At 61.6% G+C, this 57671-nt stretch carries 52 protein-coding genes and 1 pseudogene (1 of these 53 running past the window's edge); 30 read left to right on the forward strand and 23 right to left on the reverse strand.

Annotation, left to right across the window (positions count from 1 at the left end):
- A partial coding sequence (locus RG836_RS08955) for a hypothetical protein (RefSeq protein WP_310844843.1) occupies positions 1-215 on the forward strand: 215 nt, incomplete at its 5' end.
- A gap of 538 nt (positions 216-753) precedes the next feature.
- Here RG836_RS08955 and RG836_RS27285 read toward each other — a convergent pair.
- The 11 genes and pseudogenes from RG836_RS27285 to ubiE all read right to left on the reverse strand — a co-directional run bounded on the left by RG836_RS27285 (position 754) and on the right by ubiE (position 8848).
- Positions 754-1626, reverse strand: a complete 873-nt coding sequence (locus RG836_RS27285) for a methyl-accepting chemotaxis protein (protein ID WP_409078061.1) — start codon at positions 1624-1626, stop codon at positions 754-756.
- Positions 1609-2880: pseudogene (locus tag RG836_RS27290) on the reverse strand (methyl-accepting chemotaxis protein); the annotation flags it as partial. The pseudogene RG836_RS27290 and the gene RG836_RS27285, both read right to left, overlap by 18 nt.
- The gene (locus RG836_RS08965; protein ID WP_310844845.1) at positions 2774-3481 is read right to left on the reverse strand and encodes a 16S rRNA (uracil(1498)-N(3))-methyltransferase; all 708 of its coding nucleotides are present in this window, start codon (positions 3479-3481) and stop codon (positions 2774-2776) included. The pseudogene RG836_RS27290 and the gene RG836_RS08965, both read right to left, overlap by 107 nt.
- Positions 3478-4272 (reverse strand): twin-arginine translocase subunit TatC, encoded by a 795-nt coding sequence (tatC, locus tag RG836_RS08970; RefSeq protein WP_310844846.1) that lies wholly within the window; start codon positions 4270-4272, stop codon positions 3478-3480. The genes RG836_RS08965 and tatC overlap by 4 nt, the downstream gene beginning before the upstream one ends.
- A complete protein-coding gene (gene tatB, locus RG836_RS08975) occupies positions 4269-4721 on the reverse strand; it encodes a Sec-independent protein translocase protein TatB (RefSeq protein ID WP_310844847.1) in 453 nt (150 codons plus the stop codon). Before tatB ends, tatC begins: the two co-directional genes overlap by 4 nt.
- A 10-nt stretch (positions 4722-4731) precedes the next feature.
- The gene (locus RG836_RS08980) at positions 4732-5010 is read right to left on the reverse strand and encodes a twin-arginine translocase TatA/TatE family subunit (protein WP_310844848.1); all 279 of its coding nucleotides are present in this window, start codon (positions 5008-5010) and stop codon (positions 4732-4734) included.
- Positions 5011-5035: 25 nt separating this feature from the next.
- Positions 5036-5368, reverse strand: a complete 333-nt coding sequence (locus RG836_RS08985) for a phosphoribosyl-ATP diphosphatase (RefSeq protein ID WP_192307579.1) — start codon at positions 5366-5368, stop codon at positions 5036-5038.
- Complete coding sequence (hisI, locus tag RG836_RS08990) at positions 5361-5762, reverse strand: phosphoribosyl-AMP cyclohydrolase (protein WP_310844849.1); 402 nt, start codon at positions 5760-5762, stop codon at positions 5361-5363. The genes RG836_RS08985 and hisI overlap by 8 nt, the downstream gene beginning before the upstream one ends.
- Before the next feature lie 91 nt (positions 5763-5853).
- Entirely contained in the window at positions 5854-7458 is a 1605-nt protein-coding gene (gene ubiB, locus RG836_RS08995; RefSeq protein ID WP_310844850.1) for a ubiquinone biosynthesis regulatory protein kinase UbiB, read from the reverse strand.
- Positions 7455-8078 (reverse strand): ubiquinone biosynthesis accessory factor UbiJ, encoded by a 624-nt coding sequence (locus tag RG836_RS09000; RefSeq protein WP_310844851.1) that lies wholly within the window; start codon positions 8076-8078, stop codon positions 7455-7457. The genes ubiB and RG836_RS09000 overlap by 4 nt, the downstream gene beginning before the upstream one ends.
- On the reverse strand, positions 8078-8848 hold the full coding sequence (ubiE, locus tag RG836_RS09005; protein ID WP_310844852.1) for a bifunctional demethylmenaquinone methyltransferase/2-methoxy-6-polyprenyl-1,4-benzoquinol methylase UbiE: 771 nt from the start codon (positions 8846-8848) through the stop codon (positions 8078-8080). Before ubiE ends, RG836_RS09000 begins: the two co-directional genes overlap by 1 nt.
- 155 nt (positions 8849-9003) lie before the next feature.
- Here ubiE and RG836_RS09010 point away from each other — a divergent pair, with 155 nt between their 5' ends.
- The 3 genes from RG836_RS09010 (at position 9004) to RG836_RS09020 (ending at position 10922) form a co-directional block, all read left to right on the forward strand.
- Positions 9004-9279, forward strand: coding sequence for a polyhydroxyalkanoic acid system family protein (locus RG836_RS09010; RefSeq protein ID WP_310844853.1), 276 nt, complete (start codon positions 9004-9006; stop codon positions 9277-9279).
- A gap of 250 nt (positions 9280-9529) precedes the next feature.
- The gene (locus RG836_RS09015; RefSeq protein ID WP_310844854.1) at positions 9530-9952 is read left to right on the forward strand and encodes a phasin family protein; all 423 of its coding nucleotides are present in this window, start codon (positions 9530-9532) and stop codon (positions 9950-9952) included.
- Positions 9953-9962: 10 nt separating this feature from the next.
- A complete protein-coding gene (locus RG836_RS09020; RefSeq protein ID WP_310844855.1) occupies positions 9963-10922 on the forward strand; it encodes a phasin family protein in 960 nt (319 codons plus the stop codon).
- Between the two features lie 175 nt (positions 10923-11097).
- Here the strand turns inward: RG836_RS09020 and RG836_RS09025 are convergent, their stop codons facing one another.
- The 10 genes from RG836_RS09025 to RG836_RS09070 form a co-directional block, all read right to left on the reverse strand.
- Positions 11098-11718: a TetR/AcrR family transcriptional regulator gene (locus RG836_RS09025; RefSeq protein WP_310844856.1), complete on the reverse strand. Its 621-nt coding sequence runs from the start codon at positions 11716-11718 to the stop codon at positions 11098-11100.
- Between the two features lie 62 nt (positions 11719-11780).
- On the reverse strand, positions 11781-13463 hold the full coding sequence (phaC, locus tag RG836_RS09030) for a class II poly(R)-hydroxyalkanoic acid synthase (RefSeq protein WP_310844857.1): 1683 nt from the start codon (positions 13461-13463) through the stop codon (positions 11781-11783).
- A gap of 112 nt (positions 13464-13575) precedes the next feature.
- Entirely contained in the window at positions 13576-14430 is an 855-nt protein-coding gene (gene phaZ, locus RG836_RS09035) for a poly(3-hydroxyalkanoate) depolymerase (RefSeq protein ID WP_310844858.1), read from the reverse strand.
- Positions 14431-14583: 153 nt separating this feature from the next.
- The gene (gene phaC / locus RG836_RS09040) at positions 14584-16263 is read right to left on the reverse strand and encodes a class II poly(R)-hydroxyalkanoic acid synthase (protein ID WP_310844859.1); all 1680 of its coding nucleotides are present in this window, start codon (positions 16261-16263) and stop codon (positions 14584-14586) included.
- A 258-nt stretch (positions 16264-16521) separates the two neighbouring features.
- A complete protein-coding gene (locus RG836_RS09045) occupies positions 16522-16893 on the reverse strand; it encodes a gamma-butyrobetaine hydroxylase family protein (RefSeq protein WP_310844860.1) in 372 nt (123 codons plus the stop codon).
- 98 nt (positions 16894-16991) lie between these two features.
- Positions 16992-18332: an ATP-dependent protease ATPase subunit HslU gene (gene hslU / locus RG836_RS09050; protein WP_310844861.1), complete on the reverse strand. Its 1341-nt coding sequence runs from the start codon at positions 18330-18332 to the stop codon at positions 16992-16994.
- 55 nt (positions 18333-18387) lie between these two features.
- Entirely contained in the window at positions 18388-18918 is a 531-nt protein-coding gene (gene hslV, locus RG836_RS09055) for an ATP-dependent protease subunit HslV (RefSeq protein ID WP_310844862.1), read from the reverse strand.
- Between the two features lie 298 nt (positions 18919-19216).
- A complete protein-coding gene (locus RG836_RS09060) occupies positions 19217-19915 on the reverse strand; it encodes an SPOR domain-containing protein (RefSeq protein WP_310844863.1) in 699 nt (232 codons plus the stop codon).
- 1 nt (position 19916) lies between these two features.
- A complete protein-coding gene (gene argS, locus RG836_RS09065) occupies positions 19917-21653 on the reverse strand; it encodes an arginine--tRNA ligase (protein WP_310844864.1) in 1737 nt (578 codons plus the stop codon).
- Between the two features lie 235 nt (positions 21654-21888).
- Positions 21889-24108 (reverse strand): primosomal protein N', encoded by a 2220-nt coding sequence (locus RG836_RS09070; RefSeq protein WP_310844865.1) that lies wholly within the window; start codon positions 24106-24108, stop codon positions 21889-21891.
- Between the two features lie 168 nt (positions 24109-24276).
- Between RG836_RS09070 and rpmE the strand changes: the two genes are divergently transcribed.
- Both rpmE and RG836_RS09080 read left to right on the forward strand, forming a co-directional pair.
- Entirely contained in the window at positions 24277-24507 is a 231-nt protein-coding gene (rpmE, locus tag RG836_RS09075) for a 50S ribosomal protein L31 (RefSeq protein ID WP_007899231.1), read from the forward strand.
- Between the two features lie 266 nt (positions 24508-24773).
- Positions 24774-26042 carry a malic enzyme-like NAD(P)-binding protein gene (locus RG836_RS09080; protein WP_310844866.1) on the forward strand — a complete coding sequence of 423 codons (1269 nt, stop codon included), beginning with the start codon at positions 24774-24776 and terminating at the stop codon, positions 26040-26042.
- 274 nt (positions 26043-26316) lie between these two features.
- Here the strand turns inward: RG836_RS09080 and RG836_RS09085 are convergent, their stop codons facing one another.
- Complete coding sequence (locus RG836_RS09085; RefSeq protein ID WP_409078062.1) at positions 26317-28758, reverse strand: penicillin-binding protein 1A; 2442 nt, start codon at positions 28756-28758, stop codon at positions 26317-26319.
- A 218-nt stretch (positions 28759-28976) separates the two neighbouring features.
- Here RG836_RS09085 and RG836_RS09090 point away from each other — a divergent pair, with 218 nt between their 5' ends.
- The 24 genes from RG836_RS09090 to gspM all read left to right on the forward strand — a co-directional run bounded on the left by RG836_RS09090 (position 28977) and on the right by gspM (position 56613).
- The gene (locus RG836_RS09090; protein WP_310844868.1) at positions 28977-30041 is read left to right on the forward strand and encodes a pilus assembly protein PilM; all 1065 of its coding nucleotides are present in this window, start codon (positions 28977-28979) and stop codon (positions 30039-30041) included.
- Complete coding sequence (locus tag RG836_RS09095; protein ID WP_310844869.1) at positions 30041-30607, forward strand: PilN domain-containing protein; 567 nt, start codon at positions 30041-30043, stop codon at positions 30605-30607. The genes RG836_RS09090 and RG836_RS09095 overlap by 1 nt, the downstream gene beginning before the upstream one ends.
- The gene (pilO, locus tag RG836_RS09100) at positions 30604-31227 is read left to right on the forward strand and encodes a type 4a pilus biogenesis protein PilO (RefSeq protein ID WP_310844870.1); all 624 of its coding nucleotides are present in this window, start codon (positions 30604-30606) and stop codon (positions 31225-31227) included. Before RG836_RS09095 ends, pilO begins: the two co-directional genes overlap by 4 nt.
- Positions 31224-31751, forward strand: a complete 528-nt coding sequence (locus tag RG836_RS09105) for a pilus assembly protein PilP (protein WP_310844871.1) — start codon at positions 31224-31226, stop codon at positions 31749-31751. Before pilO ends, RG836_RS09105 begins: the two co-directional genes overlap by 4 nt.
- Positions 31752-31764: 13 nt before the next feature.
- Entirely contained in the window at positions 31765-33849 is a 2085-nt protein-coding gene (pilQ, locus tag RG836_RS09110; RefSeq protein WP_310844872.1) for a type IV pilus secretin PilQ family protein, read from the forward strand.
- A 4-nt stretch (positions 33850-33853) separates the two neighbouring features.
- A complete protein-coding gene (gene aroK, locus RG836_RS09115) occupies positions 33854-34372 on the forward strand; it encodes a shikimate kinase AroK (RefSeq protein WP_310844873.1) in 519 nt (172 codons plus the stop codon).
- A gap of 149 nt (positions 34373-34521) precedes the next feature.
- Positions 34522-35622 carry a 3-dehydroquinate synthase gene (aroB, locus tag RG836_RS09120; RefSeq protein WP_310844875.1) on the forward strand — a complete coding sequence of 367 codons (1101 nt, stop codon included), beginning with the start codon at positions 34522-34524 and terminating at the stop codon, positions 35620-35622.
- A 10-nt stretch (positions 35623-35632) separates the two neighbouring features.
- Positions 35633-37210: an SPOR domain-containing protein gene (locus RG836_RS09125; protein ID WP_310844877.1), complete on the forward strand. Its 1578-nt coding sequence runs from the start codon at positions 35633-35635 to the stop codon at positions 37208-37210.
- Positions 37211-37718: 508 nt separating this feature from the next.
- Positions 37719-42167 (forward strand): glutamate synthase large subunit, encoded by a 4449-nt coding sequence (gltB, locus tag RG836_RS09130; protein ID WP_310844878.1) that lies wholly within the window; start codon positions 37719-37721, stop codon positions 42165-42167.
- Between the two features lie 33 nt (positions 42168-42200).
- A complete protein-coding gene (locus RG836_RS09135) occupies positions 42201-43619 on the forward strand; it encodes an FAD-dependent oxidoreductase (RefSeq protein WP_310844879.1) in 1419 nt (472 codons plus the stop codon).
- A gap of 248 nt (positions 43620-43867) precedes the next feature.
- Positions 43868-44935 (forward strand): uroporphyrinogen decarboxylase, encoded by a 1068-nt coding sequence (hemE, locus tag RG836_RS09140; protein ID WP_310844880.1) that lies wholly within the window; start codon positions 43868-43870, stop codon positions 44933-44935.
- 280 nt (positions 44936-45215) lie between these two features.
- The gene (gene gbpA, locus RG836_RS09145) at positions 45216-46682 is read left to right on the forward strand and encodes an N-acetylglucosamine-binding protein GbpA (RefSeq protein WP_310844882.1); all 1467 of its coding nucleotides are present in this window, start codon (positions 45216-45218) and stop codon (positions 46680-46682) included.
- A 73-nt stretch (positions 46683-46755) separates the two neighbouring features.
- Positions 46756-47304, forward strand: a complete 549-nt coding sequence (locus RG836_RS09150; RefSeq protein ID WP_310844883.1) for a cytochrome b — start codon at positions 46756-46758, stop codon at positions 47302-47304.
- Entirely contained in the window at positions 47295-47807 is a 513-nt protein-coding gene (locus RG836_RS09155) for a type II secretion system protein N (RefSeq protein WP_310844884.1), read from the forward strand. The genes RG836_RS09150 and RG836_RS09155 overlap by 10 nt, the downstream gene beginning before the upstream one ends.
- A gap of 8 nt (positions 47808-47815) precedes the next feature.
- Positions 47816-49708 carry a type II secretion system secretin GspD gene (gene gspD, locus RG836_RS09160; protein ID WP_310844950.1) on the forward strand — a complete coding sequence of 631 codons (1893 nt, stop codon included), beginning with the start codon at positions 47816-47818 and terminating at the stop codon, positions 49706-49708.
- Positions 49708-51177, forward strand: coding sequence for a type II secretion system ATPase GspE (gene gspE, locus RG836_RS09165; RefSeq protein WP_310844951.1), 1470 nt, complete (start codon positions 49708-49710; stop codon positions 51175-51177). The genes gspD and gspE overlap by 1 nt, the downstream gene beginning before the upstream one ends.
- A 3-nt stretch (positions 51178-51180) precedes the next feature.
- Positions 51181-52389, forward strand: coding sequence for a type II secretion system inner membrane protein GspF (gspF, locus tag RG836_RS09170; RefSeq protein WP_310844886.1), 1209 nt, complete (start codon positions 51181-51183; stop codon positions 52387-52389).
- Positions 52390-52392: 3 nt separating this feature from the next.
- Positions 52393-52857: a type II secretion system major pseudopilin GspG gene (gene gspG, locus RG836_RS09175; RefSeq protein ID WP_310844888.1), complete on the forward strand. Its 465-nt coding sequence runs from the start codon at positions 52393-52395 to the stop codon at positions 52855-52857.
- A 3-nt stretch (positions 52858-52860) separates the two neighbouring features.
- On the forward strand, positions 52861-53328 hold the full coding sequence (gene gspH / locus RG836_RS09180; protein WP_310844889.1) for a type II secretion system minor pseudopilin GspH: 468 nt from the start codon (positions 52861-52863) through the stop codon (positions 53326-53328).
- Positions 53321-53698: a type II secretion system minor pseudopilin GspI gene (gene gspI / locus RG836_RS09185; protein ID WP_310844890.1), complete on the forward strand. Its 378-nt coding sequence runs from the start codon at positions 53321-53323 to the stop codon at positions 53696-53698. Before gspH ends, gspI begins: the two co-directional genes overlap by 8 nt.
- Positions 53695-54234, forward strand: a complete 540-nt coding sequence (locus tag RG836_RS09190) for a type II secretion system protein GspJ (protein ID WP_310844892.1) — start codon at positions 53695-53697, stop codon at positions 54232-54234. The genes gspI and RG836_RS09190 overlap by 4 nt, the downstream gene beginning before the upstream one ends.
- Complete coding sequence (locus RG836_RS09195; protein WP_310844893.1) at positions 54231-55073, forward strand: type II secretion system protein GspK; 843 nt, start codon at positions 54231-54233, stop codon at positions 55071-55073. Before RG836_RS09190 ends, RG836_RS09195 begins: the two co-directional genes overlap by 4 nt.
- On the forward strand, positions 55070-56173 hold the full coding sequence (gspL, locus tag RG836_RS09200) for a type II secretion system protein GspL (RefSeq protein ID WP_310844895.1): 1104 nt from the start codon (positions 55070-55072) through the stop codon (positions 56171-56173). The genes RG836_RS09195 and gspL overlap by 4 nt, the downstream gene beginning before the upstream one ends.
- The gene (gene gspM / locus RG836_RS09205) at positions 56170-56613 is read left to right on the forward strand and encodes a type II secretion system protein GspM (RefSeq protein WP_310844896.1); all 444 of its coding nucleotides are present in this window, start codon (positions 56170-56172) and stop codon (positions 56611-56613) included. Before gspL ends, gspM begins: the two co-directional genes overlap by 4 nt.
- Before the next feature lie 14 nt (positions 56614-56627).
- Here the strand turns inward: gspM and RG836_RS09210 are convergent, their stop codons facing one another.
- Positions 56628-57671: the 3' portion of an AAA family ATPase gene (locus RG836_RS09210; RefSeq protein WP_310844898.1), read on the reverse strand. It continues 300 nt past the right edge of the window; the window shows 1044 of its 1344 coding nt (coding positions 301-1344); its start codon lies off the right edge, out of view — the gene reads right to left on this strand; its stop codon occupies positions 56628-56630.

Genomic DNA, 57671 nt, shown 5'->3' on the forward strand with positions numbered 1-57671 from the left:
CCAGATCAAGATCAACAGCAGATCAAGATCAAAAGCACGGCGAGCTGACACTCGACCTGATGGGTGTCCCCATGTTGTGGGCAACCCCATTCACTGTGGGAGCTGGCTTGCCAGCGATGGCGGTCTCACAGCCGACTAATAACTGGCGGATATACGCGAATAAAACCTGTGAGAGCGGGCTTGCTCCGGGCGGCGTTCCGACGAAGGCTTTGTGACTGGCGCTAGAGATTTTGCAGGTGTACATATCCATTGCTGCGGTAACGGCTGCTTATGGTTTCGCTCTTACAGCGAGTCACCTTTTACAAACGCCGGTGTGCCGGCCCAGCAAAAAGGTAACCCAAAAGGCTCGCCCCTGACGTACGGCCCCTCGCCTAGGCTCGGGGTTCCTTCGCTCCGGCATTCATCCGGGGGCATCGCCCTCCGGTTGGCTTCGCTGGCACCTACATGCGATGAGTTCGACTGCGTCGAACGGCGCTGCGCGCCAATCCCCGGATAAACGCCTCCACTCAGCCTCCCGACGGGGCGGGTGGATCAAAAGCCAGATCAAGATCAAAAGCGCGGCGAGCTGACACTCGGCCTGATGGATATACGCTTCAACCGTGGACGTACGCGGACACTGTGGGAGCTGGCTTGCCAGCGATGGCGGCCTCACAGCCGACCCATCACTGGCGGCTATACCAAAATCCCTGTGGGAGCGAGCCTGCTCGCGAAGGCATCAACCCGGTTTCCAGTGAACCGGGATTCAGCATCCATTCAAACCTTAAACCGCCCCACCAACATCTGCAGATGGGTACCCAGCCGTGCCAGTTCGATGCTGGAGGCGGCGGTTTCTTCGCTGGCGGCGGAGGTTTGGTCGGAGACGTCGCGGACGTTGATGACGCTGCGGTTGATTTCCTCGGCGACGGCGCTTTGTTGTTCGGCGGCGGCGGCGATTTGTTGGTTCATCGCCTGGATCGCCGAGACGGTGCGGGTGATGTTTTCCAGGGAGCTGCCGGCGCGGCGTGTCAGTTCGACGCTGCTGTCGGTGAGGCTGCGGCTGTTGTCCATGATGGTCGCGACTTGCTGGGTGCCGGTTTGCAGGCCGACGATCAGTTCTTCGATTTCTTCGGTGGATTTCTGCGTGCGCTGGGCCAGGCTGCGGACTTCGTCGGCGACCACGGCGAAGCCACGGCCGGCCTCACCAGCGCGGGCAGCTTCGATGGCGGCGTTGAGGGCCAACAGGTTGGTTTGCTGGGCCACGGATTTGATCACGTCGAGGACGCTGCCGATTTTGTCGCTTTCGCGCTTGAGGTCACCCATGGCTTCGGTGGAATTGCCCACTTCAAGGGCCAGGCGTTCGATCTGAGCGATGGCTTCGCCGACAACCCTGTCACCCTCTCGTGCTTGTTGATCGGCCGCCACAGCGGCTTCTGAGGCCTCCTCGGCGTTACGCGCGACTTCCTGCACGGTAGCGGCCATTTCGTTCATGGCGGTAGCGACCTGGTCGGTTTCGACTTTTTGATTGTTGACCCCGGCGCTGGTCTGCTCGGTCACGGCGGACAGCTCTTCGGCAGCGCTGGCGATTTGCGTCACGCCGTCGCTGATGCCGCCGATCAACTCCCGCAGGCCTTGGGTCATGCGCTGCATGGCCCGTTGCAGTTGACCGAGCTCGTCGCGGCGTTGCGAGAGCAGGTTGTGCGTCAGGTCGCCAGCGGCCACGCGCTCGGCGACTTTCAGGGTCTGGTTCAGGGGAATGATGATCTGCCGGGTGATCGCCCATGCCGCGATCAAGCCAAAAGCCAGCGCCGCCAGGGTGGCGATCAGCAACAGATTCTTGGCGCGGGCGGCGTCGTTGTCGCGCACCACGGTTTGCGAAATCGTCAGTTTCTCGCTCGCATCCAGCAGGATGTCGCCCTGCGCGGCCATGCGCCCGAGGGCTTTGCCACTGGCCACTTGCGAGTCGCGGAACTGACTGACAGCGGCGCGATAAGCCTTGAGCGAATCGGTGGCCTGTTGCAGGTTGGCGATGTGCTGCTCCGGCAGTTTGGCCGGCAGGCTTTCCAGATTTTTCAGCGCGTTGTCGATGGCGTCGAGTGCCGGCTGTTCGGCTTCGGTTTTGCCACTGTAGGTGTAGCCGCGCACCTGGAAGCGTGCTTGCTGGATCAGCTTGCTCAGCTCGATCACGCTGTTGAAGTCGGCCACGCTCTCGCCTTGCAGCATCGATTTCTCGACCTCGGCGACGCGGGCCACGGCGTTGTCGGCGGTAGCGCCCAGCTTGCTGCGGGCATCCTCGCGCTGGACGCCGGCCTGGATCAGGTCGCCAAACGCGCGCCGGTACTCGCCCACCGCGACCAATTGCTGCTCGACCTTGGCGGCGTCCGCTGGTTGCTCGATCAGGCCGCGGGCAGTCTGCAAATGGCTGTCCAGTTTGCCCAGCAGGTCGTTGACCGCACCAGGGCCTTGCTCACCGCGCCGCACATCGAATTCCTGGCGAGCAATGCGCAGGTCTTTGGTCAAGCCGTTGATCTCGGCGATAAAGCCCAGTTTGTCGCCCCGACTGATCACGCCGCTCAGGCCGGTCCAGCCGGTGAAGGTGATTAACAGCGTCAGGAGCAAGACCAGGCCGAAGCCAATGGCCAGTTTGCGTTTAACGCTGACGTTTCCCAGATTCTCGGCTAACCAGTGGTACATGCTTGTTGCTCCCTGAAAGACAGACGTGATGCGTGGCAATTTTATAGTTTTAGTGCCATTGCATCGGCCCGGGGCCAGGGAACTGTAGGGTGTGGCGGTTAAATCAGAAGATCCGGGCGAGCAGCGCGGTAACCGCGGTTTCGACCCGCAGGATTCGCTCGCCCAGTTGCACCGGTTGCAGGCCGGCCTTGGCCAGCAGCTCGACTTCATAGGGGATCCAGCCACCCTCGGGGCCGATGGCCAGGGTTACCGGTTCGTCCAGGCCGCGAGGGCAGGGCGGGTGATTGCCGGGGTGGGCGATCAGCCCGAGGGTGCCTGCGGTGATGGCCGGGAGGCGGTCTTCGACGAAGGGCTTGAAGCGTTTTTCGATGATGATCTCGGGAAGCACGGTGTCCCGCGCCTGTTCCAGGCCGAGGATCAGTTGTTCGCGAATCGCCTCCGGCTCCAGGAACGGGGTTTGCCAGAAGCTCTTTTCGACCCGGTAGCTGTTGACCAGAATCACCCGCGGCACGCCCATGGTGGCGACGGTCTGGAACACCCGGCGCAGCATCTTCGGCCGGGGTAGCGCCAACACCAGGGTCAGCGGCAGTTTGCTCGGCGGCGTTTGCTCGAGGACCACTTGGAGTTCCGCTTCGCCAGCCTCCAGGCGCAAGACTTCAGCCGAACCCATCAAACCGTCGATGCGCCCGACCCGAAGACTGTCACCGACCGCGACGCGGTGGACGTCCTGCATGTGGGTCAGGCGCCGGTCACGCAGCACGACGCGATCAGCCGCAATGAAATCGGCGTCTTCGAGCAGCAGCAGGTTCACGCTTGGGTCGCTGGCGGCTGGTCGTTGTGATCGTCAACCGGTTGATCGTCGGGGTGGTCGCCCCGCTTGCTGATCAAGCCGCCGAAGAGGATGCCGATTTCGAACAGCAGCCACATCGGCACCGCGAGCAGGGTCTGCGAGAAAATGTCCGGCGGGGTCAGGATCATGCCGACCACGAAGCAGCCGATGATCACGTAAGGGCGGATTTTCTTCAGGTACTTCACGTCGACTACGCCGATCCATACCAGCAGCACCACGGCCACCGGGATTTCGAAGGCGACGCCGAAGGCGAAGAACAGGGTCATGACGAAATCGAGGTAACTGGTGATGTCGGTCATCATCTCCACGCCGGCCGGGGTGGCGGCGGCGAAGAACTTGAAGATCAGCGGGAACACCAGGAAATAGGCGAACGCCATGCCTGTGTAGAACAGCATGATGCTCGACACCAGCAGCGGCACGGCGATGCGTTTTTCATGCTTGTACAGGCCCGGTGCGATGAAGCCCCAGATCTGGTGCAGGATCACCGGGATCGCCAGGAAGAGCGAGACCATCATGGTCAGCTTCAGCGGCGTCAGGAACGGCGACGACACGTCGGTGGCAATCATCGTCGCGCCCACTGGCAGGTACTCACGCAGCGGCGTCGAGACGAAGGTGTAGATCTGCTGGGTAAAGGCGAACAGCCCGGCGAAGATGATGAAAATCGCCGCTACGCAACGCAGCAGACGGGTACGCAACTCGGTGAGGTGCGAAACCAGCGGCATGTGCTGGTCGTTTTCAGGAAGATCGCTCATGGGGCTCGCGGCGGCAGTGTTGGGTCATGAGGGGCGGGAGCAACAGGTGCGACCGCAGGAGCAACAGGTTCTACGACGGTCGTGGTTTCAGCGGTTTTGGCAGGCTCCACGGGTGCGACTTTCGGTTCGACAACAGCGGCAGGCCCATGAATCGTCTGCTCCGCCACTGGCTCGACGGTCGCCACCGGCGTGGGCTCTTGCTGGACCGGGGTGAAAATCTTCCGCGCTTCCTGTTCCAGCGAAAGGATGTGCTCGTTGTGCAGTTGCCGACGGATTTCGTCGGCACCGATTTCACGTTCAACTTCCTGTTTGATCGCGTTAAAGCTGCGTTTCAGCCGCCCGACCCACAGGCCGGCGGTGCGCGCAGCGCCCGGCAGACGCTCGGGACCCAGCACCAGCAGGGCAACGAGGCCGACGAGCAGCAGTTCAGAGAAGCTGATACCAAACATTAGTCAGTGCTCACACGTCTTTGCGGATCGGCTCGTCGACCTTTTGCGCCTGCACATCGATGGTGTGCGGCGGGTTTACGGTCTGGGTGGTCTGCGGCTGGACCGGCGGCACCGGTTGCGCCGGGGTCACGGTCGGGTCAGCGGGTTTGTCATCATCGTTCATGGCTTTGCGAAAGCCCTTGATCGATTCGCCAACGTCAGTACCGAGGTTTTTCAGCTTCTTGGTACCGAACACCAGTACCACGACTACCAGGATGACGACCCAGTGTTTCCAGTCAAAAATGCCCATGTTGCTGCTCCTCTCAGAAGGTTGTTCAGGCGGACGGACGCGAGGCTTTCTCGGCGTGTCCGGACAGACCGAAACGACGGTCCAGCTCATCGAGTACAGCCTGTGGATGCTGCCCCAGTTGAGCGAGCATGACCAGGCTATGGAACCACAGGTCGGCGGTTTCGTAGATCACATCGCTGCAGTCGCCGCTGATGGCAGCGTCCTTGGCGGCAATAATGGTTTCCACGGATTCTTCGCCGACTTTTTCCAGAATCTTGTTCAAGCCTTTGTGGTACAGGCTGGCGACGTAGGAGCTATCGGCAGCGGCGCCTTTGCGCTCTTCGAGCACCTGAGCGAGGCGGGTGAGGGTGTCACTCATGGCGGTGTCCTGCGGAATAAATGGCGTGCGGGTCTTTGAGCACCGGATCGACCGTGGTCCAGTCGCCGTTGTCGAAAACCCGATAGAAGCAACTCTGGCGGCCGGTGTGGCAGGCAATGTCGCCGATCTGCTCGACCATCAGGATGATCACGTCGGCGTCGCAGTCCAGGCGCATCTCGTGCAGGGTTTGCACGTGGCCGGACTCTTCACCCTTGCGCCACAGCTTGCCCCGGGAGCGCGACCAGTAAATGGCGCGGTTCTCGGCGGCAGTCAGCTCCAGGGCTTCGCGGTTCATCCAGGCCATCATCAGCACGCGCCCGGTTTTGTGATCCTGGGCGATCGCGGGTACCAGGCCATCGGCATCCCATTTGATCTCGTCCAGCCAGTTCTTCATCTTTGACTCCGACAGCGGCCCGATACGTCAGACATCGGGCACAACGTTCAACTCAGCGTTTGGCCAGTGTGCCAGCGTGTAACGCGACTGGCTATCGGCGAACGACCAGATACAGACCCACCGCCAGCAGAATCCCGCCCGGCCAATGGCCTAAATCGCTCAATGGTCCGCCGGCCAGGAGCACGGCGCCGGCACCCAGATGAGCAGTGCCAAGCAAGCGCAGGAACCAGTCGTCCTTGCGTCTGTGCCACGGTGGTGGCGGGTCATTGGCGTGAGGTTGCGACATGCGTTCGAGCAAATCGCGGGTCATGTTCGCCAGGTGCGGAAGCTGTTCGAACTGGCTCTGCACGTTGCTCAGCAAGGTCTTGGGGCTGACGCGCTCGCGCATCCAGCGTTCGAGGAACGGCTGCGCGGTGTTCCACAAATCCAGGTCCGGATACAACTGGCGGCCCAGGCCTTCGATGTTCAACAGGGTTTTTTGCAGCAGCACCAACTGCGGCTGCACTTCCATATTGAAGCGTCGCGCGGTCTGGAACAGGCGCATCAGCACCTGGCCGAATGAAATATCTTTTAACGGTTTTTCGAAGATCGGTTCGCACACCGTCCGGATTGCCGCTTCGAATTCGTTGAGCTTGGTCTCGGCCGGCACCCAGCCCGAATCGATGTGCAACTGCGCCACGCGACGGTAATCGCGCTTAAAGAAGGCGAACAGATTGCGCGCCAGGTAATCCTGATCTTCCGGAGTCAGGCTGCCGACGATGCCGCAGTCGATTGCAATGTACTGCGGGCTCCACGGCTGCACGGTACTGACGAAAATGTTGCCGGGGTGCATGTCGGCGTGGAAGAAACTGTCGCGGAACACCTGGGTGAAGAAAATCTCCACGCCCCGTTCGGCGAGCATTTTCATGTCGGTGCGCTGGTCGGCCAGGGTGGCAAGGTCCGTGACCTGAATACCGTAGATGCGCTCCATCACCAGCACTTTCGGCCGGCACCAGTCCCAATAGACTTGCGGCACATACAGCAACGGCGAACCTTCGAAGTTGCGGCGCAACTGGCTGGCGTTGGCCGCCTCGCGCAGCAGATCGAGTTCGTCGTAGATGGTTTTTTCGTAGTCCTGGACCACGTCCACCGGGTGCAGCAAGCGCGCGTCGGCGGACAGCCGCTCGGCGGCCCGGGCGAGGATGAACAGCCACGCCAGGTCTTGGGCGATGATCGGCTTGAGGCCTGGGCGGATCACCTTGACCACCACTTCCTCACCGGTTTTCAACTGCGCCGCGTGTACTTGAGCCACCGAGGCCGAGGCCAGTGGCTCGACGTCGAAGCGGGTGAACACTTCGCTGATTTTCTTGCCGAGCTGCTCTTCGATCAGTTTGACCGACAGCTGCGAGTCAAACGGGGGCACGCGATCCTGCAGCAGCATCAACTCATCGGCGATGTCTTCCGGCAGCAGGTCGCGGCGGGTCGAGAGAATCTGCCCGAACTTGATGAAGATCGGCCCCAAGTCCTGCAGCGCCAGGCGCAGTCGCGCGCCGCGGCTCAGCTCCAGGGTCTTGCGCGGCAACCAGCGCCACGGCAACGCAAAGCGCAGCGCCAGCAAAAACCAGGGCAGCGGCAAGGCGAACAGCAGGTCATCGAGGCGGTAGCGGATCACGACGCGCTGGATGCGCAACAAACGGCGGACGGTAAGCAGCTTCATGCGTTATCGCTTGGGTCAAGGGATCGGGAAAGACGCTCGAAACGCGCCTCGAGTCGTTCCAGATCGAGTTTGATCTGGTCCAGTTCACTGAATCGGGCTTCGGCTTCGCGCTGACCGACCAGGGTGCGCGATTCTTCGGCCAGGTATTCGCTGAGGTTCTGGTTGAGGCTGGCGAATCCGTTTTGATACCAGCGCGCGCGGCTGCGCAGATGACCGCCCACCAGTTGCGTGGCGACCGGGCCGAGCCAGCGCGAGAGTTCGTACTCCCAGTCCAGCTCCAGGTCTTGGAGGATCGCCGCCAGTTCCAGCAGCACGCCGCTGTCGCCATCGAGCTCGACCTCGGGGCCATGCAGGATCGCGGTCTTGTCCTTGCTCATCGCCAATTTCAACAGGCTCGACGCGGGCGCGCGCAAGGTGCAGTCGGCGCCGGTTTCCCAGTGCGCGGCAAGCATCAGGCCTTCATCGCTGGGCAGGATGAACACTTGCAGCGACGGAGTGCGGCAGTCGACCGCGATCACTTTGCCGCTCAGGTGCGCCAGGCGTGGCAGCGCCGTGCTGTCGAGACGCAGCACCCGGTTCAGGCCGAGTTCAACGCTGGCGAGCAGCCCGGCGAGCAACATCAGGGCTTGATGCCGCGGTGCAGGGCGACGATGCCTGCGGTCATGTTGTGATAGGTCACGCGGTCGAAACCGGCCTCGACCATCATCGACTTCAGGGTTTCCTGGTTCGGGTGCATGCGGATCGATTCGGCCAGGTAGCGATAGCTTTCCGAGTCGTTGGTGATCAGTTTGCCCATCAGCGGCATGAAGGCGAACGAGTAAGCATCGTAGGCTTTGGACATCAGCGCGTTGGTGGGCTTGGAGAACTCCAGCACCAGCAGGCGGCCGCCGGGCTTGAGCACGCGCAGCATCGAACGCAGGGCATCCTCTTTGTGCGTCACGTTGCGCAGGCCGAAGGCGATGGTTACGCAGTCGAAGTGGTTGTCGGGGAACGGCAGTTTTTCAGCGTCGGCCTGGACGAACTCGACATTGCCGGCGACCCCGACGTCGAGCAGGCGATCGCGGCCGACCTTGAGCATCGATTCGTTGATGTCGGCCAGCACCACTTGGCCGGTGGGGCCGACGAGGTGCGAGAACTTCTTGGTCAGGTCGCCGGTGCCCCCGGCGATGTCGAGCACGCGGTTGCCGCTGCGCACGCCCGACAGCTCGATCGCGAAACGCTTCCACAACCGGTGCATGCCGCCCGACAGGAGGTCGTTCATCAAGTCGTACTTGGCGGCTACCGAATGGAACACCTCGGCGACTTTCTCCGCTTTCTGGCTTTCGGGAACATTCTTGAAGCCGAAGTGAGTGGTGGGTTCGGCATCGCTGCCTTTGCGCTGGTCAGTCATTTCGCGGTCACCAAAATAGAATGCGGGCCATTCTAATCCCCAAGCCATGCTTTGTCTTGGCAAGGCTGAAGGTAAGATGAGTCACCGCCGGGACGTTTTGACGCGGCACGGGTCAGAGCGTTTAAGGCAAGTCCCGATAAAACAGGAGTCATTCGATGGCCCGTATAAGTGTTGAGCGTGCCCACGGCCTGGGTAAGGAAGCGGCCCGCGCCAAGGCAGACAAGCTGGCGCAGAAACTGTCGGAGCAATACGGCCTGGAGCCGCAATGGTCCGGCGACACCCTGAACCTCAAGCGCTCCGGCGTAAAAGGCGCAGTGCATGTGAGCGAGGATCTGATCAAGGTCGACGTCGAGCTGGGCCTGTTGATGTCCGCCATGAGCGGCACCATCAAGACGGAAATCGAGAAAGCGTTGGATAAGGCGTTGGCCTAACGCATTTCTTGCTGCATTTGGTTTCCTTGTGGGAGCGGGCTTGCCCGCGATGGCGGTGGGTCAGGCTACTAAAATGCTGTATGTGCCGCCCTCATCGCGGGCAAGCCCGCTCCCACAGGTTTTAGTGTTGCCCTTATTGCTGTTTTCGAGCAGATGTTAGGGTGCCGTTTCTAATTATTCTGCCTACTTTGTGCCCGAGCCCGACACTTTCGCGGGCAGTTCCTCAAACCTTCTGCGCGTGAGGTGCACCATGGCCAAAGTTATTTTGAAGAAAAAAATCGAGCCGTCGACCACTGCTCCGGGTGACGTCAAATCCTATGCCCGCAAGATCTGGCTGGCAGGCCTGGGTGCCTACGCCAAGGTGGGGCAAGAGGGCAGCGAGTACTTTCAAGAGTTGATCAAGACCGGTCAAACAGTTGAAAAGAAAGGCAAAAAAGTTGTAGCCGAGAAACTTGAAGCGGCCAATGCCGAGATCGAAGATGCGAAGACTGAAGTCAGTTCTTTCAAAGGCAAAGTTGAAGTGCAACTCGATAAAGTCGAGAAGGCCTTTGATGGCCGTGTTGCAAGTGCCTTGAATCGCATCGGCATTCCGTCTAAACATGACGTTGAGGCACTCTCTGCTAAGCTCGATGAGCTAACGGCATTGCTCGAACGTGTCGCGCGTAAATCTTAAGGAGAACGGGATGGCTGGTAAAAAGAATACTGACAAAGAAGGCAGCTCGTGGATTGGGAAAGTCGAAGACTACTCCCGCAAAATCTGGCTGGCTGGTTTAGGCGTGTACTCGAAGATCGACACTGACGGTAGCAAGCTCTTCGATACATTGGTTAAAGACGGCGAGAAAGCCGAGAAGCTGACCAAAAGTGCCGTTGGCAAAAAAGTCGACGCCGCCAAGGACTCCGCTTCTTCGGCCAAGTCACGCATCACGGGTGTGAAAGACCGGGCGATGGGCAAGTGGGATGAGCTGGAAGGGGCTTTCGACAAGCGCCTGAACAGCGCCATTTCGCGCCTGGGCGTACCGAGCCGCAATGAAGTCAAGGCGCTGCACAGCAAGGTCGATACCCTGACCAAGCAGATCGAGCGCCTGACCGGGGCCAAGGTTGCACCGGTGGCGACGAAAACCGCAGCGGCCAAACCGGCGGCCAAGCCTGCTGCCAAATCCACGGCCAAGCCGTTGGTTAAAGCAGCTGCGAAAGCAGTGGCCAAGCCTGCCGCCAAGGTAGCCGCGAAAACCGCAGCCGCTAAACCGGCCGTGGCGAAATCCGCTGCCAAAACAGCGACCAAACCACTGACCGCTGCATCGAAGGCAGCCAAAGCTGTCGCGAAACCGGCGGCGAAAGTGGCTGCCAAACCCGCAGCCAAGCCTGCTGCCAAAACCGCCGCCGCCAAACCGGCTGCGGCCAAGCCTGCAGCTAAAACGGCAGCCGCCAAACCGGCCGCTGCCAAGCCTGCCGCTAAACCGGCGGCAGCGAAAAAGCCTGCAGTGAAAAAACCGGCCGCGCCGAAAGCCGCCGCGCCGAAACCAGCAGCCGCTGCCGCCAAACCGGCAGCCCCGGCCACCAGCGCGAACTCCGCGTCGGCGCCATCCCCTGCTGCCACCCCGACTGCCGCGCCAGCCCCAACGACGCCAACCAGTCAGTCCTGATTTTTTCAGGGCTCAAGAAAACGCCCGGCCTGCCAAGGTCGGGCGTTTTTTTATGGGCAATCCAGCGATCAACAACGGCCCAATGTGGGAGCGAGCCTGCTCGCGAAGAGGTCGTGTCAGTCGACATCACACTGGCTGACCCTGCGCTTTCGCGAGCAGGCTCGCTCCCACCGGGTTACTCATGTTCTTCAAGGTACTGCAACGCCAGCCGCTCGGTCGCAACTTTGGTGTGCGGCAACAGGTGCGGCGCCACCAGCATCATGATCTGGTACACCACCAGTCGCACTTCACCCTCACGGTCGAGAATCCGCTGATAGTCCAGGGAGAACAGCAACGTCATGGTGATCTGTTCCACCAGTTGCCCCAACGCCTGGGTATCGCTGACCAGTTGCCCCTGAGCCTTGAGCCGTGCGAGTAACGAAGCCAGTGTGCGCTTCAGGGCATTGAGCAACTGGCGGATGCCCTTGGCCAGTTTCGGCAGGCGTCCGGCCAGGTTCGAGAGGTCTTGGAACAGAAAGCGGTACTGCGCCAGGCGCTCGACGATCAAATGCAGAAACAGCCAGTAATCCTCCGGTGCCAATTGTACGTTCGAGGGTGGATCGAGCAGTGGCGCGAGTTCGCTCTGGAAACGCTCGAACAGTCCGAGAATCAGCGGTTCCTTGCCGTGAAAGTGGTAGTAGAGGTTCCCGGGGCTGATCCCCATTTCAGTGGCAACTTCCAGGGTCGAGACGTTGGGTTCGCCCTTCTGGTTGAACAACTGCAGGGCGCATTCGAGGATCCGGTCGCGGGTTTTCATCCAGTCTTCTTAATGGTCGAGTCGTGCCGTGGCCGGCGTCCGGCCGCGGTGTCCAGGGTTGATTAACGCACCCGCACGTAGGTGCCGGGCGCTGCTTCCATCGGTGGGTAATTGGCGTTTCCAACGGCCATCGATGTGTCGTGCCGGGTGCCGGAGCGCTGCTGAATCCAGTCCAGCCACTGCGTCCACCAACTGCCGTCGACGTGTTTGGCGTCGTAGTACCAGGCGCGCGGGTCGCTGCTGAGCTTCGGGTTCTCCACGTAGTTGGCCTTGGGGTTGCCCGGCGGATTGAGGATGCTTTGCACATGGCCGCTGTTGGACAGCACAAAGCGCCGCTCGCCACCCAGCAGCAAGGTCGAGCGATACACCGCATCCCACGGCGTGATGTGGTCGTTGATGCCGGCGACGCTGAAGCTGTCGACCGTGACTTTCTGCAAGTCGATCGGCGTGCCGCACACTTCCAGGCCGCCGGCATGGGTCAGCGGGTTGTGCTTGAAGAAGTCCAGCAGATCGCCGTGCAGTGCGGCGGGCAGGCGCGTGTTGTCGTTGTTCCAGTAGAGGATGTCGAAGGGCGGCGGCGTCTTGCCCAGCAAGTAGTTATTGACGAAGTAGCTCCAGATCAAATCGTTGGGGCGCATCCAGGCGAACACCTTGGCCATGTCGCGGCCGTCGAGCACCCCTTGCTGGTAGGACCGGCGCTTGGCCGCTTCGAGGGTCTGCTCGTCGGCGAACAGCGTCGCCGGGCTGTCCATCTGACTGTCCAGCAGGCTCACCAGGTAAGTTGCGCTGGCCACCCGGCGCATCTGCCGCTTGGCCTGCAAGTGGCCTTGCAGGGCGGCGATGGTCAAGCCACCGGCGCAGGCGCCCATCAGGTTGACCTCTTTGGCCCCGGTGATTGCCCGGCACACGTTGATCGCTTCTTCGGCAGCCTGGACGTAACTCGACAGGCCCCACTCGCGGTGGCGCACATCCGGGTTGCGCCAACTGATCATGAACACTTGCAGGCCGTTCTTCAGCGCGTACTGGACGAAGCTGTTGGCCGGGCTCAAATCAAAAATGTAGAACTTGTTGATCTGCGGCGGCACGATCAGCAACGGCGTGGCGTATTGCTTTTCGGCCATCGGCTTGTACTGGATCAGCTCCAGCATCTCGTTGCGAAACACCACCGAGCCGGCCGTGGTGGCGACGGTCTTGCCGACTTCGAAAGCTTGTTTCGTCACCTGGCTGGGCAAGCCGTTGTTGTGCAGCAAGTCGTCCACTAAATGGCTGAGACCGCGCACCAGGCTGTTGCCACCGGAGTTGAAGATTTCCTTGATCGCCAGCGGATTGAGCAGGGTATTGGAGGGCGATACCGCATCGTTGAGCAGGGCAAAGGCGAAGTGCGCCCGCGCCCGGTCGTCGGGTGCCATGTCACTGTCGTCGATCCAGCTTTTGACCTGTTTCTGCCACGCCAGGTAAGCCTGCAGGCTACGCCGGTAAAACGGGTTGAGACTCCACGCCGGGTCGGCGAAGCGGCTGTCGTGCGGGTTGGTCGGGTGCAGGGTTTCCCCCAGCAACACGCGGCCGATCTGCCCGCCCAGGCGCAAGGCGTGGCGAGCGCTGTGCACCGGGTTGCGCAAACCATGGGCGGCAACGCTGCGCAAGGTCGACAGCAGGTCGCGACCGCGCAGGCCGGTGATCGCACTTTGCGCATTGATGAAGGCGGCGGGGGTGGGCATCGAGCCCGTCGCGGGTTTGTCGCGCATGAGTCAACACTCCTTCGTCATCAGGCCAAAAACACACACACCAGCAAATCACCATAGTCGCTGTCGCGGGTTGTTGCGCGGCTCACGTTCCTGCAAGCCGATATGAGGGCCGTTAACTGCCCAATGGCGACGGATGCGGGTGCATCACGGCGCGTTGACGCTCCTCCTCGAGGAATTTCATGATGATCGGCGCCACGGCTTCGGCGCGGGTGATGAGGAACAAGTGGCCGTCATCGATGATGTGCAACTGCGCGTTGGGAATCCGCCAGGCCAGCACGCGCATGTTGATCAGCGGGATCAACGGATCGTCATCGCCCGCCAGCACCAGGGTCGGCTGGTGGATCTTGTGCAGCCAGTGAATGCTGGTCCAGCCGAGGCCGGCGAACAGCTGCCAGTAGTAACCGAGCTTGCCCGCCGAGCGCACCTTGGCCGCGTGGCTGGCGGCCAGGGTCGGGTCGCGGCGGAACGAGCCACCGTAGATCATCGGGGCGATGCGGATCACGTGCGACGGCTGGATGTAGCGCCGTGGGCTGGCCATCATCCACAGCACTTTCGGCTTGCCCGGTACCATCACCGCGCCGGCCGCCGTCGCCGCTAACACAAGCTTTTTGCAGCGCTCGGGGTAATCGTAGGCAAACTGCTGAGCGAGCGCGCCACCCCAGGACACGCCGATCACATTGACCTGGCCGTAATCGAGGTAATCGAGCATGCGCGCGGTGAGTTTGGCCAGGCCCGGAAAGCGGTACGGCCGATTTGGCGTCGACGAACCGCCGACACCGGGCACGTCGAATGCGATCACTTCGAGGTCCGGGTCCAGCGCCGCGACGAACGGAAACACCAGCTCCAGGTTGGCGCCGATCCCGTTGAAAATCAGCAGGGGCGTCAAGTGAGGCTTGCCGGGGCGCACCGCCGTGCGGAGGGTCTGGCCATCCAGGTCGACGGTACGAAATATGAACGGTTGCGGCATGCTTCAGGCCCTGTGGGTCGCTCTCTCGAATTCTTCCCCGATCCCTGGTGGGAGCGAGCCTGCTCGCGAAGGCGGTGTGTCAGGAAACATCGAGGTCACTGACATACCCTCTTCGCGAGCAGGCTCGCTCCAACGGGGACGGGTCTGTGTCACTTACCGCTCATGTACGTAAGTGCCCGGTGCCGCTTCACCGGCGGTAAAGGTCTTGTTGCCCAGCACAGCGGGGGCCTTCTTCAATTTGCCCGAGCGCTCGGCCTGCCACGCTTGCCAGTGCAGCCACCAGGAATCGGTGTGCTTGGTGGAGTTCTCTTGCCAGTCCTCGGCGTTAGCGGCCATTTCGGTACTGGTCATATACCGTGATTTCGGATTGCCAGGAGGGTTCAAAATGCTTTGGATGTGGCCGCTGCTCGACAGTACGAATTCAACCTTGCCGCCGAACAGTTGCGCCGACTTGTAGCAGGACTTCCATGGCGTGATGTGGTCGTTGGTGCCGGCCAGGGAAAAGATATCGGCGGTGACCTGCTTGAGGTCGATCGGCGTACCGCAGACTTCCAAGGCGTTCGGGCGCGTCAGCGGGTTGTTCTTGAACATCTCGATCAGGTCGCCGTGGAACGCTGCCGGCAAGCGCGTGGTGTCGTTGTTCCAGAACAGAATGTCAAACACCGGCGGCTCGTTGCCCAGCAGGTAGTTATTGACCCAGTAGTTCCAAATCAGGTCGTTGGGGCGCATCCAGGCGAACACCTTGGCCATGTCGCGGCCTTCCAGCACACCGGCCTGATACGAATGGCGCTTGGCGGCTTCCAGGGTTTGCTCATCGACGAACAACGCGACGTCGCTGTCCAGGGTGGTGTCGAGCACGCTGACCAACAGGGTCAGGGCGTTGACCTTCTTCTCACCGATCGCCGCATAGTGCCCGAGCAGCGCGGTGCAAGTGATGCCGCCGGAGCAAGCACCGAGCATGTTGACGTCTTTGCTACCGGTGATGGCGGTGACCACGTCGACCGCTTCTTTCAGGGCGTCGATGTAAGTCGACAAGCCCCACTCACGTTGTACCTTGGTCGGGTTGCGCCAGCTGACGATAAAGGTCTGCACGTTATTGCGCAGGCAGAAGCGCGCCAGGCTCTTGTCCGGGCTCAGGTCGAACACATAAAACTTGTTGATCTGCGGCGGCACCACCAGCAGCGGCCGCTCGTGGACTTGCTCGGTGATCGGGCGGTACTGGATCAGCTCCAGCACATCATTGCGGAACACCACCGCGCCTTCGGTCACGCCCAGGCTCTTGCCCACTTCGAAGGCGCCCATGTTGACCTGGCTCGGCATGCCGCCGTTGTGCACCATGTCCTTGGCCAAGTGCGAGAGGCCGTCGAGCAGGCTTTTGCCGCCGGTCTCGAAAAAGCGTTTGACCGCCGCCGGGTTGGCCGCCGAGTTGGTCGGGGCCATGGCTTCGGTCATCAGGTTGATTACGAAATGCCCGCGCGCGACGTCCTTGGGCGAGAGGCTGCTGTCGTCGATCCAGTCGTGCAGTTCCTTGCGCCACGCCAGGTAGGTTTGCAGATAACGTTTGTAGAGCGGGTTCTGGGCCCAGGCCGGGTCGCTGAAGCGCCGGTCGTCGCTGGTGGGCTGCAATTCGGATTTGCCGAACAGCACGTTCTTCAGTTCGAGGCCGAAATGGGCGACATGCTTGGCACTGTGGATCGGTTGTTTGATGGCTTGCCGAAGCACCATCCGAGCAGAGGCCAGCAGATCCTTTCCACGCAGCCCAACGACAGGATTCAACCCCAGGGTGTTTTCCGAGGCTTGATACTTCAGGTCATCGTTATTCTTGTTGCTCATCTACGACGCTCCATTGTCCTGAGACGAGTACCCGATTGCCGCTGTGCAGTCACGCAGCCAATGCCGGGTACTTCTGCTCGGGTGACCGTTGATTCTGCATGGCTGCTTTTCAGTCCACAGAACACTGCAGGGAACTTGCCAGTTCCATTGGTTACCCGAGTTTAATTTTTTTCGCAAGCGGGCCAGTCATTGACCCAGGCGCGGAGCATTCAAACAGATGAAATTAGAAAATGCGCTCTAAAGAGCGGGAGGCTTGAGCTAGAGCATCAGCTTGACGATGGACTCGTTGGGGTCGCGGGTTTTTCCGGCGGCTTCGAGCTCTGCAAGATAATCGCTCCACAGCGCTTCCTGGCGCTGGCCCAACTGGTACAGGTAGTCCCAGGTGAACAGCCCGCTGTCGTGGCCATCGTCGAAGGTCAATTTCAGTGCGTACTGCCCGGCCGGTTCAACCTTGCTCAGGCCGACGCCGATCTTGCCAAATTGCAGCACCGGTTTGCCGTGACCCTGGACCTCGGCGGACGGCGAATGCACGCGCAGGAACTCGGCGGGCAGGTCAAATTCCTCGCCCGAAGCGTATGACAGCGACAGGGTTTTCGAGGCTTTGTGCAGTTTGATGGCGGTGGGGATCATGGCTGGCAATCCATTGGAGTGGGCAAGCCCGATTCAGTGTGGGAACGGGCTTTTTGTGGCGAGGCGGCAAGCCCCTCACCACAAAAACACTTTGTTGCTTACAGAATATAGCGAGACAGGTCTTCGTTCTGCGCCAGTTCGCCCAGGTGGCTGTTCACATAATCGGCGTCGATCAGGATCGGCTTGTCGTCGTGGGCGCTGGCCAGGTCGCCGGCGCTGAACGACACTTCTTCAAGTAACCGCTCCAGCAGAGTGTGCAGGCGACGGGCGCCGATGTTTTCGGTTTTCTCGTTGACCTGCCAGGCAATTTCGGCAATCCGCTTGATGCCGTCCGGCTGGAACTGGATGTTCAGGCCTTCGGTTTTCAGCAGCGCGCAATATTGCTCGGTCAGCGACGCATGCGGCTCGCTGAGGATGCGCTCGAAATCCTGCGGCGACAGCGCTTTGAGCTCAACCCGAATCGGCAGGCGGCCCTGCAGTTCCGGCACCAGGTCGCTTGGCTTGCTCAGGTGGAACGCACCCGACGCGATGAACAGGATGTGGTCAGTCTTGACCATGCCCAGTTTGGTGTTGACCGTGCAACCTTCGATCAACGGCAGCAAGTCGCGCTGCACGCCTTCGCGGGACACGTCAACGCCACCGGAATTACCGCGCTTGGCGACCTTGTCGATTTCGTCGATGAACACGATACCGTGCTGCTCGACCGCTTCCAGGGCCTTGGCCTTGAGCTCTTCGTCATTGACCAGGCGGCTGGCCTCCTCGTCACGCACCAGTTTCAGCGCTTCCTTGACCTTCAGCTTGCGGCTCTTGCGTTTGCCCTTGCCCATGTTGGCGAACAGGCTCTGCAACTGGTTGGTCATCTCTTCCATGCCTGGCGGCGCGGAGATGTCGACGCCGGCCACTTCGGCGACCTCGATTTCGATCTCCTTGTCGTCCAGCTGACCTTCGCGCAGACGCTTGCGGAACAGTTGGCGGGTATTGGAATCGGAGGCTGGCGTGGCTTCGTCATTGTTGAAACCCATGCGTGCCGGTGGCAGCAGAGCATCGAGGATGCGGTCTTCGGCAGCATCTTCGGCGCGGTGACGAACCCGGGTCATTTCCTGTTCGCGGAACAGCTTGATCGCCGCATCGGCGAGGTCGCGGATGATCGACTCGACGTCGCGGCCGACATAGCCGACTTCAGTGAATTTGGTCGCTTCGACTTTGATGAACGGTGCATTGGCCAGTTTCGCCAGACGCCGGGCGATTTCGGTTTTACCGACACCGGTCGGGCCGATCATCAGAATGTTCTTGGGCGTCACTTCGACGCGCAGTTCTTCCGGCAACTGCATCCGCCGCCAGCGGTTACGCAAGGCAATGGCGACGGCGCGTTTGGCATCGTCCTGGCCGATGATATGGCGATTGAGTTCGTGGACGATTTCGCGGGGAGTCATGGACATAATAATTGGCGGTCCTCAAGCAAAAACAAGCCGTGGCAGGTAGGCCGAAACAGGCTTATTCAGCGAGGTCCTGCTCCTCAATGGTGATGTTGTGGTTGGTGAAGACGCAGATGTCGCCGGCGATCCCGAGGGCGGTCTCGACGATTTCCCGGGCCGACAGGTCGGTTTTCTTCAGCAAAGCCCTGGCCGCTGCCTGGGCGAATGCACCGCCGGAGCCCATGGCGATCAGTCCATCCTCGGGCTCTACCACGTCGCCGTTGCCGGTGATGATCAGCGAGGCGTCTTTGTTGGCGACTGCGAGCATGGCTTCGAGGCGACTCAGGGAGCGGTCGGTGCGCCATTCCTTGGCCAGCTCGACGGCGGCCCGGACCAAGTGGCCCTGATGTTTTTCCAGTTGCCCTTCGAAGCGCTCGAAGAGGGTGAAGGCGTCAGCGGTGGCCCCGGCGAACCCGGCGACGACCTGGCCGTGGTACAGGCGACGGACTTTTTTCGCGTTGCCTTTCATCACGGTATTGCCGAGAGAAACCTGGCCGTCGCCGCCCATGACGACTTTGCCGTGGCGGCGAACTGAAACGATGGTGGTCAAGGGAGAGTCTCCACGCAGCGGGGCGAAAATGCCCTGATGCCAACTCATATGGGGGTGGTGGAGCGTTTTTCAACCGCGCGAGGACAGAGGGGACGAGTGGTGCGGTTGTTAACTTTTCGGGAGGAAAAGCGCTTTTGTGGCGAGGGAGCTAGCTCCCGCTGGAGCGCGCAGCACTCCCAAACTCAGGGTTTTTGGAGTGCTGACACACGGCGGGGTCAGTTCTTGGGGCTGCTGCGCAGCCCAGCGGGAGCAAGCTCCCTCGGCACGGAAAGCGGAGCGCGGAGGCTTGTCCGATTTTTCAGCGGCTCTGGCGTTGTTGTAACAACAGATTGCTAAACCCGCTGCCTGCCAGTTGTTTCTGCGCGGTGGTCAGTTGTTCGCGGTTGCTGAACGGTCCGACCATGACCCGATACCAGGTCTCGTCCTTCACCGTGCCGGATTCCACCGCCACCGCCTGTCCCAGCAGAATGATCTGCGCGCGAACCTTGTCGGCGTCAGCCTCCTTTCGGAACGATCCAGCCTGCAAATAGAACTTGGTCACGGGCGCAGCCTTGGACACCGGCGGTGCCGGTGGCGGCGTGATGCCCGCCAGGGCGGCCTGGGCGCGTGCGGTGTCGATCTTCGCCGCTTGTTCCGGGGTGACCGGCGTAGTCGGCACTTGCGGGGTCGGCAAGGTCTTCTCCGGCACCGCGTCAGGCGGGATGATCACTTCCGATTCCGGCAACAAGGTGTAGAAATCGTACTTGGGCTTGACCGGCTGCGTCGGGCTCGGCGGGGTCTTGTTGGCCTCGGCGATCTTCGCGGCTTTCTGCTGTTCGATTTTCTCGCGCTTGACGCTTTCGCTGCCCTTGCCCGGCTCCAGTTTCATCAGGAACACGATGAACGCGCCGACCGTCAGGCCGATGGCCATCCACAGCCAACCCGGGATCGGTTGCTTTGCAGGAGCTTGGTAACGGCTGGCGCCACGCTTGGGTGCAGGTTTTTTCTTGGCGGCCAACTTACATACGCTCCAGAGTTTCCAGACCCAAGAGTTCCAGGCCTTGCTTGAGAGTGCGGCCGGTCAGCGCGGCGAGGCGCAAACGGCTCTGCATTTGTGCCGGCGATTCGGCGCTGAGGATCGGGCAGTTCTCGTAGAAACTGGAGAACAGGCCGGCCACATCGTACAGATAAGCGCAGAGGATGTGCGGCGTGCCTTTGTCGGCGACGTTGTTCAGCACTTCGCCGAACTGCGCCAGTTTGGCCGCCAGTTCATGTTCTTGCGCGGCTTCAAGCACGATCTGGCCGTCGACTTCGCTGAAGTCTTTGCCCAGTTTACGGAACACGCCCGCCACACGGGTGAAGGCATACAGCAGGTACGGCGCGGTGTTGCCCTCGAAGTTCAGCATCAGCTCGAAGTTGAAGCTGTAGTCGCTGGTGCGGTGCTTGGACAGATCGGCGTATTTGACCGAGCCGATGCCCACCACCCGGGCGATGTTGCGCAGTTCGGCTTCATCGATGGTCGGGTTCTTTTCCTTGACCAGCGTATAGGCGCGGTCCTGGGCTTCGGTCAGCAGGTCGATCAGCTTCACGGTGCCGCCGTCGCGGGTCTTGAACGGACGGCCGTCGGCGCCGTTCATGGTGCCGAAACCCATGTGCTCCATGTCCATCGGGTGGGTGACGAAACCGGCGCGGCGTGCCACTTCGAACACCTGCTGAAAGTGCAACGCCTGGCGCTGATCGACGAAGTACAGTGCCCGATCGGCCTTGAGCACGCCGCTGCGGTAGCGCACGGCCGCCAGGTCGGTGGTGGCGTAGAGATAGCCGCCGTCGGCCTTGACGATGATCACCGGCAGCGGGTCGCCGTCGGCGGTCTTGAATTCTTCGAGGAACACGCACTGCGCGCCGTTGCTTTCCACCAGCAGGCCGGCTGCCTTGAGATCGTTGACCACGTTGATCAAATCGTCGTTGTAGGCGCTTTCGCCCATGACATCGGCCATGGTCAGCTTGACGTTGAGCAGCTCGTAGATCTCCTGACAGTGGGACAGCGAGATGTCCCGGAAGCGTGTCCACAGCGCCAGGCACTCGGCATCGCCGGCCTGCAACTTGACCACCAGGCCACGGGCGCGGTCGGCGAATTCTTCGGATTCGTCGAAGCGCTTTTTCGCCGCACGGTAGAAGTTTTCCAGGTCCGACAATTCGTCGCTGGTGATCGGGTTTTCCTGCAGATACGCCATCAGCATGCCGAACTGGGTGCCCCAGTCGCCGACGTGGTTCTGGCGGATCACGGTGTCGCCGAGGAATTCGAGAACCCGCGCCACGCCGTCGCCGATGATGGTCGAGCGCAGATGGCCAACGTGCATTTCCTTGGCCAGGTTCGGTGCCGACAGGTCGACCGCCACCCGTTGTGCCGGGCCGGCCTTGCGCACGCCAATGCGCTCGTCGGCCAAGGCTGCATCGAGACGCGACGCCAGGGCGTCGGTGTTCTGGAAGAAATTGAGGAAGCCCGGGCCGGCGATTTCGGTTTTGCTGACGCTGTCATCGGCCGGCAGCGCGGCGATGATTTTATCGGCCAGGTCTCGTGGCTTCATGCCCGCCGGTTTGGCCAGCATCATGGCGATGTTACTGGCGAAGTCGCCGTTCTTCTTGTCGCGGGAATTCTCCACCTGGATCGCTGGCGTCAGGCCTTCAGGCAACACACCTTCGTTGACGAGTTGGGTGAGGGCTTGCTGGATCAGCTGGCGAATGGTGTCTTTCATGGTGTTCTCTTTCGACCGCAAGCGCGGCGGCGCTTCGATGCGCTGGTGGAAAAACTGGGCATTATCCGTGGCCCAGGCGTGCTTGCCAACCTTAGCAGGCAGGTTGTGGATATGTGGTGACAAATCGACAGCTATCGCTGGCAAGCCAGCTCCCACAGGGCTCCAGGGTGTTTAGATGATGTCAGTGACACGAAACCCTGTGGGAGCGGGCTTGCCCGCGATAGCGATGGTCCGGTCAATACAAATCCACAGGATCCACATCCAGCGACCAACGCACCGCCCGCCCGCTTGGCATCTGCTCCAGCACCAATAACCAGGCGCTGATCAACCGGTGCAGCGGCGCCCGGGCCGAGGCTTGCAACAACAACTGCGCGCGATAACGCCCGGCGCGGCGTTCCATCGGGGCCGGGACCGGGCCGAGCAGTTCGATGCCAGCCAGGTTCTGCTCGGCCAACAAGCGTTCGGCCTCGCTGCACGCTTCGTCGAGGAATCCCTCGGCCTGCCCCGGTTTGTGTGCTTCGGCGCGCAGCAGCGCTAAATGCGCGAAGGGCGGCAGCCCGGCGGCGCGGCGTTCGCTCAAGGCTTGCTCGGCGAAGGCGAAGTAACCTTGCTCGGTCAGTTGCACCAGCAATGGATGGTCAGCCAGGTGAGTCTGGATGATCACCTTGCCCGGCTCTTCAGCGCGACCGGCGCGGCCGGCCACCTGCACGATCAACTGCGCCATGCGCTCGCTGGCGCGGAAGTCACCGGAGAACAAGCCGCCATCCGCATCGAGGATCGACACCAGGGTCACCCGAGGAAAGTGGTGACCCTTGGCCAGCATTTGTGTGCCCACCAGAATGCACGGCTGGCCTTTCTGGATGGTCGCGAACAGTTGATTCATCGCGTCCTTGCGCGAGGTGCTGTCGCGGTCGACCCGCAACACCGGGTAATCCGGGAACAAGATGCCCAGGCGTTCCTCTGCACGCTCGGTGCCGGCGCCGACGGGGCGCAGGTCCACGGTGCCGCATTTCGGGCAATTGCGCGGCACATATTCGACGTAACCGCAGTGGTGGCAACGCAGTTCGCCGTGGCGTTGGTGCACGGTCATCCGCGCGTCGCAACGCTGGCATTCCGACATCCAGCCGCAATCGTGGCACAACAAGGTTGGCGCAAAACCGCGGCGGTTGAGAAACACCAGCACTTGCTGGCCGGCCGCCAGGGTCTGCGCGATTGCCTGCTGCATGGGCCCGGAAATCCCGCTGTCCAGCGGACGGCTTTTCACGTCCAGGCGCAGGAAGCGTGGTTGCTTGGCGCCGCCGGCGCGTTCGTTCAGGCGCAGCAGGCCGTAACGACCGGTGTAGGCGTTGTGCAGGCTTTCCAGGGAGGGCGTGGCCGAGCCGAGCACGATCGGGATGTTTTCCTGGCGTGCACGCACCAGCGCCAGATCACGGGCGTGGTAGCGCAGGCCTTCCTGCTGTTTATAGGAGCCATCGTGCTCCTCGTCGACGATGATCAGGCCGGGGTTCTTCATCGGGGTGAACAGCGCCGAACGGGTGCCGATAATAATGTCGGCCTCGCCGTCGCGGGCGGCGAGCCAGGCGTCCAGGCGTTCGCGATCATTGACCGCCGAATGCACCAGGGCGATCCGCGCGTTGAAGCGCTGCTCGAAGCGCGCCAGGGTCTGCGGGCCGAGGTTGATCTCGGGGATCAGCACCAGCGCCTGTTTGCCCGCTTCGAGGGTTTCGCGGATCAGTTGCAGATAAACTTCGGTCTTGCCGCTGCCGGTGACGCCGGCCAGCAGAAACGCGTGAAAACTGTCGAACCCGGCGCGGATCGCCTGGTAAGCGGCGCGTTGTTCCGGGTTGAGTGGTAATTCCGGCTGCGCCAGCCAGTGTTCATGGCGCTCGCCGGGGGCGTGCTTGCGGATTTCCACCTGCACCAATTCTTTGGCCAGTAGCAGGTCGAGGCTGTCTTTGCTCAGCATCAGTTTGCTCAACAACTGATGAGCCACGCCATGCGGGTGCTGGGCCAGCGTGGCCAGTGCCTCGCGCTGGCGTGGCGCGCGGGCGATGCGCGGGTCGTCAAGCTTCGCCCCGGGGACGGCGGACCAGAAGCGCTCTTGGCGGGCCTCGGCCAACTCGCCCTGGCGCAACAGCACCGGCAGCGCCCAGCTCAGGGTATCGCCGAGGCTGTGCTGATAATACTGGGCAGTCCATAGACACAGTTTGAAAAGCGCCGGCGGCAGCGGTGCGGTGGCGTCGAGCAGGGCCAGGGCCGGTTTGAGTTTGTTCGCCGGCACTTCGCTGGAGTCGGCGATCTCCACCAGAATGCCGATCATCTCCCGCCGACCGAACGGCACCCGCAAGCGCATGCCGGGTTGCAGCTGCGCGCGCAGTACGCCGGCCGGGGCTCGGTAGTCGAACAGACGGCGCAGGGGCGACGGCAGGGCAAGGCGCAAAATGGCGTCGGGCACGCGGGGGGATCTCACTGGCGGGCGGTCAAGAAGGGCCGGAGCCTAGCAGACGGTCGGTAGAAGGGACAGCTTGCATGAATGTCAATGTCTGTTAGAATCCGCGGCCTAATTACGTGCGGTATTCAACAATGGTGTTGAGTGGCGGCACGCTAGCCTGAGGAATACATCATGAAAGCCGATATCCATCCAACATACGAAATCACCGCAGTTACCTGCAGCTGTGGCAACAAGTTCGAAACCCGTTCGAACCTGGCCAAGCCTCTGGCGATCGACGTATGCAACGAGTGCCACCCGTTCTACACCGGTAAGCAGAAAACTCTGGATACTGGCGGTCGTGTACAGCGCTTTGCAGACCGTTTTGGTGCTTTCGGCAAGAAGGCTCCTGCTGCTGCAGAGTAAGGCCGAAAAGCCCACCGGGCTTTTCCAGGCTGTTGAAAAGGCGTCCTTCGGGACGCCTTTTTTGTGTCCGCTATTTGCTGGCTTGAGAAATTGTAGACATTTTTAGAAATTATTGTGAACAGTCAAAGCCTTGTGTTCCGTGCCCTAGGCCCAAAGTCGTAGCCCAGGGCGCTTGACAAGGGTGACTGGTCAGTCTTGTAGGGACTTTACGACACGCGTATCCTCGGCGGTCCGTCTGTCCCACAGTAAAAAAGCGGAATGCCCCCATGTCTGATTTGAAAACTGCCGCTCTCGAATATCACGCCCATCCTCGTCCAGGAAAGCTGAGTGTCGAGCTCACCAAGGCCACCGCTACCGCCCGCGATCTGTCGCTGGCCTACAGCCCCGGCGTAGCCGAACCAGTACGCGAAATCGCTCGCGATCCTGAACTGGCCTACAAATACACCGGCAAAGGCAACCTGGTTGCAGTCATTTCCGATGGCACCGCGATTCTCGGCTTGGGTAACCTCGGCCCATTGGCCTCCAAGCCAGTGATGGAAGGCAAAGGCGTGCTGTTCAAGCGCTTTGCCGGCATCGATGTATTCGATATCGAAGTCGACTCCGAAAGCCCGCAAGCCTTCATCGACACCGTCAAGCGTATCTCCATCACCTTCGGTGGCATCAACCTGGAAGACATCAAGGCGCCTGAGTGCTTTGAGATCGAGCGCGCGCTGATCGAACAGTGCGACATCCCGGTGTTCCACGATGACCAGCATGGCACGGCGATCGTGACCGCCGCCGGCATGATCAACGCGCTGGAAATCGCTGGCAAGACCCTGCAAGACGCCAAGATCGTCTGCCTGGGTGCCGGTGCTGCCGCCATCTCCTGCATGAAGTTGCTGGTGAGCATGGGCGCCAAAATCGAAAACATCTTCATGGTCGACCGTACCGGCGTGATCCACTCCGACCGCGACGATCTGAACCAGTACAAGGCTGTCTTCGCTCACGCGACCGACAAGCGCACCCTGGCTGACGCGCTGCAAGGCGCTGACGTGTTCGTTGGCCTGTCCGGCCCGAACCTGCTGAGTGCTGAAGGCCTGCTGTCGATGGCGCCGAATCCGATCGTGTTCGCCTGCTCGAACCCTGATCCGGAAATCTCCCCGGAACTGGCCCACGCCACCCGCAGCGACGTGATCATGGCGACCGGCCGTTCGGACTACCCGAACCAGGTCAACAACGTACTGGGCTTCCCGTTCATCTTCCGAGGTGCCCTGGACGTTCGCGCCAAGCGCATCAACGAAGAAATGAAAGTCGCGGCCGCCAATGCCCTGCGCGAACTGGCCAAACTGCCAGTGCCCCAGGAAGTGTGCGACGCCTATGGCGGCATCAAACTGGAATTCGGCCGTGAGTACATCATTCCGAAGCCAATGGATGCCCGCTTGATCACCCTGATCTCCGACGCCGTGGCCAAGGCCGCGATCGAGACCGGTGTGGCGACCCTGCCCTATCCGAAGCACTACCCGCTGAAAAGCGTGGATGATGTGTTCAACGGTTAAGCCGTTGTAACGCTTCAAACAAAGGCCCCGCCTTCGAGAGAAGAGCGGGGCTTTTTGTGGCCAGCAGATCGTGTGTGGTCAGCAAGGACGCCTTCGCGGGCAAGCCCGCTCCCACAGTGTTTTGTGGCGCTCGCAAGGGATGTGCAGCAGCGCATTCCTTGTGGGAGCGGGCTTGCCCGCTAAGAGGCCCGATCAGCCACCGCAAAAAAAAACTGCTCGCACTAAAAAAGCCCCGGCTCTCGCGAACCGGGGCTCCTTCAGTGCCACGACGCAATCAGAACAAATCGATCGGCGCCGCTTCATCCGCTGGCAGCGGGCTACCCGGCGCGTAACCGTTGCCCAGTTCGTTGACCGACGGCGGCGAGTCTTCGCTTTTGAACAGTTCGAAGTAGGCGCCCGGGGTGCCCGGGGTAGCGGCGCGGCCGCTGACCGGGTCGACCCGCAGGCTGAGGATGCCTTCCGGTTCGGTCTGGGTGTGCGGCGGCCGGCCTTTCAGCGCGGCGCCCATGTAATTCATCCAGATCGGCAATGCCACAGTGCCGCCGAATTCGCGTTTGCCTAGGCTTTCCGGTTGGTCGAAACCGGTCCACACCGTGGTCACGTAATCGGCGTTGTAGCCCGAGAACCAGGCGTCCTTGGATTCGTTGGTGGTGCCGGTCTTACCCGCGAGGTCGGTACGGCCCAGGGCCAGGGCGCGGCGGCCGGTACCGAGCTTGATCACGTCCTCGAGCATGCTGTTGAGGATAAACGTGGTCCGCCCGTCGATGATCCGCTCGGCCACCGCTGGCGCTTGCGGCACGCCTGGCGCAGTGGTGGCGGCGACGGCCGGGCTTTCGTTGACCGTGAAAGCCTGGGCGTCCGGCGCGGCGATGCCGCTGCTGGCGACGTCGCCCGCCGGTACGCTCGGCGGATTGGCGACGAACAGCGTATCGCCATTGCGGCTGTCGATTTTGTCGATGATGTACGGGGTGATCTTGTAACCACCGTTGGCGAAGGTCGCCCAACCGGTGGCGATTTCCATCGGCGTCAGGGTCGCGGTGCCCAGGGCCAGGGACAGGTTGCGCGGCAAATCCTGCTTGTTGAAGCCGAACTTGCTGATGTAATCGATGGTGCGATCAACGCCCAAGGCTTGCAGCAAGCGGATCGATACCAGGTTACGCGACTTGTACAACGCTTCGCGCATGCGGATCGGGCCGAGGAAAGTGTTGGTGTCGTTCTTCGGACGCCAGACCTTGTCCAGGTACTCGTCGACGAACACGATCGGTGCGTCGTTGACCAGGCTCGCCGGGGTGTAGCCATTGTCCAGGGCTGCGCTATAGATGAAAGGCTTGAAGCTCGAACCCGGCTGGCGCTTGGCCTGCATGGCACGGTTGTAGTTGCTCTGCTCGAAGGCAAAGCCGCCGACCAGCGACCGGATCGCGCCGTTCTGCGGGTCGAGGGACACCAGCGCGCCCTGGGCCTGCGGGATCTGGCTGAATTTCAGCGAGTTGTCCGGCTGGCGCTGCACGCGAATCAGATCGCCCACCTGAGCGACGTCCGATGGCTGCTTGGGGTTGGCGCCCATGCTGTTGGTGTTCAGGAACGGTCGCGCCCACTTCATGCTGTCCCAGGCGACGTGTTCGTCACCGGTGCGGGTCAGCACTTGCAAACCGGTCTTGTCGACCTGGGTGACGATGGCCGGCTCCAGGCTGCTGATGGTGCGTTGCTTGGTCAGTTCGGTGGCCCAGGCTTCGCGGGTCTTGCCCGGCAGTCGCGATTCGGGACCGCGATAACCATGGCGCTGGTCGTAGGTCATCAAGCCTTCGTGGACGGCGGTGTTGGCCATTTCCTGGAGGTCGCTCGGCACCGTGGTGGTGACGCGGAAACCTTCCGTGTACGCCTCGCTGCCATAACGGCCGACCATTTCCGCGCGGGCCATTTCGGCGATGTACGGGGCGTTCACTTCCGGGGTCGGCACGTGATAGCTGGCGTTCAGCGGCTCGTTGATCGCGGCGGTGTAGGCGGCTTCGTCGATTTTCCCCAGTTTGTACATGCGCCCGAGGATCCAGTCGCGACGTTCTTTGCTGCGCGCCGGGTTGGCCAGCGGGTTGAAGCGCGATGGCGCCTTGGGCAGGCCGGCAATCATCGCCATCTGCGCCAGGCTGACGTCACGAATGGATTTGCCGTAGTACACCTGCGCGGCGGCTTCGATGCCGTAGGCGCGGTTGCCCAGGTAGATTTTGTTGACGTACAACTCAAGGATCTCGTCCTTGGTCAACTGCCGTTCGATTTGCAGTGCCAGGAGGATTTCCGTGGCCTTGCGCGAAAAGCTGCGTTCGCTGGTCAGGAAGAAGTTCTTCGCCACCTGCATGGTGATGGTGCTGCCGCCGGACTGAATGTGCCCGGATTTCACGAGTTGTGTCGCGGCGCGCATCAGGCTGCTGGGATCAACGCCATAATGGTTGGCGAAATTGTCATCTTCAGCACTTAGTAACGCATTTATGAAGTTGGGGGGAATGTCGCCGAAACGGATCGGTGTGCGGCGCATTTCGCCAAATTCTGCGATCAACTTGTTATCGCTGCTATAAACCCGCAGAGGAATCTGCAACTGAATACTTCTCAGCGCCTCCACGGATGGCAATCCCGGACTAAGGTAAAGATACGCGCCGCTGAGACCTAAAAGCAGTCCGCAGAAAACGGCGACGATGGACCAACCGAAAAATTTCAGCAGACGAATCAAGGCTTTTGGATATCCACAACAGAAATGAAATTGGGCATCGGGGTTCAGGGTAGACAGCGAACAACCCGCGCTTGAACGAAAATGCGGAAAAAAACGCTGGGCATTATAAGCATTTTTCCGCTTCGGGCGTCATTTGCACTGCCGTCAAGACGGGTGGTTGAACGCAATACATATTAGAGAGTCCGTAACTCACGGATAGTCATAGGGAATTGGTAGTGCTGGGACTCTTCAATAAAAAAGCCAATACGCTTTTGGGGATCGACATCAGCTCCACGTCGGTAAAACTTCTGGAGCTGAGCCGCCAGGGCGACCGGTATAGGGTCGAGGCGTACGCGGTTGAACCGCTGCCGGCCAATGCCGTTGTCGAGAAAAACATCGCCGAGCTCGAAGGCGTTGGGCTGGCCATTGGGCGGGTGCTGCTCAAAGCGCGCACCGGCTTGCGCAATGTGGCGGTGGCCGTGGCCGGCTCGGCGGTGATCACCAAGACCATCGAGATGGACGCCGGGCTGTCGGACGATGAACTGGAAAGCCAGCTCAAGATCGAGGCCGATCAATACATTCCCTATCCGCTGGATGAAGTAGCCATCGACTTCGAAGTCATCGGCGCCTCGGCGCGCAACCCGGAGCGGGTCGACGTGCTGCTGGCGGCTTGCCGTAAGGAAAATGTCGAAGTGCGCGAGGCCGCTTTGGCCCTGGCGGGTCTGACGGCGAAAGTGGTGGACGTCGAGGCCTATGCGCTGGAACGCTCGTTCGGCCTGATGGCGACCCAGCTCGCCGCCTCTCAGGAGCGCCTGACCGTCGCGGTGGTCGACATCGGTGCAACCATGACCACCCTCAGCGTCCTGCACAACGGCCGCATCATCTATACCCGCGAGCAATTGTTCGGCGGTCGGCAACTGACCGAGGAAATCCAGCGCCGTTATGGCCTGACCGTGGAGCAGGCCGGCCTGGCGAAAAAACAGGGCGGCTTGCCGGACGACTATGTCAGCGAAGTCCTGCAGCCGTTCCGCGACGCGTTGGTGCAGCAAGTGTCGCGCTCGCTGCAGTTCTTCTTCGCCTCGGGGCAATACAACACGGTCGATCACATCCTGCTGGCCGGCGGCACCGCCTCGGTGGCCGGGCTCGATCGGCTGATCGAACAGCGGCTCGGCACGCCGACCCGGGTGGCCAATCCGTTTTCCAACATGGCCCTGAGCAGCAAGGTCAACGCCGGCGCCTTGGCCGGCGATGCCCCGGCGCTGATGATCGCCTGCGGGCTGGCCCTCAGGAGTTTTGACTGATGGCACGGATCAACCTGCTTCCCTGGCGTGAAGAACTGCGCGAAGAGCGGCGCAAGCGTTTTCTGGTGGCGCTGGCTGGGGTGATGGTCGCGGCGGTGGGCATTGTGCTGATTACCGACCAGACCATCAGTGCCGCCATCGACCGGCAAGTGTCGCGCAACGACTACATTGGCAAGCAAATCGCCGTGCTCGATGACCGCATCAAACAGATCAGTGAACTCAAGGCACGCCGGCAGCAACTGGTCGAACGCATGCGGATCATCCAGGACTTGCAAGGCAACCGCTCGATCAGTGGGCGGATCTTCGACCAACTGACGCGGACCCTGCCCGAAGGCGTGTACTTCACCGAAGTCAAAATGCTCGACAAGACGCTGTCGATCACCGGCGCGGCGGAGTCGAACAATCGCGTCTCGGACCTGATGCGCAACCTTGATGCCTCGGCCTGGTTCGATGCGCCGAGCCTCGCCGAGGTCAAGGCGACGACCGCCGGGCAACTGGACCAGGCGAATGTCTTCCAGTTAACCGTGCGCCAGACCGAGCCCGCCGCCAAGGAGGATGGCCAATGACGCTATCGAAATGGCTGGAAGGGCTGCGCAAGATCGACCTGAACGACCTGGATACCAGCAACACGGGCTCCTGGCCGGCACCGGTCAAGGCATTGGCCGGTGTTCTGTTGATGATCGTGATCCTGGCGCTGGGCTACAACTTCTATATCAGCGACCTGGAAACCCAGCTCCATCTTAAACGCGATGAAGAAGCGACGCTCAAGGAGCAGTTCGCCCACAAGGCGCACATGGCGGCGAACCTCGAGCGCTACACCGAGCAAATGAAGGAAATGGAGAATTCCTTTGGAGTGCTGTTGCGTCAATTGCCGAGCGATACCGAGGTCCCCGGCTTGCTCGAAGACATCACCCGCACGGGCCTGGGCAGCGGCCTGGAGTTCGAGGAGATCAAGCTTCTGCCCGAAGTCACGCAGCCGTTCTACATCGAATTGCCGATTCAGATCACCGTCACCGGGGCTTATCACGACCTGGCGACCTTCGTCAGCGGCGTCGCCGGGCTGCCCCGGATCGTCACCTTGCATGACTTCGACCTGGCGCCGGTGGAAGAAGGTGGCGGACCGAAGCTGCGCATGAGCATTCTGGCCAAGACTTACCGTTACAACGACAAGGGGCTGCAAAAATGAGCCCGACCCGTTTTCCAGTGCTGATGCTGTTGGCGGCAGGCCTGAGTGGTTGCGGCAATGGCAACGACTTCAGCGACCTGGATGCCTACATGAATCAGGAGCGTCTGCGTCCACCGGGCAAGATCGAGGCCGCGCCGACGTTCCGTCCGTATGAAACCTTCACCTACAACGCCGCGTCGTTGCGCAGCCCGTTTTCGCGGCAGGTGCGTGTCGACCTCGCCGGGCAGAAGCAAGGCTCGCGTAACGTCAAACCGGACCCCGCGCGGGTCAAGCAGTACCTCGAAGGCTTCAACATCGAACAGTTTGAAATGGTCGGCACCCTCTCCAATGCCGCCGGTTCATTCGCCTTGCTTCGCGGCGCCGGCGGCGTGCATCGGCTGAAGGTCGGCGATTACCTGGGACGCAACGACGGGCGGATCGTTGCCATCAGCGACTCGCAGGTCGATGTGGTGGAAATCGTTCCTGACGGACAGGGCGCCTGGCTGGAGCGGCCACGGACCATTCCTTTGAAAGAGCACTCATAGTGGAAGTCGAATAATGAACAGGATTTTCTCAACCCTCGGTATTTCGCTATGGATAGCGCTGTTGTCGCCGATGGTCCTCGGGGCAAGCCTCAAGGCCCTGGACGTCGCTGCACTGCCGGGGGACCGCGTCGAGCTGAAGCTGTCGTTCGACGGGCCGCCACCGGTACCCCATGGCTACACCACCGAGCAGCCGGCGCGCATTGCCCTGGATCTGCCGGGCGTGACCAGCAAACTGGCGAGCAAGAACCGTGATCTCGGCGGCGGTAACGCGCGCAGTGCAACCGTGGTCGAGGCCAAGGATCGCACGCGGTTGATCATCAACCTGACCGAGTTGACCCCTTACGACACCAGGGTGGAGGGCAATAACCTGCTGGTGGTGATCGGCCAGGGTGCCGCGCCGAAAGCGGCCAACCGCACGCCGCGTCCAGCCACTGCTACTCCGGCATCCGCACAGGCACGGGCACCGGCCCGGGCTTCCGCGCCGTCCACCAAGTCGATTCGCGGCGTGGACTTCCAGCGTGGCACCCAGGGCGAGGGCAACGTGGTCATCGACTTGTCCGACCCCACCATCAGCCCCGACATCCAGGAGCAAGGCGGCAAGATCATCCTGACCTTCGCTCGTACCCAACTGCCGGAGCCGCTGCGGGTGCGGCTGGACGTCAAGGATTTCGCCACGCCGGTGCAGTTCGTCAATGCCAGCGCTGGCACCGACCGGGCGAGCATCAGCATCGAGCCCAGCGGTGCGTTCGACTACTCCACCTACCAGACCGATAACAAATTGACCGTCAGCGTCCGGCCAATGACCGTGGACGACCTGCAAAAGCGCAATGCTGAACGTTATGCCTACAGCGGCGAGAAGCTGTCGCTGAATTTCCAGGACATCGACGTGCGCTCGGTGCTGCAACTGATCGCCGATTTCACCAACCTCAACCTGGTGGCCAGCGACACCGTGCAGGGTGGCATCACTTTGCGCTTGCAAAACGTGCCGTGGGACCAGGCGCTGGACCTGGTGTTGAAGACCAAAGGCCTGGATAAACGCAAAATTGGCAATGTGCTGCTGGTAGCGCCGGCCGAGGAAATTGCCGCGCGCGAACGTCAGGAACTGGAATCGCAGAAGCAGATTGCCGAGCTGGCGCCATTGCGCCGGGAGTTGTTGCAGGTCAATTACGCCAAGGCGGCGGACATCGCCAAGCTGTTTCAGTCGGTGACCAGCGCCGAGGCAAAAATCGATGAGCGCGGCTCGATCACCGTGGACGAACGCACCAACAACATCATTGCCTACCAGACCCAGGATCGCCTCGACGAACTGCGGCGCATCGTGGCGCAACTGGATATTCCTGTGCGTCAGGTGATGATCGAGGCGCGTATCGTTGAAGCCAACGTCGATTACGACAAAAGCCTCGGGGTGCGCTGGGGCGGGTCGATCCAGAAAGGTAACTGGAACGGCTCCGGGGTCAATGGATCGTCGACCACCATCGGCACGCCGGGCAGCACCAGCACCAACTCGCCGTTCGTCGACATGGGCGCTGCGGGCAACACCTCCGGGATCGGCATCGCCTTCATCACCGACAACGTGCTGCTCGATCTGGAGCTGACGGCCATGGAGAAAACCGGTAACGGTGAAATCGTCTCCCAGCCCAAGGTCGTCACCTCGGACAAGGAAACCGCGAAAATCCTCAAGGGCACCGAGATTCCGTATCAGGAGGCCAGCTCCAGCGGCGCCACCTCGGTGTCGTTCAAGGAGGCTTCGTTGTCCTTGGAAGTGACGCCGCAGATCACGCCGGACAACCGCATCATCATGGAGGTCAAGGTCACCAAGGACGAACCGGACTACCTGAACAAAGTGCAGGACGTGCCGCCGATCAAGAAAAACGAAGTCAACGCCAAGGTCCTGGTGAATGATGGCGAGACCATCGTCATCGGCGGAGTTTTCTCAAATACTCAGAGCAAGGTGGTAGATAAGGTGCCATTTCTCGGTGATGTGCCGTATCTTGGCCGCCTTTTCCGGCGTGACGTGGTGTCGGAGAAAAAATCCGAGCTGCTGGTATTTCTTACTCCGCGTATCATGAATAACCAGGCGATTGCTGTGAGTCGTTGATTCTGTGCGAAATTTGATTCTTGTTGGGCCGATGGGTGCCGGTAAAAGCACCATCGGCCGTTTGCTGGCCAAAGAGCTGCGCCTGCCATTCAAAGATTCCGACAAGGAAATTGAATTGCGCACGGGCGCCAATATCCCATGGATCTTCGATAAGGAAGGCGAACCGGGCTTCCGTGACCGTGAGCAGGCGATGATTGCAGAATTGTGCGCCTGCGACGGCGTGGTGCTGGCCACTGGCGGCGGCGCGGTGATGCGCGAGGCCAATCGTCGGGCGCTGCATGCCGGTGGTCGCGTGGTTTATCTGCACGCCTCGGTCGAGCAGCAGGTCGGCCGCACCGCCCGCGACCGTAATCGGCCGCTGCTGCGCACCGCTGATCCAGCCAAGACCTTGCGCGACCTGCTGGCGATTCGCGATCCGCTCTACCGGGAAATTGCCGACCTGGTAGTGGAAACCGATGAGCGGCCACCGCGCATGGTGGTGCTGGACATCCTCGATCGCTTGCAGCAGCTACCACCCCGTTAATACCCATGACGAAATGCGCTATCCTCGGCGTCCTGAATGGACGCCCGAGGCTGTGGCGGATGGCTATCAGGCAGCGTCAGATCTGCTGAAGTCGTATTTTTCGTTAACTCTTGGCAGGACGCCGGAAACTCATTTCACTGTGGGGACACATGCAGACACTCAAGGTCGATCTCGGCGAGCGCAGCTACCCGATTCATATTGGCGAAGGCTTGTTGGATCAGCCGCAATTGCTGGCCCCGCACATCGCCGGGCGGCAGGTGGCGATCATCTCCAACGAGACCGTTGCGCCGCTGTACCTTGAGCGTTTGACCCACACGCTGGCCGGTTTCTCAGTGATTTCCGTGGTGCTGCCCGACGGCGAAGCCTTCAAGAACTGGGAAACCCTGCAGTTGATTTTCGATGGCCTGCTGACCGCGCGCCACGACCGCCGCACCACGGTCATCGCCCTGGGTGGCGGGGTGATCGGCGACATGGCCGGGTTTGCGGCCGCCTGCTATCAGCGCGGCGTGGATTTCATCCAGATTCCCACAACGCTGTTGTCGCAAGTCGATTCGTCGGTGGGCGGCAAGACCGGGATCAACCATCCGCTCGGCAAAAACATGGTCGGCGCGTTCTATCAGCCGAACGTGGTGCTGATCGACACCGCCAGCCTGAATACCTTGCCTGCCCGAGAACTCTCGGCGGGTCTGGCGGAAGTCATCAAGTATGGGCTGATCTGCGATGAGCCGTTCCTGACCTGGCTCGAAGAAAACGTCGATCGCCTGCGCGCGCTGGACCAGCAAGCCCTGACGTACGCGATCCAGCGGTCCTGCGAGGCCAAAGCGGCCGTGGTCGGCGCGGACGAACGGGAAACCGGCGTTCGCGCGACACTGAACCTGGGCCACACCTTTGGTCATGCCATCGAAACCCACATGGGCTATGGTGTCTGGCTGCATGGCGAGGCGGTCGCTGCTGGCACCGTAATGGCCCTGGAAATGTCGGCCCGCCTGGGCTGGATCAGCGAGCAGGAGCGTGACCGCGGCATTCGCCTGTTCCAGCGCGCCGGCTTGCCCGTGGTGCCGCCGGAAGAGATGACAGAAGCCGATTTTCTGCAACACATGGCAATTGACAAGAAAGTGATCGACGGTCGTATGCGCCTGGTGCTGTTGCGCCGCATGGGCGAAGCAGTGGTGACCGACGATTATCCAAAAGAGGTTCTACAGGCCACGCTGGGAGCGGATTACCGCGCTCTGGCTCAGCTTAAAGGTTAATAAGATCCCGATGACTAGTTTGCATGCCGACGAGGCTTTCCTCGGCCATTACCAGTTAAGCCACGACCCTTTCGCTCCACGGGTGCCTGGTTTCAAATTTTTCCCAGCCCAGCGCAAACCGGTGCTGGGGCAACTGCATCATCTGGCGCGCTATAGCCAGTTGCTGCTGGTGGTCACCGGCCCGCAAGGCAGTGGCAAGACGTTATTGCGTCAGGCTCTCGTTGCGAGCACCAACAAGCAATCGGTGCAAAGCGTGGTGGTTTCCGCCCGTGGCGCCGGTGATGCGGCCGGTGTGCTGCGCCAGGTGGCGCAGGCGCTGAACGTCGCCCAGGCGGAGATCGGCGCGATCCTCGCCCAAGTGGTGCAACTGGCCCTGACCGGCCAGGAAGTCTATTTGCTGGTCGACGACGCCGAACAACTTGACGAATCCGCACTCGAAGCCCTGATGGCATTGGCCGCTGGCGCACCGGAAGGTCGCCCGCATGTGTTCTTGTTTGGCGAATCATCACTGATCGCCCAACTTGAGGCGCTGAGCCTCGAGGAAGAACGCTTCCATGTCATCGAGCTGCAACCGTACACCGAAGAAGAAACTCGTGAATATCTGGACCAGCGCCTGGAAGGCGCTGGGCGGGGGATCGAACTGTTCACCGCCGACCAGATCACTGAGATTCACGAAAGCTCCGACGGTTGGCCTGGCAACATCAACCAGGTCGCCCGCGATGCAATGATCGAAGCCATGATCGCCAGCCGCTCTGCGGTGAAGCGTCCAAGTATGGGGTTCAAGATGCCTAAGAAACACGTATTGGCGATATCCGCCGTCGTCGTGGTAGCTGTCGCCGCTGCCTGGCTGATGCCGGGTCGCAGCAAGGCGCCGACCACTGGCGATGCGGCCAGTGAACAGGCGCAATTGCCACTGGGCACGCCAAAACCGAATGCTGGCGGCGCTCCCGCTGTCGAATTCGCCGGTAATACGCAGCCGATGCCGTTGCCGTTGGTCGGCCAATCGCAACCGGTCATGCGTGGTCCGTTAGCGGAAGAAGCCGGTGGGATCACCGAAGGCGACGACGGCGTGCCGGTCGAAGGTTCCAGCGCTACACCGCCGACCGTGACCACCAGCGCACCGCCGGCTGGCGTAGCCCCTGGCCCGGCGCCAACCCCGGCGGCCAAGCCGACTCCCGCACCGACTCAGGTCGCGACCGCCAAACCGGTACCAGCGCCTGCGGCCAAGCCAACCCCCGCGCCAGCCAAGCCTGAAGCGGCGAAACCGGCGGACAAGCCAGTGACCGTGGCCAAGGCTGCGGGTGGCACCTGGTACGCTGGCCAAGCGCCGGGCAACTACGTGGTGCAGATCCTCGGCACCAGCTCCGAGGCCTCGGCCCAAAGCTTCGTCAAGGAGCAGGGCGGCGAGTACCGTTATTTCAAGAAAGTGCTCAACGGCAAGCCGCTCTACGTGATCACCTACGGTAACTTCGCCAGCCGCGATGCCGCCCTTACCGCCATCAAGGCCTTGCCAGCGAAGGTTCAGGCTGGTAAACCTTGGCCTCGCACTGTCGCCAGCGTCCAACAGGAACTGGCCACAACTCGCTGAAGATTCGGCGGCCTTACCCAGGCCGCCTCTCCCGGCACCTCAAAATTTCTGCAAGCGCATGCCGCCTTTAGGGTCTGTTGGCGCTTGCTGACGACCGCGTTGCGCGCCAACATGCGCGAGGCTGCGTTGCGGGATTTGCCAAGGGAAGAGCCATTGGCAGCATCCCGCGCCTTGCCTCACGCACGTTGGCATCACAACGCGGTTCGCCAGCAAGCACCAACAGACCCTTGGGCCGCGTGCCTTGTGGTGTCTGCGTCACAGTAGTCTTTGAGTCGTAGCGGTCAAAATTAAAAAAGTTTTGACTAGCACAGCAGATCGCTTTAAACCTTTCACAAATGCGACATAGATTTGCGACATTTCGTCGTCAAATTTGTGAGCCTCTGTGTCGGTGTGTACAATGACCTCCCTTTTGCCCCGGCAAAGCTGGCGAACGTTCGGCGCAGGCGGCAAGTGGTTGAATTGAAAAGAAATTTGTCTCGATAAGAGGCAGCCTGGTGAGAAAGTGTCTATGAAAGCAGGTCTGTACCACCCAGATGAATTCAAGGATAACTGCGGTTTCGGCCTGATAGCCCATATGCAGGGCGAGCCCAGTCATACCCTTTTGCAAACGGCCATCGAGGCCCTGACCTGCATGACCCACCGCGGTGGGATCAACGCCGACGGCAAGACCGGTGACGGTTGCGGCTTGCTGATTCAAAAACCAGACGTGTTCCTGCGAGCCATCGCCCAGGAAACGTTTGGCGTGGTTTTGCCCAAGCAGTACGCGGTAGGCATGGTGTTTTTCAACCAGGACCCGGTCAAAGCCGAAGCCGCTCGCGCGAACATGAACCGCGAAATCCTGGCCGCCGGCCTGCAGTTGGTCGGCTGGCGCAAAGTGCCGATCGACACCAGCGTCCTCGGCCGCCTCGCCCTCGAGCGCCTGCCGCAGATCGAACAAGTGTTCATCGGCGGTGAAGGCCTCAGCGACCAGGACATGGCGATCAAGCTGTTCAGTTCCCGTCGTCGTTCGTCCGTGGCCAACGCCGCCGACACCGATCACTACATCTGCAGCTTTTCCCACAAGACCATCATCTATAAAGGCCTTATGATGCCGGCGGACCTCACCGCCTTCTATCCAGACCTCAGCGACGAGCGCCTGCAAACCGCGATCTGCGTGTTCCACCAGCGCTTCTCCACCAACACCTTGCCGAAATGGCCGCTGGCCCAGCCATTCCGCTTCCTCGCTCACAACGGCGAAATCAACACCATCACCGGTAACCGCAACTGGGCCCTGGCCCGGCGCACCAAGTTCGCCAACGACTTGATGCCCGATCTGGAAGAGCTCGGCCCGCTGGTCAACCGCGTCGGTTCCGACTCCTCCAGCATGGACAACATGCTCGAGCTGATGGTCACCGGCGGCATTGACCTGTTCCGTGGCGTGCGCATGCTGGTGCCGCCGGCGTGGCAGAACGTCGAGACCATGGACCCCGATCTGCGGGCGTTCTATGAATACAACTCGATGCACATGGAGCCCTGGGACGGCCCGGCCGGTATCGTGATGACCGACGGTCGCTACGCCGTGTGCCTGCTCGACCGTAACGGCCTGCGGCCATCGCGCTGGGTCACCACCAAGAACGGTTTCATCACCCTGGCGTCGGAAATCGGCGTCTGGAATTACCAGCCGGAAGACGTGATCGCCAAGGGCCGCGTCGGGCCGGGGCAGATCTTTGCCGTGGACACCGAGACCGGGCAGATCCTCGACACCGATTCCATCGACAACCGCTTGAAGTCCCGTCATCCGTACAAGCAATGGTTGCGCAAGAATGCCCTGCGCATCCAGGCGACCATGGAAGATAACGACCACGGTTCGGCGTTCTACGACGTCGATCAGCTCAAGCAATACATGAAGATGTACCAGGTCACGTTCGAAGAGCGCGACCAGGTGCTGCGTCCGCTTGGTGAGCAAGGCTACGAAGCCGTCGGCTCGATGGGCGACGACACGCCGATGGCCGTGCTGTCCCAGCGCGTGCGCACGCCGTACGACTATTTCCGCCAGCAGTTCGCGCAGGTCACCAACCCGCCGATCGACCCGCTGCGCGAAGCCATCGTCATGTCGCTGGAGATCTGCCTCGGTGCCGAGCGCAACATCTTCCAGGAGTCGCCGGAACACGCCTCGCGCGTGATCCTCAGCTCGCCGGTGATCTCGCCGGCCAAGTGGCGCTCGCTGATGAACCTCGATCGTCCGGGTTTCGAACGCCAGATCATCGACCTCAACTACGACGAAAGCGTCGGCCTCGAAGCGGCGATCCGCAACGTTGCCGATCAGGCTGAAGAAGCCGCACGCGCCGGTCGCACGCAAATCGTGCTGACCGACCGCCACATCGGTCCGGGCAAGTTGCCGATCCACGCTTCGCTCGCCACCGGCGCGGTGCACCACCGCCTGACCGAAAAAGGCTTGCGTTGCGACTCCAACATCCTGGTCGAAACTGCCACCGCGCGCGATCCGCACCACTTTGCCGTACTGATCGGCTTCGGCGCCTCAGCGGTCTATCCGTTCCTAGCCTATGAAGTGCTGGGCGACCTGATCCGCACCGGTGAAGTGTTGGGCGACCTCTATGAGGTGTTCAAGAACTACCGCAAAGGCATCACCAAAGGCCTGCTGAAAATCCTTTCGAAGATGGGCATCTCGACCATCACCTCGTACCGCGGTGCGCAGTTGTTCGAAGCCATCGGCCTGTCCGAAGAAGTCTGCGACCTGAGCTTCCGTGGCGTGCCGAGTCGCATCAAGGGTGCGCGTTTCGTCGATATCGAAGCCGAGCAGAAGGCCCTGGCCGTCGAAGCATGGAGCCCGCGCAAGCCGATCCAGCAAGGCGGTTTGTTGAAGTTCGTGCACGGTGGCGAGTACCACGCTTACAACCCGGATGTGGTCAACACCCTGCAAGCCGCCGTGCAGCAGGGCGACTACAGCAAATTCAAGGAATACACCTCGCTGGTGGACAATCGTCCGGTGTCGATGATTCGCGACCTGCTCCAGGTCAAGACCCTCGACACGCCGCTTGCCATGAGCGAGATCGAACCGCTGGAATCGGTGCTCAAGCGCTTCGACTCTGCCGGTATCTCGTTGGGCGCGTTGTCGCCGGAGGCCCACGAAGCCCTGGCCGAAGCCATGAACCGCCTCGGTGCGCGTTCCAACTCCGGCGAAGGCGGCGAAGACCCGGCGCGCTACGGCACCATCAAGAGCTCGAAAATCAAGCAAGTGGCCACCGGCCGCTTCGGTGTCACGCCTGAGTACCTGGTCAATGCCGAAGTGCTGCAGATCAAGGTCGCCCAGGGCGCCAAGCCGGGCGAGGGCGGGCAACTGCCGGGCGGCAAGGTCAACGGGCTGATCGCCAAGCTGCGTTATGCAGTGCCGGGCGTCACCCTGATTTCGCCACCGCCGCACCACGACATCTATTCGATCGAAGACTTGTCGCAACTGATTTTCGACTTGAAACAAGTCAACCCGAAAGCCCTGGTCTCGGTGAAACTTGTCGCCGAAGCGGGCGTCGGCACCATCGCTGCCGGTGTGGCCAAGGCCTACGCGGACCTGATCACCATTTCGGGTTACGACGGTGGCACCGGTGCTTCGCCGCTGACCTCGATCAAATACGCCGGCGCGCCATGGGAACTCGGCCTGGCTGAAACCCACCAGACCCTGCGCGGCAACGACCTGCGCGGCAAGGTGCGGGTGCAGACCGACGGCGGCCTGAAAACCGGCCTCGATGTGATCAAGGCTGCGATCCTTGGCGCTGAAAGCTTCGGCTTCGGCACCGCGCCGATGATCGCCCTGGGTTGCAAGTACCTGCGCATCTGCCACCTGAACAACTGCGCCACTGGCGTGGCCACGCAGAACGAGAAGCTGCGCAAGGATCACTACATCGGCACCGTCGACATGGTGGTGAATTTCTTCACCTACGTTGCCGAAGAAACCCGTGAATGGCTGGCCAAGCTGGGCGTGCGTTCCCTCGAAGAGCTGATCGGCCGTACCGATCTGCTGGACATCCTCGAAGGCCAGACTGCCAAGCAGAACCATCTGGACCTGACGCCGCTGTTGGGCAGTGATCACATCCCGGCCGACAAGCCACAGTTCTGCCAGGTGGACCGCAACCCGCCGTTCGACAAAGGTTTGCTCGCCGAGAAAATGGTCGAGATGGCCAGTTCGGCGATCAACGATGCCAGCGGCGCCGAATTCGAGCTGGATATCTGCAACTGCGACCGTTCAATCGGCGCCCGGATCTCCGGCGAAATCGCGCGCAAGCACGGCAACCAGGGCATGGCCAACGCGCCGATCACCTTCCGCTTCAAGGGCACTGCTGGCCAGAGCTTCGGTGTGTGGAACGCCGGTGGCCTGAACATGTACCTGGAAGGCGACGCCAACGACTACGTGGGCAAAGGCATGACCGGCGGCAAGCTGGTCATCGTTCCGCCCAAGGGCAGCGTCTACAAGACACAGGACAGTGCCATCATCGGCAACACTTGCCTGTACGGCGCCACGGGCGGCAAGCTGTTCGCCGCCGGCACTGCGGGCGAGCGTTTCGCCGTGCGTAACTCCGGCGCTCACACCGTGGTGGAAGGCACTGGCGACCATTGCTGCGAATACATGACCGGTGGTTTCGTCTGCGTACTGGGCAAGACCGGTTACAACTTCGGCTCAGGCATGACCGGTGGTTTCGCCTATGTGCTGGACCAGGACAACACCTTCGTTGACCGGGTCAACCACGAACTGGTGGAAATCCAGCGGATCAGCGGCGAAGCGATGGAAGCCTATCGCAGCCACCTGCAGCGCGTGCTGGACGAATACGTCGCGGAAACCGACAGCGAATGGGGCCGTAACCTCGCTGAGAACCTCGATGATTACCTGCGTCGTTTCTGGCTGGTCAAGCCCAAGGCTGCCAACCTGAAATCGTTGCTTTCCAGCACCCGTGCCAACCCGCAGTGATATGCGCCTGAAGAGTTTGATGAGGTTTTAACAATGGCTGAACGTCTGAATAATGACTTCCAGTTCATCGAGGTCGGGCGCAAGGATCCGAAGAAGAAACTGTTGCGTCAACGCAAGAAAGAGTTCGTGGAAATCTACGAACCGTTCAAACCCCAGCAGTCGGCCGACCAGGCCCACCGCTGCCTGGGTTGCGGTAACCCGTACTGCGAATGGAAGTGCCCGGTACACAACTTCATTCCCAACTGGCTGAAGCTGGTGGCCGAGGGCAACATCCTCCAGGCCGCCGAGCTGTCGCACCAGACCAACACCTTGCCGGAAGTCTGCGGCCGGGTGTGCCCGCAGGACCGTCTGTGCGAGGGTGCCTGCACCCTTAATGACGGCTTCGGCGCGGTGACCATCGGTTCGGTGGAGAAGTACATCACCGACACCGCGTTCGCCATGGGCTGGCGCCCGGACATGTCCAAGGTCAAGCCGACCGGCAAGCGTGTCGCGATCATCGGCGCCGGCCCGGCCGGCCTCGGTTGTGCCGACGTGCTGGTGCGCGGCGGCGTGACCCCGGTGGTGTTCGACAAGAACCCGGAAATCGGTGGTCTGCTGACCTTCGGCATCCCCGAGTTCAAGCTGGAAAAGAGCGTGCTGAGCAATCGTCGCGAAGTCTTCACCGGCATGGGCATTGAGTTCCGCCTGAACACCGAAATCGGCAAGGACGTGACCATCGAACAACTGCTCGAGGAATACGATGCTGTGTTCATGGGCATGGGCACCTACACCTACATGAAGGGTGGCTTTGCCGGGGAAGACCTGCCGGGCGTGTACGACGCGCTGGATTTCCTGATCGCCAACGTCAACCGCAACCTGGGCTTCGAAAAGTCGCCGGAAGATTTCGTCGACATGAAAGGCAAGAAGGTTGTGGTGCTGGGCGGCGGCGACACGGCGATGGACTGCAACCGCACGTCGATCCGCCAGGGCGCCAAATCGGTGACCTGCGCCTATCGTCGTGACGAAGCGAACATGCCAGGCTCGCGCAAAGAAGTGAAGAATGCCAAGGAAGAAGGCGTGCGCTTCCTCTATAACCGTCAGCCGATCGCCATTGTCGGCGAAGACAAGGTCGAAGGCGTGAAGGTGGTCGAGACCCGTCTCGGCGAACCGGACGCACGCGGTCGTCGCAGCCCTGAGCCAATCCCGGGTTCCGAAGAGATCATCCCGGCTGACGCCGTGGTCATCGCCTTCGGTTTCCGCCCGAGCCCGGCAGCGTGGTTCGACCAGCACAGTGTCCAGACCGACAGCCAGGGCCGCGTTGTGGCCCCGGAACAAGGCCAGTACAAGCACCAGACCAGCAACCCGAAAATCTTCGCCGGTGGCGACATGGTGCGCGGCTCCGACTTGGTGGTAACGGCAATCTTCGAAGGCCGTAATGCGGCGGAAGGGATCCTCGACTACCTGGGCGTCTGATCACTCCTCAAGACTGGAACGCGATACCTGTGGGAGCTGGCTCGCCAGCGATAGCATCACCTCGGTTCATCTGACACGCCGAGGTGTCTGCATCGCTGGCAAGCCAGCTCCCACAGTGGTTTGTGGTGTTGGGAACACCGCGTTCCCCCCCGCGACAAATTGACCCGATAGACAAAAGGTGCTCCGCTTACCGTGCCTTTTGCTCCGCGCTCTGAGAAAATGCCCGCACTTTTTTTCCGGATGCCGACATGACTGCCCTGAAGAACGACCGTTTCCTCCGCGCCCTGCTCAAGCAACCCGTAGACGTCACGCCCGTGTGGATGATGCGTCAGGCCGGCCGTTACCTGCCGGAATACCGCGCCAGCCGCGCGAATGCCGGCGACTTCATGAGCCTGTGCATGAATCCGGAGTTCGCTTGCGAAGTCACCATGCAACCGCTCGATCGCTATCCACAACTGGACGCGGCGATCCTGTTTTCCGACATCCTCACCATTCCCGATGCCATGGGCCAAGGCCTGTACTTCGAAACCGGTGAAGGTCCGCGCTTCAAGAAAGTCGTCAGCACCCTGGCCGACATCGAAGCCTTGCCGATCCCTGATCCGCACAAAGACCTCGGCTACGTGATGGACGCCGTCAGCACCATCCGCCGCGAACTGAACGGCCGCGTGCCGCTGATCGGCTTCTCCGGCAGCCCGTGGACCCTGGCCACCTACATGGTCGAAGGCGGTTCGTCGAAAGACTTCCGCAAGACCAAAGCGATGCTCTACGACAACCCGCAAGCCATGCACCTGCTGCTGGACAAGCTCGCGCAGTCGGTCACCAGCTACCTCAACGGCCAGATCATGGCTGGCGCGCAAGCGGTGCAGATTTTCGACACCTGGGGCGGCAACCTGTCGGCGGCGGCGTACCAGGAGTTCTCCCTGGCCTATATGCGCAAAATCGTCAGCGGCCTGATCCGCGAGCACGACGGCCGCAAAGTGCCGGTGATCCTGTTTACCAAGAACGGCGGCCTGTGGCTGGAAAGCATCGCCGATGCCGGCGCCGACGCGTTGGGCCTGGACTGGACCTGCGACATCGGCAACGCCCGTGCCCGTGTCGGCGACCAAGTCGCGTTGCAAGGCAACATGGACCCGACCGTGCTCTACGCCAAGCCGGAAGCGATCCGTACCGAAGTCGGGCGCATCCTCGCCAGCTATGGCAAGGGCACCGGCCACGTGTTCAACCTCGGCCACGGCATTACCCCGGAGGTCGATCCGGAACACGCCGGCGCTTTCCTGCGCGCGGTGCATGAACTCTCGGCGCAATACCACGAATAACCCCGTCGAGATTCACCGAAGCCTGTCCCGCCCCGTGCCGGACAGGCTTTTTTATGCCGGTGGAAATCGGGCAAAAGCATTACTCGTTGTAAGAATGTGTTCTTTTGATGTCAGAAAATTCAATCGGGAGAACCTTCCTGCCGGCTCCGATGATTCCTCCTACATAGAAATTTCCGTCATCCCCGTAAGGTTCCAGACCTGTCCGATGAAGCGTCGGGCAGCACCACGAACGTCGGCGCCCTCGGGGCGCCTTGTTTTTGATCAGTAGTCTGGAACCGCTATGAAACCTATTTTTGTAAAGCGCAGTGCGTTGACTGCCTGCACGTCGTCGATGTTGCTGGTATCGACCCTGCTGGTCACGCAAAACGTTGCCGCCCACGGTTATCTGGAAGTCCCGCCTTCCCGGGCACTGGCTTGCCAGAAAGGCTTGAATATCAACTGCGGTGGTGCGCAGCACGAACCGCAAAGCGTCGGCGAAACCTTCAAGGGTTTCCCCAACGGAATCGGCGGTGCGCCGTTGCAGGGGCCGGTCGACGGCAAGATTGCCAGCGGTGGCCACTCGCTGTTCTCGGCCATGGACGCTCAATCTGCGACCCGTTGGCACCTGACGGAAATCAAGGATCGCAACATCGATTTCCAGTGGCGCTACACCGCCGCGCACCCGGCCACCAAGCACGAATACTTCATCACCCGTAACGGCTGGAATCCGAACGAAGGGCTCAAGCGCGCGTCCTTCGACAGCACGCCGTTCTGCGTCGTCGACGGTGGCAACCAGCCTCCGGTTTCCGGGGCGAAACACAGCTGCACTCTGCCTGACGACAAAACTGGCCAACACGTGATCCTGGCGATCTGGACCGTGGGCGACACCGACGCCGCGTTCTACAACGCCACTGACGTCAACATCCTGGCCGAAGCCTCGTTGCCCGGTGGCTGGTCGTCGGTCGGCAGCATCGCCCCGGCGGCGCAATTGCTGGTGGGCGACAAGGTCAAAGCGCGGGCGTTTTCCGCCACCGGCGAGCATCCGGAGTACAGCGTCGAAATCAGCATCGACAGCGCCGAGCAAGGCCTGCCGAACAACTGGTCGTTCAAACTGGCGGAGCAGATCAACGCGGCGCACACCACCGTCCGTGCTGGCGTGCGTGATGACAACGGCAACATCCAGCCGGTCAAAGGCACCAACAGCCTGTATGCCCAAAAAGAAAGCGGCGTGACCCGTTATGAAGTGCAATTGATCATGCAGGAAGACACCGCCGCACGCCTGTCGGTGGCCGCGCTGCAAGACGAATATGTGCTGGACAAAGGCCTGGCCAAAGTCGACTTCAGTGTGATGTCCAATCGCAAGATGAACATCGAAGCGACCCTGTTCGATGAGCACAACAAACTGGTCGGCTCGACCACCGCTGAAGTGGATTCGGGCACCCGTGGCCTGGCAATCGATGTGCGCAGTAATCCCGGCGCGCACACCCTGACGCTGGTCGGCACCACCCTTGATGGGCGCACCACGCGCCAGGACACCCAGACCGTGACGTTCAGCGGCGAAGGCGTGGGCATCGACTACGACTACGTGTTCCCGCAAGGCCTGAAAGATTACACGGCCGGCACCAAGGTGCTGCAACCCAAGACCAATGAAGTCTTCGAGTGCAAGCCGTTCCCGGCGGCGGGTTATTGCCAGCAGTACACCGTGACTGCCACCCAGTTTGAGCCCGGTGTCGGCACTCACTCGCACATGGCGTGGGAAAAGCTGTAACGCCCTCCGTAAATCTGCGGACGGTCCTTGGAGCGTCCGCAGCCTGCTGCACTTTTTGATGGTCGAGTTGAAAATGAAGGTTTCGGGTTATTCCGGGCAGCGTGTCCTACTGCACTGGTTATCGGCCGCGGTCATTCTCTGGACCCTGGTGACCGGTTTTTATGTGGCCAGCGTCGACGTTACCGCCCGCGTTGCGAACTGGGTGTCGTTCGTCAACGTCTCGCTGACCACGCTGTTCATTCCGTTTTTTGTCTGGCGGCTGGCGCTGTTTGTCGTGCATACCCGCAGCGCCAGGGTCAGGGCCTTGCCATCGGCGGAGCTTTTCGCCTGGGGCGCTCATGCGCTGATTTATGCCTCCGTCAGCGTTGTGCTGCTGAGCGGCGTGCTGATGATGGACCGCCCGATCAATGTGTTCGGCGCGTTCCGGATTCCGCAGCTGCTGCACGACCCCGCACTGATCGAGCAGTTTTTCACCCTGCATATCTGGGCCTGTGTGGTGTTGCTGTGGCTGGTGATCGGGCACATCGGCGCGGTGATCGTGCACGAGTGGTGCGGCCACCGGATTCTGCGGCGAATGGCCTGGCGTCCACGCGGCACGCGGGCCTTCAACCCATGCGAGTGACGCTGTTTTCGTGGGTGTGCCTGCTGGGTCTGCCGATGGTATTCGGGGTGTTCCTGGCCTGGCAGGAGTGGCGGTTTCGCGAACGCCTGGCTTCACCGCTGCCAGTCACAGCGCCCTCGGCCCCACCGCAAGCGCGCGATCCGCTGGTCACCGGCGCCGTTGCCACGGTCTTCGGCCTGAGCACGCCAAACGCGTTGCAACCCAGCGCCGAGCCATTGAGTTTGCAGGCAAGCTTCGTGGTGGCCGGCGGTGGCTCCAAAGCGCTACTGGGGGATGCCCAGGGCGCGCGTTTTTATCAGGTCGGTGAGCGTTTGCCTGGTGGCAGCGTGTTGCGTCGTGTCGAGGCCCATCAAGTGGTGCTGTGGAATAACGGCCGTGAAGAATGGCTGAAGTTGCTACCGTCCGCGCCGCCGGTATTGCGTCGAGTCGAGCCGTCCAACAGCCCGTCACCAGAGGTTTCTACCGCGCGTTTTTTTCGTCCGCTTGGCGGGCAGTCAGAGTAATGAATGTGATGAACAATCTGGTGGTCGCGCAGGCCGCGCGCGTCATGCAGCTGTGCCTGGGCATCTTGGTCTTGATGCTGCCCGGCGTGCTGCAGGCCGAGCAGGAAAAGTGGCAAGTATCGATGAACAACGCCGAACTGCGGGACGTTGTTGAAGAGATGTCGGCGATGCTCGGCACCACCGTGGTCCTCGACCCGCGCGTGTCGGGACGGGTGACAGTGACGTCCCGCCAGGCCCTTGATCGCGAGGGCGTTCGGCGCCTGTTTTACTCGGTGCTCGACGCCCACAATTTCACGGTGATCGACGAAGGCGACCGCATCCTCATCACCCCGGTGACCGAGGCCAAAACCCGGGCCGGGCAGGGCACGCCAAGCACGGCCGCGCAGTTCACCACTCGTGTGATCGAACTCAACACCAGCAACGCCACGGACCTGGCCGGGCTGCTGCGGCCGTTGGTTTCGGCCAATGGCTACGTCGGGCCTTCGGTATCGGCCAATGCGCTGGTGATCACCGACAGCGCCGGCAATGTGCAGCGCATCGCGCAAGTCGTGCAATCCCTCGATTCCGGGCAAGGCAGCCAGTCGTCGGTGCTGCAATTGAGCCACGCCCAGGCCACTGACGTCGCGCCAGTGATTGAGGCGGCGCTGGGCAAGCGCGCAGCCGAAGCCAGCGTGCAAGTGCTGGCGGATGCCCGAACCAATCGGCTGATCTTTATCGGCACGGCGGCGGTGCGCCAGCGCTTGCACGACTTGGCACGCGCCCTCGACGTGCCGTCGGCGGCCAGCCTCGACAACGCCCGGGTGATTCGCCTGCGCCACAGCGATGCCCGGCAATTGGCCGAGGTGCTGGAGACCATGGGCCAGGGTCGGCAAGCCCCGCCAGTCCAAGGCGCACGCAAGGATAGCGCGCCGGTCAGCACCTTCCTGCTCAAGGCCGACGAAAGCCAGAACGCCTTGGTGCTGATCGCCGAGCCAGGGCAGATCCGCACCATCGAAAATATTGTGCGGCAGCTGGATCAGCCGCGGGCGCAGGTGCTGATCCATGCCGCCATCGTCGAAATTTCCGGCGACATGGCCGAAGCGGTGGGCGTGCAGTGGGGCGTCAGCAGCGGCGACGCCAAGGGCTTTATCAATTTCCCTGGCACCGATATTCCCATCGCGGGAGGCCTGACTTTCGACGAGAAAAAATCCGCGCCGGAAGGTGCATTACTCAAACTCGGCACTGACCGGTTCGGTGCCTTGATTTCCGCGCTGGCGAGCAATACCCGCAGCAACCTGCTGTCCACGCCGAGCCTGCTGACCCTCGATAATCAGCAAGCGGAAATCATCGTCGGCCAGAACGTGCCGTTCAAAACCGGTTCCTACGCTACCAACAGCAACGGCGCGGACAACCCGTTCACCACGGTCGAACGAAAAGATGTCGGCATCAGCCTGAAGATCAAGCCGTACATCAACGAAGGCTCGACCCTGCGCCTCGAAGTCGAGCAGGAAGTGTCGGACATCGCACCGTCCGTTTCGGGTATCGACTCCTCGGACTTGATCACCAACAAGCGCGCGTTGAAGAGCACCATCCTCGCCGACGATGGCGAGATCATCGTGATCGGCGGGCTGATCCGCGACAGCGTGCGCACGCAGAAAAGCGGCGTGCCGCTGCTGCGTGACATTCCCTACCTCGGCGCGCTGTTTCGCTGGAACCGTGACACCCAAACCAAAAGCAACCTGATGGTGTTCCTGCGCCCGACCATCGTCCGCAGCCGTGCTGACCTGGCCGAGGTCAGCCAGCAGCGGTACGACGCGTTGCGTGATCTGAGCCAGCCTGGCGCCGGGGAAAACAACTCTCTGCGGCTGCCGGAAACGCCCCGGCAGTTGTTCGATCAGCCAGCGCCAGCGGTCCGCCCGTGATGCCATTGAACGAGCCGCTGCCCTTCGGCTTCGCCCGGCGCTTCGGTGTGTTGCTGGAGCGCGAAGGCGAACGCGTGAGCCTGGCCGTGCGCGCCGATGCGCCACTCAGTGCACTGTCCGAAGCCCGGCGCTTGTGCAGCGCTGATCTGCCGATTCAGGTACTGGAGCGCGATGCCTTCGCCGAGCTATTGGCAGCAACGTATCGCGAAGGCCAGAGCGCGGCGCAACAGGTTGCCCAAGGCCTCGACGAAGAACTGGACCTGCTGAGCCTGGTGGAGCAAGTGCCGCAAACCGCTGACCTGCTGGAGCAGCAGGGCGATGCGCCGATCATCCGTTTGATCAATGCGTTGCTTAGCGAAGCGGTGCGCGAGCGGGCCTCGGATGTGCACCTGGAAACCTTCGAGCACTACCTGTCGGTGCGCCTGCGCGTCGATGGACAACTGCGGGAAATCTTTCGCCCACGCCGCGAATTGGCGGCGTTGCTGGTGTCGCGAATCAAGGTTATGGCGCGCCTGGACATCGCCGAAAAACGTGTGCCGCAGGATGGCCGCATGGCCCTGCGCCTGGCCGGGCATGAAGTGGATGTGCGGGTCTCGACCTTGCCTTCGGCCCATGGCGAACGGGTGGTGTTGCGCCTGCTCGACAAACAGGCCGGGCGCTTGCAACTCGAGCGCCTCGGCATGCCCCGCGACACCCTGGAAACCTTGCGTCGGCTGCTCGCCAAACCCCACGGGATTGTGCTGGTGACCGGGCCCACCGGCTCAGGCAAAACCACCAGCCTGTACGCGGCACTGAGCAGCCTCAACGACCAGACGCGCAACATCCTCACGGTGGAAGATCCGATCGAATATCACCTGCCGGGAATCGGCCAGATGCCGGTCAACCCGAAGGTCGACATGACCTTCGCGCGCGGCTTGCGAGCAATCCTGCGGCAGGACCCGGACGTGGTGATGGTCGGCGAAATCCGTGATCGCGAAACGGCGGAAATTGCCGTGCAAGCCTCGCTCACCGGGCACTTGGTGTTGTCGACCCTGCACACCAACAGCGCAGTCGGCGCGGTCACGCGGCTGGTGGACATGGGCGTCGACGCCTACCTGCTGGCGTCCTCCCTGGTGGGCATCCTCGCGCAGCGTCTGTTGCGCACCTTGTGCAACGACTGCAAGGCGCCGTATCGCGCTGACGCCGCTACCTGCCAGCGCTTGGGCTTGCCGTTGCAAGCCCCGCCGACGCTGCATCGCGCGGTGGGTTGTGAGCGGTGCCAGCAAGGCTATCGCGGCCGCGTTGGGATCTACGAACTGATCAGCGTCACCCCCGCAATCTCGGCACTGATTCATCAGGGCGCCAGCGAGCAGGCCTTGGCCGAACTGGCGCGCCAGGCTTCGCGCAGTTTGTTTCAGGACGGCCGCCAACGGCTGCTGGTCGGGGTCACCAGCCTCGACGAACTGTTGCGCGTCACTCAGGAGGACTGACCCATGCCGACCTTCGACTACCGCGCCGACGATGCGCTGGGCCAGCGCTGCAAAGGCCGACTGGACGCCGACAGCTCGCGACACGCCCGGCAACTGTTGCGCGAACGCGGCTTGTGGCCCCGGCAGGTGCGTGAATCCTCCGGTTTCAGCCTGGCCGGCCTGCCGTCAGGAAGCAGGCGCTTGAGTGCGGCGGAATTAGCCCTGTTGACCCTGCAGTTATCGACCCTGGTGCAGGCCGGTCTGCCATTGGAAGAAGCGTTGCACGCGGTGGCCCGGCAAAGTGCGCGGCGGCGCGTGACGACCCTGTTGTCGGCGGTGCGCGACCGGGTCATGGAAGGCCACGCCCTGGCGTCGGCGTTGGGGCTGTTTCCCACAGCGTTCCCGGAATTGTTCCGCGCCACGGTCGCCGCCGGGGAGCGCTCCGGTCATCTCGGACATGTGCTGGAACAGCTGGCGCTGTACACCCAAGCGCGCCAGGCCGCACGGCAGAAAATTCAGATGGCGCTGGTGTATCCGTCGATCCTGATGCTGGCCAGCGTGGCGATTGTCGGCTTTCTGCTCGGCTACGTGGTGCCCGACGTGGTGCAGATTTTCCTCGACAGCGGCCAGTCACTGCCGTGGCTGACCCAGGCACTGATTGCCGTCAGCGGCGGCGTGCGCCATTACGGCCTATTCGCGCTGAGCGTGTTGGTGCTGCTCGTCGGGGTGTGGCGCTGGAGCGTGCGCCAACCGCTGTGGCGGCTGCGCTGGGATCGTCTGGCGCTGCGCATTCCGTTGCTCGGCGAATTGTTGCGGGCCATGGAAGCTGCGCGTTTCGCCAGCACCCTGGCGATTCTCGGGCAAAGCGCGGTGCCGCTGGTGGATGCTCTGGAAATCGCTGCTGCGGTGATCGGCAACCGCAGCATTCGCGGGCGCATGAGCGAGGTTGCGCGCTCGGTGCGCGAAGGCGGCACGCTGACCCGTGGCCTGGAACTGAGCGGCGATATCCCGCCCATGATGCTGCACATGATCGCCAGCGGTGAGCGCGCCGGCGAACTCGATCGCCTGCTCGCCCGTGCCGCCGAACAACAGGAAAGCAGCCTCGCCGCGCGCATCGCCCTGGTCGTCAGCCTGTTCGAACCCGCCATGCTGGTGCTGATGGGCGGCGTCGTGCTGCTGATCGTGCTGGCCATCCTCCTGCCGATTCTCAGCCTCAACCAATTGGTGAATTGATCCATGACCTTGTCCTGCAAAACCGTACCGACTATCCGCCGTGCCCAGCGCGGTTTTACCCTGATCGAGATCATGGTGGTGGTGGTCATCATTGGCATTCTCGGCGCTATCGTGGTGCCGCAGTTCATGAGTCGCCCCGACCAGGCCAAAGCCACCGCCGCTCGCACCGATGTCCAGGCCATCGCCACGGCGCTGGAAATGTACCGCCTCGACAACGCCCATTACCCCTCGACGCAGCAAGGCCTGCAAGCCTTGAGCAAACGTCCGTCCGGCCTGCCGGCGGCACGCAACTGGAACCCGCAGGGCTACCTCAAAAGCCTGCCGATTGACCCGTGGGGCACGCCATATCAATACCGTTACCCCGGCGTGCAAGCGGCGGACGGAGGCTTCGATCTGTATTCCCTCGGCGCCGATGGCGTCAGTGGCGGCGATGGCCACGCGGCGGATATCGGCAATTGGGAGCATTGATCCATGCGCCGTGCCTGTCGGGGTTTCACTTTGCTTGAGCTGATGATCGTGGTCGCGTTGATCGGCGTGTTGCTGGGCATGGTCAGCTTCGCAACGGGGCCGAATCCGGCGCGCCAGGCGCGGCAGCAGGCCGACGCTATCGTGAGGTTGATTGAGCAGTTGCGAGACCGCGCGGTGCTCGACGGCCAGGAGTTCGGCCTGCGCCTGAGCCGCGAAGGCTACCGGGCGTTGCGTCTCGATGCGCAGGGCTGGCGGCCGCTGTCGGTGCTCGAACCCTGGGCCGAGGAAGTGCACCCGCAATTGCAGCTGGACGGGTATCCCGTGCAGCTCGGTGCCGACCAGGGACCGGCGCAATTGCTGATGCTCAGCAGCGATGAAATCAGTGCCTTCAACCTGACCTTGGCCAGCGAGGAACGGTATTGGCTGAGCCTGGGAAGTGATGGGCTGGGCGAGGTTCGGATCGATGAGTAGTCGAGCGCTGGCCGCGAGTATGCGCGGATTCACCTTGCTGGAAATCATGCTGGCGCTGGCGATTTTCGCCACCCTTGCCGCCGCCGTGCTAACGGCCAGTCGTTATGTGCTGACCCAGAGCGTCGCGGTCGAACAGCGCTTGTTCGCCGCGTGGCTGGTGGATAACCGCTTGAACGAATTGCACCTGAAAACCGGCCTGCCCCTGGGTCAGAACCAGCAAGTGGTGCGAATGGATGGCCGCGACTGGTGGCTGCGGCAACGGGTCGCGGCCACCGGCGATTCGCGTTGGCTGGAAGTGGCGATCGACGTCAGCCTCGACGTCCGTGAGCAGCCGTTTTATCGCGGCCGTGGCTGGATGCTCCGACCATGAGCCCACAGCGCGGTTTTACCCTGCTGGAACTGGTGATCGCCCTGGCGATTTTTGCCGTCCTCGGCCTCGCCACCTGGCGGCTGTTCGATGGCGTGCTGCGGGTGCAACACGGCAGCGCCAGCCACGAGCGTGATTTCAGAAGCCTGCAACGCGCAATGGCGGTGATTGAGCGCGACGTGCTGCACATCACCGAACCACCGCTGCTGACGCCTGCGCAATTGCACCTGCAACGCGGCAACTGGCGCAACCCGCGGGACCAGCCGCGTAGCGAGCGCCAGGCGCTGACGTATCGGCTCGAGCAGGGCGTGCTGTGGCGCGACAGCCGCGCCGAGGGCTCGCGCGCGGTGCAGCGACAACTGCTGCTGGAGCATGTTCATGACCTGCGCTGGCGGCTGTATGACCGCGAGTCCGGCTGGCGCAGCGAGTGGCCGTCCGGGTCAGCCGCCAGCCCGCCGCTGGCGCTGGAAGTGCAACTGTCGGCGGGGCGATTTCAATCGATTCGTCGCGTGTTGCTGTTGCCCGGCGCAGCGCCATGAAGGGCCAGCAACGCGGCCTGGCGCTGATCAGTGTGTTGTTGGTGATGAGTTTGTTGCTGCTGATCACCGGCTCTCTGCTGCGCAATCATCGGTTGTTGCTGCAAGGCAGCGGCCAGCACTTGCAACAGTTGCAGCTGAGCCAGGTAAGCCGGGCGGCGGAGAGCGCAGCACTGTTGCGGTTGCAGGACGCCTTGCAGGCGCAGGCACCGGCCATTGACCTCTCGCAAAACTGGGACCCGGGCGTGATGGGCGATAAGGCGCAGATCGAAGTCAGCGTCGAGGATTTGGCCGGTCGCTTCAATCTCAATGCGTTGCTGCTGCCGGGGCAGATCGATCAGGTCACGCTCGCACGCTGGTCGCGCCTGCTGACGTCGCTCGACCTGCCCCATCGGCCACTGGCGCAGGTCGGCGCCTTGCGCGAGCTGAGTCAGGTGCGGCTGTTGCCGGGCATCGACGGCCACTGGCTGCGACAACTGGAGCCGTGGGTCGCGCTGTTGCCGGTCGACGCCGCGCTGAATATCAACACCGCGCCAGCGCGGTTATTGCGCACCCTGGAAGGTGTCGATGAAGGCCTCGCGAAGGCGCTGATTCAGCACCGGATGACTTCACCCTGGCCCAGCGCCCAGGCCTTCACCGCCGACCCGTTGCTCTCCGGGACCGGGCAGAGCAGCCATGGCTTGGGCGTGCGCAGCCGTTGGTACCGCATCACTGTCCATGTGGCGCTCGGGCCGAGTCGACAGCGCCTCGCCACTGACGTCGAACACGATCCCAAGACCGGGCAACTGCGCATTCTGCAACGCCGTTTATTGCCACTGACTGCTAACGAGATAACACCATGACTACTTGGCTCTACCTGGCCGCCGAAGGCTTGGCCGATCCCTCGGCGGACTGGCCCAGTTACCTGTGGTCTGCCTTGGGAGAGCGGCAACAACTGCCGCTGAAACACGCCGCACACGTGCTCGGCGGCCGCGCGGTTAGCCTGCTGCTGCCCATGGAATTGTGCAGCTGGTTGCGCAGCAAGCCCTGGCGGGGCAAGCGTCGTCCCACCGCCCAGGCACTCGCGTTCGCGGTCGAGGATCAGCTTGGCGCGCCGCTGGAAAGCGTGCACCTGAGTATCGGCGCGCCCGATGACGACGGTCGTTATCCGTTGCTGGTGATCGACCGCCAACGCTTTGCCGACGTGCTGGCGTTGTTGGCGGAACTGGGTATCGAGGTGCGCTCAGTGTATGTCGACGCCGATTGGTTGCCGTGTGACCAACCATTGGCCATCTGGTGGGCGGGTCGCTGGATACTCGGCGGCGCATTACCGGCACGGTTGGCGTTGAGGGACGAAGGGCTGGAGACGATCAAACCGCTGCTGCCCGACAATCTGCAGTGGATCGACGAGCGTGAAAACCCGCTGGCCGTCGATCAATGGCTTAGCACTCCAATGCCCACCGCCATCGACCTCAGGCACGGCGAGTTCGCCGCCCGCGCTAATCGGTTGCCGTGGCGTCATGCCGGTTACGGGCTGCTGATGCTGGCGCTGTTGGTCTGGGGCGCGAGTGCCGCGCGCATCGCTTTTATCGACCGCGAAGCCGACCGCCTCAATTCGGCCAACCAGCAACGGTTCCAGGCGCTGTATCCGCAGCACAGCGGCATCGTCGACCTGACGCAGCTTAAAGCCCTGCACAACCCGACGGCGCCAACACAGAGCACCCGCATCGGCGACTTGGTCAGCCTGGTTCAGCACGTAGTCGGTGCCAGCCAGGTTGAGGTGCAGCGCATCGAGTGGCGCGAGGATCACGGTTGGACTCTGCAACTGCGGGTCGACAGCTTCGCCGAGCTTGAACAACTGCGCGAACGTGGGCGGCAGCAGGGTGTGCCGATGACGCTCGACAACGCCAGCAAGGATGGCAACCAAGTCCAGGCAATCCTCACCGTGGAGACCAGCGCATGACCTATTCGAACGTGATTGAACGCTGGCAACGACTGTCGATTCGCGAGCAACGACTCGTCACGATCCTCGGGCTGTTTGTGTTGGCCATCGCAGCCTACAGCCTGATCTGGCAACCGACTCGCCTGCGTCTCGAAAGCGCCGAACGCGGTTACCACCAGCAACGCCACTTCGAGGCGCAACTGCAAACGGCCCCGCCTCCCACCCGCCCCGTCAACCGTGACCAACCGCTATCGCTACGCCTCAGCGAAAGCGCAAACGCGTCCGGCCTCGACGTGCAACACATGGAGACCGACAACGGGCAAATCCGCCTGACCCTCAGCGGCAATGCCAACACCCTGCTGCAATGGCTCGACCGCCTCGAACGCGACGGCCTCACCTTGGACAATCTGACCCTGGAACGCCGCGAGGCGGCGCTGGAGGCGCGGGTGGTGGTCAGGTAGTTGCGCTGCACGGCTCACTGCGCGAGGAGTTGTTCCGCGTACCGGGCAATCACATAATCGAAAGCATCATGCTCGCCGCTTTCTGGATATCGGTGCCGCTGAATGATCTCCTTCCTTTTCAGCAGGGCCTGGGCTCTTGAATATTCGGGCAAATCAGGCGCGCGCTTTTGCAGTGCTTGGAGCTGCACCTTGGCTTTTTCGAGGTCGTTGTCTTCGAGTGTAGAAAAAAGCTCTGACAGCAATTGCTCAATTTCAGGTTCGCGCTGTGCCACGTCCATGACTTCCTCCAACACACTGCTGGAGTCGAGGCCATAGGTCACGCGGGGATGGGACGCATCGCCGTTGCTCAGCACGATGACTTCTTCCGGTTGGAGGCTACCGATGATTTGCGGCGAGTGGCTAGCGGCGATGAACTGGATTTTTGGGAAAGCGCTTCTTAGCACTGAGACAATGTGTCGTTGCCAGGCTGGATGAAGATGTATATCAAGTTCGTCTATGATCACCACGCCGGTAGTAAGCTTAAGTACTTTATTCCCCATGTGTGGATTTAATAGACATATTCGGCGTGCGATATCCGCGATGAGGGCGATCATTCCCCGCTGCCCGTCGCTCAGATCGTTGAATAGAAGTGATTTAGCCTCGAAATTTACTACTAAGTTTCTTAATTCCAGATCGTACTCAATACCTTCTGAATTGGGTAATGCTATTTTTAATGTGGAATTTACCCAATGTAATTCATCATCAAAATTTTCTCTCGGGCCCGATCGCGACATCCTTTGAAGTCGTTCGAGAGTTTTTCCGATCACCCAGTTCTCAAATTCCTTTAGGTTGGCTGCCGCGTCGAACCAATTTGTGTACGCGTCAAATCTTGAGGATTGTTGCGTAACAGCAGATTCCGCGGAAGTACCGCTTGATAGCCATCTACGATTCGCTTTATAAACAGCAATCAAAGGTAGATCCAATGTGTCGCCAGAATCTATAAGTTGAAGCTCTTTCGAAATTTTTAAGTTGATATCGACATCAAAATTTGCCGAGTTGCCATTTCGGTCTTTGCTAAC

The organism is Pseudomonas rhizozeae (assembly GCF_031583775.1).
Classification (GTDB): domain Bacteria; phylum Pseudomonadota; class Gammaproteobacteria; order Pseudomonadales; family Pseudomonadaceae; genus Aquipseudomonas.

Coding starts and splice junctions, on each gene's coding strand:
- RG836_RS09025 (WP_310844856.1), bottom strand. CDS start 11,718: ATGAAAACCCGCGACCGGATCCTCGAATGCGCCCTGCAGTTGTTCAAC.
- tatC (WP_310844846.1), bottom strand. CDS start 4,272: ATGAGCGATCTTCCTGAAAACGACCAGCACATGCCGCTGGTTTCGCAC.
- RG836_RS08985 (WP_192307579.1), bottom strand. CDS start 5,368: ATGAGTGACACCCTCACCCGCCTCGCTCAGGTGCTCGAAGAGCGCAAA.
- RG836_RS09190 (WP_310844892.1), top strand. CDS start 53,695: ATGAGCCCACAGCGCGGTTTTACCCTGCTGGAACTGGTGATCGCCCTG.
- gspH (WP_310844889.1), top strand. CDS start 52,861: ATGCGCCGTGCCTGTCGGGGTTTCACTTTGCTTGAGCTGATGATCGTG.
- gspG (WP_310844888.1), top strand. CDS start 52,393: ATGACCTTGTCCTGCAAAACCGTACCGACTATCCGCCGTGCCCAGCGC.
- RG836_RS09010 (WP_310844853.1), top strand. CDS start 9,004: ATGGCCCGTATAAGTGTTGAGCGTGCCCACGGCCTGGGTAAGGAAGCG.
- ubiB (WP_310844850.1), bottom strand. CDS start 7,458: ATGAAGCTGCTTACCGTCCGCCGTTTGTTGCGCATCCAGCGCGTCGTG.
- RG836_RS09000 (WP_310844851.1), bottom strand. CDS start 8,078: ATGTTGCTCGCCGGGCTGCTCGCCAGCGTTGAACTCGGCCTGAACCGG.
- gspD (WP_310844950.1), top strand. CDS start 47,816: ATGAACAATCTGGTGGTCGCGCAGGCCGCGCGCGTCATGCAGCTGTGC.
- phaC (WP_310844857.1), bottom strand. CDS start 13,463: ATGCGCGACAAACCCGCGACGGGCTCGATGCCCACCCCCGCCGCCTTC.
- ubiE (WP_310844852.1), bottom strand. CDS start 8,848: ATGACTGACCAGCGCAAAGGCAGCGATGCCGAACCCACCACTCACTTC.
- aroB (WP_310844875.1), top strand. CDS start 34,522: ATGCAGACACTCAAGGTCGATCTCGGCGAGCGCAGCTACCCGATTCAT.
- RG836_RS09045 (WP_310844860.1), bottom strand. CDS start 16,893: ATGATCCCCACCGCCATCAAACTGCACAAAGCCTCGAAAACCCTGTCG.
- phaC (WP_310844859.1), bottom strand. CDS start 16,263: ATGAGCAACAAGAATAACGATGACCTGAAGTATCAAGCCTCGGAAAAC.
- gspL (WP_310844895.1), top strand. CDS start 55,070: ATGACTACTTGGCTCTACCTGGCCGCCGAAGGCTTGGCCGATCCCTCG.
- gspF (WP_310844886.1), top strand. CDS start 51,181: ATGCCGACCTTCGACTACCGCGCCGACGATGCGCTGGGCCAGCGCTGC.
- hisI (WP_310844849.1), bottom strand. CDS start 5,762: ATGAAGAACTGGCTGGACGAGATCAAATGGGATGCCGATGGCCTGGTA.
- RG836_RS09125 (WP_310844877.1), top strand. CDS start 35,633: ATGACTAGTTTGCATGCCGACGAGGCTTTCCTCGGCCATTACCAGTTA.
- hslU (WP_310844861.1), bottom strand. CDS start 18,332: ATGTCCATGACTCCCCGCGAAATCGTCCACGAACTCAATCGCCATATC.
- pilQ (WP_310844872.1), top strand. CDS start 31,765: ATGAACAGGATTTTCTCAACCCTCGGTATTTCGCTATGGATAGCGCTG.
- RG836_RS09155 (WP_310844884.1), top strand. CDS start 47,295: ATGCGAGTGACGCTGTTTTCGTGGGTGTGCCTGCTGGGTCTGCCGATG.
- RG836_RS09095 (WP_310844869.1), top strand. CDS start 30,041: ATGGCACGGATCAACCTGCTTCCCTGGCGTGAAGAACTGCGCGAAGAG.
- RG836_RS09135 (WP_310844879.1), top strand. CDS start 42,201: ATGGCTGAACGTCTGAATAATGACTTCCAGTTCATCGAGGTCGGGCGC.
- RG836_RS08980 (WP_310844848.1), bottom strand. CDS start 5,010: ATGGGCATTTTTGACTGGAAACACTGGGTCGTCATCCTGGTAGTCGTG.
- phaZ (WP_310844858.1), bottom strand. CDS start 14,430: ATGCCGCAACCGTTCATATTTCGTACCGTCGACCTGGATGGCCAGACC.
- gspI (WP_310844890.1), top strand. CDS start 53,321: ATGAGTAGTCGAGCGCTGGCCGCGAGTATGCGCGGATTCACCTTGCTG.
- RG836_RS09080 (WP_310844866.1), top strand. CDS start 24,774: ATGTCTGATTTGAAAACTGCCGCTCTCGAATATCACGCCCATCCTCGT.
- RG836_RS27285 (WP_409078061.1), bottom strand. CDS start 1,626: ATGCAGCGCATGACCCAAGGCCTGCGGGAGTTGATCGGCGGCATCAGC.
- hemE (WP_310844880.1), top strand. CDS start 43,868: ATGACTGCCCTGAAGAACGACCGTTTCCTCCGCGCCCTGCTCAAGCAA.
- gltB (WP_310844878.1), top strand. CDS start 37,719: ATGAAAGCAGGTCTGTACCACCCAGATGAATTCAAGGATAACTGCGGT.
- RG836_RS09020 (WP_310844855.1), top strand. CDS start 9,963: ATGGCTGGTAAAAAGAATACTGACAAAGAAGGCAGCTCGTGGATTGGG.
- RG836_RS09015 (WP_310844854.1), top strand. CDS start 9,530: ATGGCCAAAGTTATTTTGAAGAAAAAAATCGAGCCGTCGACCACTGCT.
- RG836_RS09150 (WP_310844883.1), top strand. CDS start 46,756: ATGAAGGTTTCGGGTTATTCCGGGCAGCGTGTCCTACTGCACTGGTTA.
- pilO (WP_310844870.1), top strand. CDS start 30,604: ATGACGCTATCGAAATGGCTGGAAGGGCTGCGCAAGATCGACCTGAAC.
- argS (WP_310844864.1), bottom strand. CDS start 21,653: ATGAAAGACACCATTCGCCAGCTGATCCAGCAAGCCCTCACCCAACTC.
- gspM (WP_310844896.1), top strand. CDS start 56,170: ATGACCTATTCGAACGTGATTGAACGCTGGCAACGACTGTCGATTCGC.
- rpmE (WP_007899231.1), top strand. CDS start 24,277: ATGAAAGCCGATATCCATCCAACATACGAAATCACCGCAGTTACCTGC.
- tatB (WP_310844847.1), bottom strand. CDS start 4,721: ATGTTTGGTATCAGCTTCTCTGAACTGCTGCTCGTCGGCCTCGTTGCC.
- RG836_RS09105 (WP_310844871.1), top strand. CDS start 31,224: ATGAGCCCGACCCGTTTTCCAGTGCTGATGCTGTTGGCGGCAGGCCTG.
- gspE (WP_310844951.1), top strand. CDS start 49,708: ATGCCATTGAACGAGCCGCTGCCCTTCGGCTTCGCCCGGCGCTTCGGT.
- RG836_RS09195 (WP_310844893.1), top strand. CDS start 54,231: ATGAAGGGCCAGCAACGCGGCCTGGCGCTGATCAGTGTGTTGTTGGTG.
- gbpA (WP_310844882.1), top strand. CDS start 45,216: ATGAAACCTATTTTTGTAAAGCGCAGTGCGTTGACTGCCTGCACGTCG.